Annotated in this window: 35 protein-coding genes; 29 read left to right on the top strand and 6 right to left on the bottom strand. The window is 72.2% G+C overall.

Going from position 1 to position 43,250, the window contains the following annotated elements:
* On the bottom strand, positions 1–558 hold a 558-nt coding region (locus FGF04_RS02235), incomplete at its 3' end, for a TetR family transcriptional regulator (RefSeq protein ID WP_149509522.1).
* Positions 559–673: 115 nt separating this feature from the next.
* On the opposite strand from FGF04_RS02235, the gene FGF04_RS02230 reads away from it, so the two are divergent.
* The 4 genes from FGF04_RS02230 to FGF04_RS02215 all read left to right on the top strand — a co-directional run bounded on the left by FGF04_RS02230 (position 674) and on the right by FGF04_RS02215 (position 4,005).
* Positions 674–841 carry a hypothetical protein gene (locus tag FGF04_RS02230; RefSeq protein WP_149509481.1) on the top strand — a complete coding sequence of 56 codons (168 nt, stop codon included), beginning with the start codon at positions 674–676 and terminating at the stop codon, positions 839–841.
* A 72-nt stretch (positions 842–913) separates the two neighbouring features.
* A complete protein-coding gene (locus tag FGF04_RS02225) occupies positions 914–1,213 on the top strand; it encodes a DUF4190 domain-containing protein (protein WP_408055580.1) in 300 nt (99 codons plus the stop codon).
* 83 nt (positions 1,214–1,296) lie between these two features.
* Positions 1,297–2,466, top strand: coding sequence for a cysteine desulfurase family protein (locus FGF04_RS02220; RefSeq protein ID WP_149509480.1), 1,170 nt, complete (start codon positions 1,297–1,299; stop codon positions 2,464–2,466).
* 240 nt (positions 2,467–2,706) lie between these two features.
* On the top strand, positions 2,707–4,005 hold the full coding sequence (locus FGF04_RS02215; protein WP_188113926.1) for a DUF6777 domain-containing protein: 1,299 nt from the start codon (positions 2,707–2,709) through the stop codon (positions 4,003–4,005).
* Between the two features lie 26 nt (positions 4,006–4,031).
* On the opposite strand, the gene FGF04_RS02210 is transcribed toward FGF04_RS02215, so the two are convergent.
* Positions 4,032–4,754 carry an N-acetylmuramoyl-L-alanine amidase gene (locus tag FGF04_RS02210; protein ID WP_149509478.1) on the bottom strand — a complete coding sequence of 241 codons (723 nt, stop codon included), beginning with the start codon at positions 4,752–4,754 and terminating at the stop codon, positions 4,032–4,034.
* 60 nt (positions 4,755–4,814) lie between these two features.
* Here FGF04_RS02210 and mnmA point away from each other — a divergent pair, with 60 nt between their 5' ends.
* Positions 4,815–5,942, top strand: a complete 1,128-nt coding sequence (mnmA, locus tag FGF04_RS02205; protein WP_149509477.1) for a tRNA 2-thiouridine(34) synthase MnmA — start codon at positions 4,815–4,817, stop codon at positions 5,940–5,942.
* A gap of 107 nt (positions 5,943–6,049) precedes the next feature.
* Here mnmA and FGF04_RS02200 read toward each other — a convergent pair whose 3' ends face one another.
* The gene (locus tag FGF04_RS02200; RefSeq protein ID WP_235882138.1) at positions 6,050–6,382 is read right to left on the bottom strand and encodes a DUF427 domain-containing protein; all 333 of its coding nucleotides are present in this window, start codon (positions 6,380–6,382) and stop codon (positions 6,050–6,052) included.
* Positions 6,383–6,512: 130 nt separating this feature from the next.
* On the opposite strand from FGF04_RS02200, the gene FGF04_RS02195 reads away from it, so the two are divergent.
* From FGF04_RS02195 to FGF04_RS02120, 16 genes are all read left to right on the top strand, one after another.
* A complete protein-coding gene (locus FGF04_RS02195) occupies positions 6,513–7,052 on the top strand; it encodes an LOG family protein (protein WP_149509475.1) in 540 nt (179 codons plus the stop codon).
* Positions 7,053–7,200: 148 nt separating this feature from the next.
* The gene (locus tag FGF04_RS02190) at positions 7,201–7,653 is read left to right on the top strand and encodes a DUF5707 domain-containing protein (RefSeq protein WP_149509474.1); all 453 of its coding nucleotides are present in this window, start codon (positions 7,201–7,203) and stop codon (positions 7,651–7,653) included.
* Between the two features lie 106 nt (positions 7,654–7,759).
* A complete protein-coding gene (locus FGF04_RS02185; RefSeq protein ID WP_149509473.1) occupies positions 7,760–8,449 on the top strand; it encodes an SDR family oxidoreductase in 690 nt (229 codons plus the stop codon).
* 74 nt (positions 8,450–8,523) lie between these two features.
* Positions 8,524–9,543, top strand: a complete 1,020-nt coding sequence (locus FGF04_RS02180) for a methionine synthase (protein WP_149509472.1) — start codon at positions 8,524–8,526, stop codon at positions 9,541–9,543.
* Between the two features lie 24 nt (positions 9,544–9,567).
* On the top strand, positions 9,568–11,802 hold the full coding sequence (ligA, locus tag FGF04_RS02175) for an NAD-dependent DNA ligase LigA (RefSeq protein WP_149509471.1): 2,235 nt from the start codon (positions 9,568–9,570) through the stop codon (positions 11,800–11,802).
* 280 nt (positions 11,803–12,082) lie between these two features.
* Positions 12,083–14,404, top strand: a complete 2,322-nt coding sequence (locus tag FGF04_RS02170) for a putative bifunctional diguanylate cyclase/phosphodiesterase (RefSeq protein ID WP_149509470.1) — start codon at positions 12,083–12,085, stop codon at positions 14,402–14,404.
* Positions 14,405–14,615: 211 nt separating this feature from the next.
* Positions 14,616–14,912, top strand: a complete 297-nt coding sequence (gatC, locus tag FGF04_RS02165) for an Asp-tRNA(Asn)/Glu-tRNA(Gln) amidotransferase subunit GatC (protein ID WP_149509469.1) — start codon at positions 14,616–14,618, stop codon at positions 14,910–14,912.
* Between the two features lie 5 nt (positions 14,913–14,917).
* Positions 14,918–16,441: an Asp-tRNA(Asn)/Glu-tRNA(Gln) amidotransferase subunit GatA gene (gatA, locus tag FGF04_RS02160; RefSeq protein WP_149509468.1), complete on the top strand. Its 1,524-nt coding sequence runs from the start codon at positions 14,918–14,920 to the stop codon at positions 16,439–16,441.
* A 5-nt stretch (positions 16,442–16,446) separates the two neighbouring features.
* Positions 16,447–16,680, top strand: coding sequence for a hypothetical protein (locus FGF04_RS02155; protein WP_188113925.1), 234 nt, complete (start codon positions 16,447–16,449; stop codon positions 16,678–16,680).
* Positions 16,681–16,696: 16 nt separating this feature from the next.
* Positions 16,697–18,208, top strand: coding sequence for an Asp-tRNA(Asn)/Glu-tRNA(Gln) amidotransferase subunit GatB (gene gatB, locus FGF04_RS02150; RefSeq protein WP_149509466.1), 1,512 nt, complete (start codon positions 16,697–16,699; stop codon positions 18,206–18,208).
* Positions 18,209–18,606: 398 nt separating this feature from the next.
* On the top strand, positions 18,607–20,868 hold the full coding sequence (locus FGF04_RS02145) for an MMPL family transporter (protein WP_149509465.1): 2,262 nt from the start codon (positions 18,607–18,609) through the stop codon (positions 20,866–20,868).
* Complete coding sequence (locus tag FGF04_RS02140) at positions 20,846–21,403, top strand: GNAT family N-acetyltransferase (RefSeq protein WP_149509464.1); 558 nt, start codon at positions 20,846–20,848, stop codon at positions 21,401–21,403. Before FGF04_RS02145 ends, FGF04_RS02140 begins: the two co-directional genes overlap by 23 nt.
* Positions 21,404–21,455: 52 nt before the next feature.
* A complete protein-coding gene (locus tag FGF04_RS02135; RefSeq protein ID WP_149509463.1) occupies positions 21,456–22,064 on the top strand; it encodes a hypothetical protein in 609 nt (202 codons plus the stop codon).
* Between the two features lie 176 nt (positions 22,065–22,240).
* The gene (locus tag FGF04_RS02130) at positions 22,241–22,435 is read left to right on the top strand and encodes a hypothetical protein (protein ID WP_149509520.1); all 195 of its coding nucleotides are present in this window, start codon (positions 22,241–22,243) and stop codon (positions 22,433–22,435) included.
* Between the two features lie 272 nt (positions 22,436–22,707).
* Positions 22,708–25,770 (top strand): helix-turn-helix transcriptional regulator, encoded by a 3,063-nt coding sequence (locus FGF04_RS02125; RefSeq protein ID WP_149509462.1) that lies wholly within the window; start codon positions 22,708–22,710, stop codon positions 25,768–25,770.
* A gap of 62 nt (positions 25,771–25,832) precedes the next feature.
* Positions 25,833–26,075 (top strand): DUF6191 domain-containing protein, encoded by a 243-nt coding sequence (locus FGF04_RS02120; RefSeq protein ID WP_149509461.1) that lies wholly within the window; start codon positions 25,833–25,835, stop codon positions 26,073–26,075.
* A 16-nt stretch (positions 26,076–26,091) separates the two neighbouring features.
* Here FGF04_RS02120 and FGF04_RS02115 read toward each other — a convergent pair whose 3' ends face one another.
* On the bottom strand, positions 26,092–27,264 hold the full coding sequence (locus FGF04_RS02115) for a PQQ-dependent sugar dehydrogenase (RefSeq protein ID WP_408055579.1): 1,173 nt from the start codon (positions 27,262–27,264) through the stop codon (positions 26,092–26,094).
* 136 nt (positions 27,265–27,400) lie between these two features.
* On the bottom strand, positions 27,401–28,414 hold the full coding sequence (locus FGF04_RS02110) for an aldo/keto reductase (RefSeq protein ID WP_149509459.1): 1,014 nt from the start codon (positions 28,412–28,414) through the stop codon (positions 27,401–27,403).
* A 74-nt stretch (positions 28,415–28,488) separates the two neighbouring features.
* On the opposite strand from FGF04_RS02110, the gene FGF04_RS02105 reads away from it, so the two are divergent.
* The 6 genes from FGF04_RS02105 to serA all read left to right on the top strand — a co-directional run bounded on the left by FGF04_RS02105 (position 28,489) and on the right by serA (position 38,665).
* The gene (locus FGF04_RS02105; RefSeq protein ID WP_149509458.1) at positions 28,489–29,430 is read left to right on the top strand and encodes a 2-hydroxyacid dehydrogenase; all 942 of its coding nucleotides are present in this window, start codon (positions 28,489–28,491) and stop codon (positions 29,428–29,430) included.
* A gap of 424 nt (positions 29,431–29,854) precedes the next feature.
* A complete protein-coding gene (locus FGF04_RS02100; protein ID WP_188113932.1) occupies positions 29,855–32,842 on the top strand; it encodes a putative bifunctional diguanylate cyclase/phosphodiesterase in 2,988 nt (995 codons plus the stop codon).
* A gap of 239 nt (positions 32,843–33,081) precedes the next feature.
* Entirely contained in the window at positions 33,082–34,938 is a 1,857-nt protein-coding gene (locus tag FGF04_RS02095; protein ID WP_149509456.1) for an acetolactate synthase large subunit, read from the top strand.
* A 25-nt stretch (positions 34,939–34,963) separates the two neighbouring features.
* On the top strand, positions 34,964–35,491 hold the full coding sequence (gene ilvN / locus FGF04_RS02090) for an acetolactate synthase small subunit (RefSeq protein WP_149509455.1): 528 nt from the start codon (positions 34,964–34,966) through the stop codon (positions 35,489–35,491).
* 141 nt (positions 35,492–35,632) lie between these two features.
* On the top strand, positions 35,633–36,631 hold the full coding sequence (gene ilvC / locus FGF04_RS02085; protein WP_149509454.1) for a ketol-acid reductoisomerase: 999 nt from the start codon (positions 35,633–35,635) through the stop codon (positions 36,629–36,631).
* Positions 36,632–37,075: 444 nt separating this feature from the next.
* Entirely contained in the window at positions 37,076–38,665 is a 1,590-nt protein-coding gene (gene serA / locus FGF04_RS02080; protein WP_149509453.1) for a phosphoglycerate dehydrogenase, read from the top strand.
* A 131-nt stretch (positions 38,666–38,796) separates the two neighbouring features.
* Here the strand turns inward: serA and FGF04_RS02075 are convergent, their stop codons facing one another.
* Positions 38,797–39,987, bottom strand: a complete 1,191-nt coding sequence (locus tag FGF04_RS02075; protein ID WP_149509452.1) for a helix-turn-helix domain-containing protein — start codon at positions 39,985–39,987, stop codon at positions 38,797–38,799.
* Between the two features lie 143 nt (positions 39,988–40,130).
* Between FGF04_RS02075 and FGF04_RS02070 the strand changes: the two genes are divergently transcribed.
* Together FGF04_RS02070 and pruA are read left to right on the top strand one after the other, a co-directional pair.
* Positions 40,131–41,057, top strand: coding sequence for a proline dehydrogenase family protein (locus tag FGF04_RS02070; RefSeq protein WP_149509451.1), 927 nt, complete (start codon positions 40,131–40,133; stop codon positions 41,055–41,057).
* Between the two features lie 197 nt (positions 41,058–41,254).
* Complete coding sequence (gene pruA, locus FGF04_RS02065) at positions 41,255–42,886, top strand: L-glutamate gamma-semialdehyde dehydrogenase (RefSeq protein WP_149509450.1); 1,632 nt, start codon at positions 41,255–41,257, stop codon at positions 42,884–42,886.
* The last annotated feature ends 364 nt before the right edge of the window (positions 42,887–43,250 follow it).

The raw sequence follows: 43,250 nt of genomic DNA, 5'->3' as shown, positions 1-43,250 counted from the left end.
CCCCACTCCCTCCCACTCCTCCGGCCGCGCCTCAAGAAACGTGCTGGCCGTCATCAGCATCTGGTCGACGTACAGCCCGGCGAGCATCAGCAGGTCGTCGTCACTCCAGCCCGCCGACTCCGGCTGCCGCGCCAGCTCGGCCCGCACCTCTTCGGTGAACCGGTCCATCTGCTCCGCGATGGCGGCCCGTACCGCCTGCACGCCGCCGTTGCGCTCACGGGCGACGAACCGGACGTGCGCCGGATACGCGCGCACATGACGGGCGATCAGCGCGACCGCACGCTCCACGCGTTCCCCGCTGTCGCCCGCCTCGGACACCGTGCCGGAGATCATCGGGTGCAGACCTCCCAGCGCCTCCTCCACCAGCGCGACACCGAGGTCCGCGATCGAGGGGAAGTGCCGGTAGAAGGCGGTCGGGGCGACACCGACGGCCCGGGTGACCTCGCGCAGACCCAGACTGCTGAGGCTCTGCTCCTCCAGCAGCTCCAGCGCGGCGTCCAGGAAGGCCTGCCGGGTCCGCTGCTTCTGCGCCTGCCGGACGCCGGAACTGTGACTCATGCCATGCAGTCAACAACTGTTCTCCGGAATGAGAAAGTCGTCGATCACGTTAGACTGGGTAGTCAGTGAACAACTGTTACGACAAGCGTTCACCGAATCCCACGAGAGGCATCCCATGCTCTTCCTCGTCGCAGCGCTCCTGCTGCTGGGCGTCGTGCTGGGCACCGTGGCCCACGCACCGCTCTCCTTCACCGTCATCGCCGCCGTGGTCATCGGCGTCTGGCTGACCGTGTTCGCGATCCGCGAGCGCCACGGCCGCCGCCGCGGGCCCGCCACCGACTAGGCGTCACCTACTGCGGCCCGCCCGGATCCGCCCCGACCCGTCCGCGTACGACTGCCCGATGGGAGCAGACACATGGAACTCACCACCAGCACCAGCACCAGTGCCAATACCACCCCTGCCGCGGCGCGGCGCCGGAACGCCGCCCGTGACGCCGACGGCATGGCCGTCGCGTCGTTCGTCCTGGGCCTCGTCGGCCTGCTCGCCCTGAACGTCGTCCTCGGCCCCCTCTCCGTCGTCCTGGCCTCGGCAGCCCTCCTGCGGGGCACCACCCGCCGCGGACGCGCCTTCCTGGGCCTCGGCCTGGGCGTCGCCGACCTGCTGGTCCTGCTCGCCTTCATGTCCGCGGACAACACCCTGTCCTGGAGCTTCTGAGCCCGGCGCCGGCTCCGGAGCGCACCCGTACGGCCCCCGCCCGATCGGGCCACCCGGGGGCGGGCCCTAGAATCGGGCACACCATGGCATACCTCGACCACGCCGCGACCACGCCCATGCTTCCGGAGGCGGTCGAGGCGATGACCGCCCAGTTCGCCGTCACCGGCAACGCCTCCTCCCTGCACGCCGCCGGCCGCCGCGCCCGCCGGACGGTCGAGGAGTCCCGGGAGACCCTGGCGGACGCCCTCGGGGCCCGTCCCAGCGAGGTGGTCTTCACCTCCGGCGGCACCGAGGCCGACAACCTCGCGGTGAAGGGCCTGTACTGGTCCCGCCGTGACGCGGGCCCCGACCGCACCCGGATCCTGGCCAGCCCCGTCGAGCACCACGCCGTCCTCGACGCCGTCGACTGGCTCGGCGAGCACGAGGGCGCCACGGTCGAGTACCTCCCGGTCGACCGCTACGGCCGCGTCCGTCCCGAGGCCCTGCGCGAGGCCATCGAGCGCAACCCCCACGACGTCGCCCTCGTGACCGTCATGTGGGCGAACAACGAGATCGGCACGATCATGCCGATCCGCGAACTCGCGAACGTGACGGCGGAGTTCGGCATCCCGCTGCACGCCGACGCCGTCCAGGCCTTCGGGCAGGTCCCCGTCGACTTCGGCGCCTCGGGACTGGCCGCGATGACCGTCTCGGGCCACAAGATCGGCGGCCCGTACGGCATCGGCGCACTGCTGCTCGGGCGTGCGTACAGCCCGGTGCCCGTCCTGCACGGCGGGGGACAGGAGCGGCACGTGCGCTCCGGCACGCTGGACGTGCCCGCCGTCGCCGCGTTCGCCGCGGCCGGGCGCATCGCGGCCGAGCGGCGGGAGTGGTTCGCCCGCGAGATCGGCGGGCTGCGCGACGACCTGGTCGACGCGGTGCGCACGGCGGTGCCCGACGTGATCCTGGGCGGCGACCCGGCGCGGGGGGGCCGCCTCCCCGCGAACGCCCACTTCACGTTCCCGGGCTGCGAGGGCGACTCGCTGCTCCTGCTGCTCGACGCGCAGGGCATCGAGTGCTCCACGGGCTCCGCGTGCACGGCCGGCGTGGCCCAGCCCAGCCACGTCCTGCTGGCCACCGGCACCGACCCGGACCTGGCCCGCGGCACCCTGCGCTTCTCCCTCGGCCACACCTCGACACAGGCGGACGTGGTGGCGGTCGCCAAGGCGATCGGCCCGGCGGTGGAACGGGCCCGGACGGCCGGACTCACCTAGGGACGGGTTCTCCCGGTTGCGCCGTGGTGGCGCGCGGTGGCGAACGCGCGCCGTGGTGAAGGGGATCGGCGCGGTGACGGAGCGCGGTCGCGCCGCCGGGGCGAGCCGAAATACGCTCCCCGGTCCGGGTGACGAGGAGGGCTGAAAACCCTTGCTACTGCGACCGTTGGCGTCGGCGGACCGGWCCGGTCCGGGCGCGAACGGGGGAGCGGCATGGCGCGCGCCGACAGGCGGTTCCGTATGGTCACCCACAGGTCCGCGGGGGCGTTCATAGCCTTCGCCCTGGTCCTCGGCTGCATGTCGGGTCTCGCGTGCGCGGCGCGCGCGGTGGCCGGTGAGGCGGCCGGGTACGTGGCCGAGAACGCCTTCTTCACCGGCGGTCTCGGGGACGACGCCGAGCTGAGGAAGGGCCGTACGGAGAAGGGCGGGTCGCGCAAGGGCGACGAACCGGGCCTGTACGGGGGCAGCCGGGACCTGGACGTCTGCGACACGCAGCTGCTGCTGGAGTTCCTGCTGAACGCGGCCAACGTCAGGAAGAAGACGGCCTGGGCCAAGGCCCTCGGCATCAGCGCCCGGAACAAGAAGGTGCGGCAGTTCGTCGGCTCCCTCACCGAGGTGCTCCTCGCCGGTGACACCCTCGTGGCCAACCACGGTTACCGCAAGGGCAGGGCGAACCGCTACGACGCCGTCCTGGAGGCGGGCACCGCCGTCCTCGTCGACCTCTTCGGCGTGCCGCGGGTGAAGTGCAACTGCGGCAACCCGCTGGCCGTCAGCGGCCAGGATCCCGGCGACGTGGACGTCGAGTTCAAGAACCGGGACAAGGGCAACAGGAAGTGGCACGTCCGCAAGGACCGCGTCGTACGGGTCGAGAAGGCCGACGAGAAGCAGAAGAGCCTGGTCGTGGTGGACGTGGACGACCCCGACCAGCAGATCCCGCTCCCGTTGCCCACGGACCCGGACACGAAGGGTCCGGACAAGAAGTCGGTCACGGTACCGGCGGTCAGGGGCATGACCGAGAGCGAGGCGACGGAGGCGCTGACCGGTCTGGGCCTCACCGTGGAGACCGAGCGCGTCGATGTCCCCGAGGTGGGGACCGGACTGGCCACCGGCACCGATCCGGCGGACGGCACGACGGTGCCCGCCGGTTCCACGGTGACCCTGATGGTCTCCGGCACGGCGACGGAGGGCCTGGTGGACGTGCCCTCCGTGATCGGCATGCCCCAGGAGGAGGCGGAACAGCTGATCTACGAAGCCGGTCTGCAACCCGCCGTGGCCCTCCAGGGCGCCTCCGCCGACCAGGTGGGCCTCGTCATCGACCAGGACCCGGAGGGCGGCCAGGTGGAGCCCGGCAGCACGGTGAGCCTGACGGTGGGCGAGGAGACCACCACCACGACGGACGGGGGCGTCGACGGGGGAACGGACGAAGGGGCGGACGGCGGCACGGACGCCGGTGCGGACGGAGGCGCGGATGCCGGTACAGATGCCGGTACGGATGCCGGAGCCGACGCCGGTACGGACACAGGGGCGGCCGTTCCGTGAGCCGGCTGTTCCGCGAGCCGGCCGGCCTACGCGCCGGCCGTGCGGGTGGGCCCGGCGGTCGGCGTCGGGGAGGCCGCCCGCTCCGCGGCCTCGCGGACCAGCGGTATGTACCGCTTCCAGTCCCAGTGCGGACCCGGGTCGGTGTGGTCGGTCCCCGGCACCTCGACGTGGCCGATGATGTGCTCCCGGTCGACGGGGATGTCGTACCGGGCGCAGATCCGGGCCGTCAGACGGGCCGACGCCTCGTACATCGCGTCCGTGAAGTCCTCGGGCCGGTCGACGAACCCCTCGTGCTCGATGCCGACGCTGCGTTCGTTGAAGTCGCGGTTGCCCGCGTGGAAGGCCACGTCCAGCTCGCGGATCATCTGCGTGATGCGGCCGTCCTGACCCACGATGTAGTGCGCGGCGGCGCCGTGGCCCGGATCCTGGAAGACCTTCACCGCGCTCCTGAAGCTGCCCTGCGTGACATGGATGATCACGCGGTCTATGCCGAAGTCGTCCGGCCGGTCCGCCCGCCGCCAGTTCGCCGAGGACGCCGCCACCCAGTCCGCGCCGCGGAAGTCGACCTCGCCCTCCTTGCGCGGCTTCTCCACACCCGGTGTGCGCCACCACAGCCGGCCCAGCTCGTCCCGGGCCAGCACGGCGGTGCCCACGGCGGCCGCGGCCCCGCCGATGAGCAGCGCACGGCGCCCGATGCGCCGGTCGGAGTCGCCGCCGGGCCCGCCGGAGTCGTTCGTCGTCTCCCCCATGTGATCGTCAACGGATACTCGCGGGCTGCGGTTCCCGGCGACCCGTACCCTTGAGGAGTTATGACTGAGACCTCGCAGCGCCCCCGCCCCCTCCGCGTCCTGGCCGCCATGTCCGGCGGCGTGGACTCCGCCGTCGCCGCCGCCCGTGCCGCGGAAGCCGGGCACGACGTGACCGGTGTGCACCTCGCCCTCTCGGCGAACCCGCAGTCGTTCCGTACGGGCGCGCGGGGCTGTTGCACCATCGAGGACTCGCGCGACGCCCGCCGGGCCGCGGACGTCATCGGCATCCCGTTCTACGTGTGGGACCTCGCCGAGCGCTTCCGCGAGGACGTGGTGGACGACTTCGTGGCCGAGTACGAGGCGGGCCGCACCCCGAACCCGTGCCTGCGCTGCAACGAGAAGATCAAGTTCGCGGCCCTGCTGGACAAGGCCCTCGCCCTCGGCTTCGACGCGGTCTGCACGGGCCACTACGCGAAGGTCCTGGTGAACGAGGACGGCACGCGCGAGCTGCACCGCGCCTCCGACATGGCGAAGGACCAGTCGTACGTCCTGGGGGTCCTGGACGACCGCCAGCTGGCCCACGCCCTCTTCCCCCTCGGCGACACGCTCACCACCAAGGACGAGATCCGGGCGGAGGCCGAGCGCCGGGGCCTGGCCGTGGCCAAGAAGCCGGACTCGCACGACATCTGCTTCATCGCCGACGGCGACACGCAGGGCTTCCTGGCGAAGCGTCTCGGCAAGGCGGAGGGCGACATCGTCGACGAGTCCGGCGCGGTCGTCGGCAGCCACGAGGGGGCGTACGGCTTCACGATCGGCCAGCGCAAGGGCCTGCGCATCGGCACCCCGGCGCCCGACGGCAAGCCGCGCTACGTCCTGGACATCTCGCCGGTGAACAACACGGTGACGGTGGGCCCGGTGGCCGCGCTGGACGTCTCGGCCCTCACGGCCGTCAAGCCCCGCTGGTGCGGCACGGCCCCGACGGGCCCCGGCACGTACACGGCCCAGCTGCGCGCCCACGGCGGCGAGACGGAGGTCCGCGCCGAACTGCTGGACGGCACCCTGGAGGTCACGTTCACCGAGCCGGTGCGCGGAGTGGCCCCCGGCCAGGCGATCGTCCTCTACGACGGCACCCGCGTGGTCGGCTCGGCGACGATCGCGACGACGCAGCGGGTCACGGCGCCGGCCTGAGACTCCGCAGACTCTGCACGAGCGCGCGCAACGCGGCCCGGTCGACCATGACCACGTCGACCGGGCGGTCGCTCTCGCGGAGGACCACGGCGCAGGGACCGGTGGTGTCACTCCGCGGTGACGGTCTCCACCTCGTAGAAGCAGAAGTGGTCCTTGATCTCGGCCACCTCCGGCTTCGGGTCCGGGTACGCCCAGACCAGGTCCGAGGCGTCCGGGAGCGACCAGTAGGACGCGTCGCCCTTGAACGGGCAGTGGGTGGAGGTGTCCGACGGGGTCAGCAGGTCCACGTGGACGTCCTCCGGCGGGAGGTAGTAGCGCGGCGGGAGACCCGTCTCGCGCAGCACCAGCGGACGCGTGCTGTCCGCGAGCACCTGGCCGTTGTGCACCGCCCTGACGTGCTCGGTGCCCTGCTCGACGGTGATGCGATGGCCCTTGGTCACAGTCCCACTCCTCGGTGGCGGTCGTGCGGCGGTCGCGGGGATGCGGCCGCGTCCTGGACAGGTACAGCGTCCGGTGGCGTCGTGTTCTTCCCTCTGCCGGCATGCGGAGGAAGACCCGTAAATTGAGCCCATGAACATCTGCGTCTTCCTCTCCGCCGCCGAACTCGACGAGCGCTACACCCGGCCCGCCCGCGAGTTCGCCGAACTGCTCGGCAAGGGCGGGCACACGCTCGTGTGGGGCGGCTCCGACGTCGGGCTCATGAAGGTCGTCGCCGACGGCGTGCGGGAGGCGGGCGGACGGCTGGTGGGCGTCTCCGTGGAGTTCCTCGGCGCCAGGGCGCGCAAGGACGCGGACGAGATGGTCGTCGCGCGGGACCTCGCGGAGCGCAAGGCGCTGCTCCTGCAGAAGGCCGACGCCGTCGTCATCATGGTCGGCGGCACCGGCACCCTCGACGAGGCCACCGAGATCCTGGAGCTGAAGAAGCACGGGCACACCCAGAAGCCCGTCGTCCTGCTCAACACCGCCGGCTTCTACGACGGCCTCAAGGAGCAGTTCCTGCGCATGGAGGCCGAGGGATTCCTGCCCGTGCCCCTCACCGACCTGGTGTTCTTCGCCGAGGAGGCCGTGGGGGCGCTCGCCTACCTGGAGGAGAGCCGCGGCACGCAGTGAGCGGGGGAGCGGCAGCGCGGGCGGGCGTACCCAGGTCCGGCTGAGTACATGCGCTCATGACCGGGCGGGTGGCGCGCGGCGAGTATCGGTGCAGCGGCGCACACGAGGGGCGCCGGCCGTCCCAGCCGAGTCAGTTGTGGAGAACCCCATGTCCCGTCGTATCGCCCTGTCCGTCGCCGCCGGTGTCGTCCTGCTCGGCGGGGCCGGTGCGTTCGCCCTCGCCCACGCCGGGGAGCAGCCCCCGGCGCTGGCGGACGGCGCCGCCCGCTACACCGCTCCCGACGGCGGCCGCGACGGCTCGCTGACGTTCGCCACCGACGTCACGGCGTCCTCCGGGGTGAAGAGCGTGAAGGTCCTCGCGTGGCCGCAGGACTCCTCCTTCGCCGAGAAGGGGCTGACGGAGAAGGACATGGTCGCGGCGGAGTCCGCCGTCTGCAAGCCGTCGGGTGAGGACACCGCGCGCTGCACCTACACCGTCGCGGTCACCGGCGACGACGCCGCATCGTCCCCGCGCGGCGCCTGGCACGTCGCCGTCCTGGCCACCGACGGGAACGGCGCCACGACCCTGGACACCGAGGCGGCCGGCTTCACCGTCCGCTGACCCGCCCGGCAGGCACGGGAGGCGCGGCAGGAGTGAGCCCCGCCTCCTGCGCCCCGCCCCGCCCTGCCGTCGGGGCGCACGCGCCGATGCTGCGAGCATGGTCCGCATGGCTACTCATGTGATCACCGGAGCCGGCTCCGGCATCGGCGCGGCCGTCGCCCGCCGCCTCCACGCGCGCGGGGACGACCTCGTGCTGCACGCGCGCGACGCGGGCCGCGCGAAGGAACTGGCCGCCGAGTTCCCCGGCGCCCGGACCCTCGTCGGCGACCTCGCCGAACCGGACCGGCTGTCCTGGGCGTTCTCCCACCAGACGCTGCCCGACCGCGTCGACTCGCTGCTGCACGTCGCCGGGGTCATCGACCTAGGGCGGGTCGGCGACCTGACCCCCAAGACGTGGCGCCACCAGCTCGACGTGAACCTCATCTCGCCCGCCGAGCTGACCCGCCACTTCCTGCCCCAACTGCGGCTCGCGCAGGGGCACGTGGTCTTCGTCAACTCCGGTTCCGGGCTCAGGGCCGGCCACGAGTGGTCCGCGTACGCGGCCTCCAAGCACGGGCTGAAGGCGCTCGCCGACGCCCTGCGCCACGAGGAGCACGAGAACGGCGTCCGCGTCACCTCCGTCTACCCCGGCCGCACCGCGAGCCCCATGCAGGTCAAGGTGCACCAGCAGGAGGGCAAGGAGTACGACCCGGCGCAGTGGATCGACCCCGAGTCCGTCGCGACGACCATCCTCATGGCGCTGGACCTGCCCAGGGACGCCGAGGTCAACGACCTGACGGTCCGTCCGGGACGCTGACCGGCCGCCGCGCGGCGGGGCCCCTCCCGCGGGGCCCGGCGAGAGGAGCCCCCCGGGTTCCGTAGGCTTCCCGGGTGAGCGAAAACAGCGAGTTCAGGCCCGGCCCCGCCACCGGTGTCGGATCGATGCCGGGCGGGGACGCCCGGGAGGCCGCCAAGTCCGTGACCGGGACCTTCGAGGGCCCGGAGACGGGCATGCCGTACCTGGCGGAACTGCCCGCCCGCGGCCCCGGCGCGGACATGATCGGCCGCACCGCCGGGATGCTCGTCGAGCTCTACGCGCGCGTGGAGCCCAGCGGCTGGCGGCTGGGGGACCGGCCGGGCCGCGACACCAAGCGGGCCAGGTCCTGGCTCGGCGAGGACCTGGACGCCCTGGAGGAGTTCACCCAGGGGTACGAAGGGCCGCTGAAGGTGCAGGCGGTGGGGCCCTGGACGCTCGCGGCCGCCCTGGAGCTGCGCAACGGCGAGGTGGCGCTCTCCGACGCCGGAGCCTGCCGCGACCTCACCGGCTCGCTCGCCGAGGGCCTGCGCGCGCACCTCGCCGAGGTACGCCGCCGGGTCCCCGGCGCCGAGGTCGTGCTGCAGCTCGACGAACCCTCCCTCACCGCCGTCCTGCGCGGTCAGGTGCGCTCCGCCAGCGGCTACCGCACCCACCGGGCCGTGGACCGCCAGGTCGTCGAGGCCGGCCTGCGGGACGTCCTCGGCGTGCAGGAGGGCGGCCCGTCCGTCGTGCACTCGTGCGCCCCCGACGTGCCGTTCGCGCTGCTGCGCAGGGCCGGGGCGGCCGCCGTCTCCTTCGACTTCGCGCTCCTCACGGAACGTGACGACGACACGATCGGGGAAGCGGTCGAAGGCGGAACGAAGCTCTTCGCGGGTGTCGTGCCGGGGACGGACGGCCCGTTGTCGGACCCTGCCGGTAGCGTCATGGGTGTCAGGACGCTGTGGCGCAGGCTGGGGCTGAGTCCGGGGCTTCTCGCGGACGCGGTCACGCTCACCCCGTCGTGCGGGCTCGCGGGCGCCTCCCCCGAGTACGCGCGCAGGGCGCTCGCCCACTGCGTCCGGGCGGCAAGATCACTCGCGGACAACCCAGAGTAGTCACAGTAACGGGAGGACGACACGGTGGCCGGCGACAAGGACGCACAGACCCCTTCGGCTGCGGACGCGGAAGCCACTGCGGCCGCGGCCGCGGGGCCCGCGCCCAGCGAGGCACGGGAGAAGCACGCGCAGCTCGCTGAGCAGATCGAGGAGCACCGCTTCCGGTACTACGTGAAGGACGCGCCGGTCGTCAGCGACGCGGAGTTCGACAAACTCCTGCGGGCCCTGGAGGCCCTGGAGCAGGAGTACCCCGAGCTGCGCACCCCGGACTCGCCGACCCAGAAGGTGGCGGGGGCGTACGCGACGGAATTCACGGCCGTCCAGCACCGGGAGCGCATGCTCTCCCTGGACAACGCCTTCGACGACGAGGAATTGAGCGCCTGGGCCGACCGCCTCGCCAAGGAGGTCGGCACGTCGGCGTACCACTTCCTGTGCGAGCTGAAGGTCGACGGGCTCGCGGTCAACCTCACGTACGAGCACGGGCGGCTCACGCGCGCGGCGACCCGCGGCGACGGCCGCACGGGAGAGGACATCACCCCCAACGTCCGTACGATCGCGGAGATCCCGGACCGGCTGCGCGGCGAGCGCGTCCCCGACCTCGTGGAGATCCGCGGCGAGGTCTACTTCCCGATGAGCAAGTTCGAGGAGCTCAACGCCCGCCTGGTGGAGGCCGGCGACAAGCCCTTCGCCAACCCCCGCAACGCGGCCGCGGGTTCACTGCGCCAGAAGGACCCCCGCGTCACGGCGACCCGCCCGCTGCACATGGTGGTGCACGGCATCGGCGCGCGCGAGGGCTTCGACATCGACTGCCTCTCGCACGCCTACGAGCTGCTGCGCGAGTGGGGCCTGCCGACGACCCCCTACGGCAAGGTCGTCGACGACATGGACGGCGTCCGGGAGTACATCGCGTACTACGGCGAGCACCGCCACTCCGTGGAACATGAGATCGACGGCGTCGTCGTCAAGCTCGACGAGATCCCCCTCCAGGGCCGCCTCGGCTCGACCTCCCGCGCCCCCCGCTGGGCGATCGCGTGGAAGTACGCGCCCGAGGAGGTCAACACCAAGCTCGTCGACATCACGGTGAACGTGGGGCGCACCGGCCGCGTCACCCCGTTCGCCCAGGTGGAGCCGGTCACGGTGGCGGGCTCCGAGGTCGAGTTCGCGACGCTGCACAACCAGGACGTGGTCAAGGCCAAGGGCGTCCTCATCGGCGACACCGTGGTGCTGCGCAAGGCCGGGGACGTCATCCCGGAGATCCTCGGGCCGGTCGCCGACCTGCGGGACGGCAGCGAGCGGGAGTTCGTGATGCCCGGCGAGTGCCCCGAGTGCGGCACACCGCTGGCGCCCGCCAAGGAGGGCGACATCGACCTGCGCTGCCCGAACAGCGCCACCTGCCCGGCCCAGTTGCGCGAGCGCCTCTTCTACCTCGCAGGCCGCAAGTGCCTGGACATCGAGAACTTCGGCTACGTGGCCGCCGCGGCGCTCACCAAACCGCTGGAGCCGGCGGAGCCGCCCCTGCGCAACGAGGGCGACCTCTTCGACCTCACCATCGAGCAGTTGCTGCCCATCCGGGCGTACGTCCTGGACCAGGACAGCGGGTTGCCCAAGCGGGACCCGGAGACCGGCGAGGAGAAGGTCGCGACCGTCTTCGCCAACCAGGAGGGCGCGCCCAGGAAGAACGCCCTCGCGATGCTGGAGAACATCGCGGCGGCCAAGGAGCGTCCGCTGGCGCGCATCCTGACCGGTCTGTCCATCCGGCATGTCGGTCCGGTCGCCGCCGAGGCGCTCGCGCGCGAGTTCCGGTCCATCGACCGCATCCAGGAGGCCACCGAGGAGGAGCTGCAGGCGGTCGACGGCGTCGGCGGCACCGTCGCGACCTCCCTCAAGGAGTGGTTCGCGGTGGAGTGGCACCAGGAGATCCTGCGCAAGTGGAAGGCCGCCGGCGTCCGCATGGAGGACGAGGGCTCCGGCGAGGACGAGGGACCCCGCCCGCTCGCGGGCCTGACCGTCGTGGTCACCGGCACGCTGGAACGTCACACCCGCGACGGAGCGAAAGAGGCACTCCAGAGCCGGGGTGCGAAAGTGGCCGGTTCCGTCTCGAAGAAGACGTCTTTCGTGGTCGTGGGTGACAACCCCGGATCGAAGTACGACAAGGCGATGCAACTCAAAGTGCCGGTTCTGAACGAGGACGGTTTCGCCGTTCTGCTCGAACAGGGACCGGAAGCGGCGGCCGAGGCGGCACTTCCGGTCGAGGAGTAGCGGTTGAAGACCACCCGTTCGGCGCATACCAGATGCATACGGGTGCCCGGGTCGCATTCGGGCAACCGCGGACGACGGCTGCCCGTAGAGGCCTTCTGCGGCCTACTGTTGAGATGTGCGCCTGCCGTGCCCAGCTGCGGCCGGGGCATCCCCCTGCTCTTCGAGAGCCGGGGGAAGGGTCTTAGGACGCGGTGCCGGTGACGGAGCAGGGCTTTCCTGCGCCTGCGGCCGGGCATCGGGCCGCGTGGCGTGGGCACCGCCGGCTGTGAGAGGGACGGGAATGGAACCGACCGAGAGCGCCGCCCCGGACTCACGGCTGCGCCCGCGCTGGATGACCGGTGTACGGCGGTGGGGGCACCCCTTGCTGGAGCGAAGCCGGCAGGTCGGGGCGAACCTCGGCATCACCGGGTCGGCGCGGCGGCCGGACGGCCCCGGACGGACGCCCGGACAGGCGGCGGAACGGACGGCAGGGCAGTCGGCGGGACGAACGGCGGGACAGCGTGTCGCGGTGGACGGGCGCGGTCCCGGCCCCTCCTCCGCCGTCGCCGCCGCCCACCCGCACCACGCCTCCCAGACGGCGGGCCAGGAGCCCGACCACCGGCCGTCGTGGCCCACGCTGCCCGCGGCGGTCGTCACGGCCGCCGCCCTCGTGCTGGGCGCCGGGTTCTACCGCGCCTTCACCGGCCACCACGCGCTCTTCCCGTCCGGTTCCGCGGGCTGGGCGCTGGCCGTCCTGGTCGGCGTCATCGTCGGCCACCTCGTCGCCCTCGGCCGCTCCCGCTGGTGGGGCGGCACGGGCTCCGGCGCGGCCCTCACCCTCGCCGTCCTGCTGCTGTACGGATGGGTGCCGGCCGGGATGGTCAGCCTCACCGTCGTCGTGCTGGTCGGCATAGCCAGGCGCCACCGCTGGCGGCAGGGCATCCTGCACGGCGCGGTGGACATCCTCGGCATCGGCGCCGGTGCCCTGGTGCTGGCCGTGTTCGGCCGGGCGCCCTCCGTGGAGACGCCCTGGAAGCCGGAGACCTGGACCGTCTACGCCGTACCGCAGGTGGTGTTGGTGGCCGGGGCGTATCTCGCCGTGAGCCGCGCGCTCCTCTGGTACCTCCACGCGCCCCGCAGGGGCGGACTGCCGACCGTGGCCAGGACGGCCCTGGTCAGACACGGTCTGGTCGCCGTGGCACTGCTCGGCATCGCCCCCCTGGTGTGCGTCGTCGCGATCGCCCTGCCCGCGCTCCTGCCGCTCTTCGCCGTCCCGCTCATCGCGCTCGACTCCACGCTCTGGATAGCGCGCGCCCGGGCCGAGGAGCAACTGCGGGACCCCCTCACCGGACTGCCCAACCGCCAGTGGCTCCTCGAACGGACCTGGCGGGCGCTGGACGACGCCGAGCGGATCGGTGCGCGTTCGGCTCTGATGCTGATCGACCTGGACCGTTTCCGGTCGGTGAACGACACCCTCGGACACCTCGCGGGGGACCGGCTGCTGCTGCAGATAGCGGACCGGCTGCGGGTCGCCCTGCCCCGCGGCGCGGAGGCCGCGCGGCTCGGCGGGGACGAGTTCGCCGTCCTGCTGCCCGTCGTCGACTCGACCACCTCCGCGACACGGGTGGCCCGCAACCTCGTGACCGCGCTCGGGTCCCCGCTCGACCTCGACGGACTGACGCTCGTGCTGGAGGCCAGCGCCGGGCTCGCCGTCTTCCCCGACCACGCGCTGGACGCGGAGGGGCTGCTGCGGCGGGCCGACGTCGCGATGTACCAGGCGAAGCGGGACCGCACGGGCGTCGAGGTCTACGAGTCCAAGCGGGACTCCAACACCCCCGACCGGCTCGGACTGCTCGGGGACCTGCGGCGGGCGCTGGACGCGGGGGACGTCGAGCTGCACTACCAGCCGAAGGTGCGCTTCGACGGGCAGGTCGCCGGTCTGGAGGCGCTCGTGCGGTGGGTGCACCCCGAGCGCGGCAAGGTGCCGCCGGACGAGTTCATAGCCATCGCCGAGTCCTCCGGCCTCATGCCCCACCTCACCGAGTACGTGCTGGAGACGGCACTCGCCCAGGTCGCCCGCTGGCGGGCCCAGGGACTGCGCGTACCGGTCGCCGTCAACGTCTCGCCCCGGGACGTGCACACCCCCGGGTTCGCGGGCTCGGTGGCCGCGCGGCTCGCCCGGCACGGGGTGCCCGCCGGATCGCTCCAGCTGGAGATCACGGAGCACGTGCTCCTGGAGGACCCGCAGCGGGCCGCGGACACCCTGGAGGGGCTGACCGGGCACGGCGTGAAGATGTCCCTCGACGACTTCGGGACCGGGTACTCCTCGCTGGTGCACCTGCGGCGGCTGCCGGTCAGCGAGCTGAAGATCGACCGGTCGTTCGTGGCGCGGCTGGTCGTGGACACCGAGGACGCGGAGATCGTGCGGTGCACAGTCGACCTCGCCCACTCGCTGGGGCTGCTGGTCGTGGCCGAGGGCGTCGAGGACGACGAGACGTGGGAGCGGTTGCGCGACCTCGGGTGCGACGCGGTGCAGGGGTGGCTGGTGGCCGCCGCGATGCCTCCGGAGGAGGCCACGGCGTGGTTGCTGGCGCGGGGGCCTGCGGCGGCTGGGGAGGAGTAAAGATTTTTTCCCGCCCGCACCGCCCGTGACGGGTACCTCGGCGGGKGGGCGTTTCCCGTGGGGGCGGACCGCCGTCGGCGCCCGTCCGGCCGTCGTGCGGCCGGACATCCGCCGCCCCTCCCGCGGGTACCGGGAAACCGATGCACGGGGAAGTTCGTGTGCCCCATAGGATTGGGGCACACCACACGCACTCACCCCTGAGGATCGCTGCATGGCTGGCATCACGCGCGAGGAGGTCGCCCACCTCGCCCGACTGGCGCGTCTGGAGCTGAAAAGCGAAGAGCTCGACCACTTCGCCGGGCAGCTCGACGACATCATCGGCGCGGTCGCCCGCGTCAGCGAGGTCGCCGACCAAGACGTACCGCCGACCTCCCACCCGCTGCCGCTGACGAACGTCATGCGCGCGGACGAGGTCCGTCCGTCGCTCACCCCCGAGCAGGCGCTCTCCGGCGCCCCGGCCCAGGAGCAGCAGCGTTTCAAGGTGCCGCAGATCCTGGGGGAGGACTAATCACCATGACGGACAGCACGATCGACCACGTGAAGAACGCCGACATCATCAAGCTCACCGCCGCCGAGATCGCCGCCGCGATCGCCGCCGGCGAGCTCACCGCCGTCGAGGTCACCGAGGCCCACCTCGCGCGCATCGGCGCCGTCGACGAGAAGGTGCACGCCTTCCTGCACGTCGACCGCGAAGGGGCGCTCGCCCAGGCCCGCGCCGTCGACGAGAAGCGGGAGCGGGGCGAGAAGCTCGGCCCGCTGGCCGGCGTACCGCTCGCGCTCAAGGACATCTTCACCACCGAGGGCATCCCGACCACGGTCGGCTCCAAGATGCTCGAAGGCTGGATCCCGCCCTACGACGCCACGGTCACCAAGCGCCTGAAGGACGCCGACGTCGTCATCCTCGGCAAGACCAACATGGACGAGTTCGCCATGGGGTCCAGCACCGAGAACAGCGCGTACGGGGTCACCGGCAACCCCTGGGACCTGACGCGCATCCCCGGCGGCTCCGGCGGCGGCTCGTCCGCGGCCATCGCCTCCTACCAGGCGCCCCTCGCCATCGGCACGGACACCGGCGGCTCCATCCGCCAGCCCGCCGCCGTCACCGGCACGGTCGGCGTCAAGCCCACCTACGGCGCGGTGTCGCGCTACGGCATGGTGGCCTTCTCGTCCTCCCTCGACCAGGGCGGCCCCTGCGCCCGCACGGTCCTGGACGCGGCCCTGCTGCACGAGGTCATCGCCGGCCACGACCCGCTGGACTCGACCTCCGTCGACGAGCCGGTCCCGGCCGTCGTCGAGGCCGCCCGCAACGGCAGCGTGCAGGGCATGCGCGTCGGTGTCGTCAAGCAGTTCCGCGGCGAGGGCTACCAGGCCGGCGTCGTGCAGCGCTTCGACGAGTCGGTCGAGCTGCTCAAGGAGCTGGGCGCCGAGATCGTCGAGCTGGACTGCCCGTCCTTCGACCTCGCCCTGTCGGCGTACTACCTGATCGCCCCGTCCGAGTGTTCGAGCAACCTCGCCCGCTTCGACGGCCTGCGCTACGGCCTGCGCGTCGGCGACGACGGCACGCACTCCGCCGAGGAGGTCACCGCCCTCACCCGTGAGGCGGGCTTCGGCGACGAGGTCAAGCGCCGCATCATGCTCGGCACGTACGCCCTCAGCTCCGGCTACTACGACGCGTACTACGGCAGCGCCCAGAAGGTCCGCACGCTCATCACGCGGGACTTCGAGAAGGCGTTCGAGCAGGTCGACGTGATCGTCTCCCCGACGACCCCGACCACCGCCTTCCCGATCGGCGAGCGCGCCGACGACCCGATGGCGATGTACCTCGCGGACCTGTGCACCATCCCGACCAACCTCGCGGGCAACGCCGCGATGTCGCTGCCCTGCGGCCTCGCCCCCGAGGACAACCTGCCCGTCGGCCTGCAGATCATCGCGCCGGCCCTCAAGGACGACCGCCTGTACAAGGTGGGAGCCGCCGTCGAGGCCGCGTTCGTGGAACGCTGGGGTCACCCGCTGATCGAGGAGGCTCCGTCGCTGTGAGTGCCATGGCCAAGAAGGCAAGCAACTTCAAGAAGTCGAAGACCGGGCTGTACGTGTCGCTCGGCAGTACCGCGTTCGGCATGATCAGCGTCGCCAAGCAGGCCAAGCTGGCCCGCAGCGACGGCGACACGCTGAGGCTCGTCGACGCCGCCGTATCCGCCGCCGCCATCGTCACCGGCCTCGCCATCCTCTACCGGGAGCTCAAGCGCCTGGGCGACGAAGACGTCCTGCTGGGCTGAGAGGGAAAGTTTCACCGTGACTGCCACGACTGACCTGGTGTCGTACGAGGACGCGCTGGCGTCGTACGACCCCGTCATGGGCCTTGAGGTCCATGTCGAACTCGGTACCAGGACCAAGATGTTCTGCGGGTGCTCCACCGCACTGGGCGCCGAGCCCAACTCGCAGACCTGCCCGACCTGTCTGGGCATGCCGGGCGCCCTGCCGGTCGTCAACGCGATCGGCGTCGAGTCCGCCGTCAAGATCGGCCTCGCGCTGCACTGCGAGATCGCCGAATGGTGCCGCTTCGCCCGGAAGAACTACTTCTACCCGGACATGCCGAAGAACTTCCAGACCTCCCAGTACGACGAGCCGATCGCCTTCGACGGCTACCTCGACGTGCAGCTGGAGGACGGCGAGGTCTTCCGCGTGGAGATCGAGCGCGCCCACATGGAGGAGGACACCGGCAAGTCGCTGCACGTCGGTGGCGCGACGGGCCGCATCCACGGCGCCTCGCACTCCCTGCTGGACTACAACCGCGCCGGCATCCCGCTCATCGAGATCGTCACCAAGCCGATCGAGGGCGCCGGCGAGCGCGCCCCCGAGGTCGCCCGGGCGTACGTCGCCGAGCTGCGCGAGCTCATCAGGGCGCTCGGTGTCTCCGAGGCCCGGATGGAGCAGGGCCAGATGCGCTGCGACGTGAACCTGTCGCTGCGCCCGCACGGCCGGGAGAAGTTCGGCACGCGCAGCGAGACGAAGAACGTCAACTCGCTGCGCTCCGTCGAGCGCGCCGCCCGCTTCGAGATCCAGCGGCACGCCGCCGTGCTGAACGAGGGCGGCACGATCATCCAGGAGACCCGCCACTTCCACGAGGACACGGGCTCCACGACCTCGGGCCGCGTGAAGGAGGAGGCCGAGGACTACCGGTACTTCCCGGAGCCCGACCTGGTGCCGGTCGCCCCGCCCCGCGCCTGGGTCGAGGAGCTGCGCGCGGAGCTGCCCGAGCTGCCGCTCTCCCGCCGCAACCGGCTGCGCGAGGAGTGGGGCGTGAGCGCCCACGACATGCAGTCGATGCTCAACGCCGGGGCCATCGACCTCATCGTCGCCACGATCGCGGCGGGCGCCGACGCGACGTCCGCCCGCAAGTGGTGGATGGGCGAGCTGGCGCGCACGGCCAACGAGACGGGGACGTCCCTGGACGCCCTGCCCATCACGCCCGAGCAGGTCGCCCGGGTGACCGCCCTGGTCGCCGAGGGCTCCCTCAACGACAAGCTGGCCCGTCAGGTCATCGAGGGCGTCGTCAAGGGCGAGGGCACGCCGGACGAGGTCGTGGAGAAGCGCGGCCTGAAGGTCGTCTCGGACGAGGGCGCGCTGACGGCCGCCGTCGACGAGGCCATCGCCGGGAACCCGGGCGTCGCGGACAAGATCCGCGGCGGCAAGGTGGCGGCGGTCGGTGCGCTGGTGGGCGCCGTCATGAAGGCCACGCGGGGGCAGGCGGATGCGGCGCGGGTCAAGGAGCTGATCCTGGAGAAGCTCGGCGTCGAGGGCTAGCCCTCGGTCTTTTCTGCCCCGAGGGGGCGGTCACCTGTTGTCAGGTGGCCGCCCCCTCGGTGTTGCGTGGGCCGCCCCGGTCGTGTGTCGGGTGCGGGCCGGTGGGGGCTGGTCGCGCAGTTCCCCGCGCCCCTTAAAAACGAAAAGACTGCGCCGTTCCCCGCGCCCCTAAAGGGGCGCGCCCCCTAAAGAACCCTTCCGGCTCGGCGCGTCTGCGGGGTGGGGGCGGGGCGACAGAGTTCATTGGATTGTCGTGTGAACAAACTCGCACTTGTGTGAGTAAGCCCACGAATGAGGCCGACGATCACTTTCCACTGGAAGAGTGACAACAGATCGGTCATGCGTTCTTTGCGGGCAGTTCCCGATAAAGATCCACAAAACATCCAGGGAGCTCGTCCGTGGCAGCTCTAGCACGGTGGTGCGTCCGGCACCGCCTCGTGGTCCTCCTGCTCTGGCTCCTCGCCCTCGGCGGGACCGCCGCCGCAGCCTCCGTCGCCGGGTCGGCGTACTCGAACGACTACCAGGTGCCGGGCACCGAGTCGGGCCGGGCCGCCGAGCTCCTCCAGGACAACTTCCCCGGCCTCGGCGGGGACAGCGACACCGTCGTCTGGCACTCCGCCGTCGACCCGGTCCGCGCCGCCGACATCGAGCAGACCATGACCCGGGCCCTCGACACGATCGCCGACCTGCCCGGGGTCGCCTCGGTCGTCAGCCCCTACGAGGGCCACGCCGCGGGCCGGATCAGCGAGGACGGGCGTACCGCCTACGCCACCGTCACCTTCGACGAACCCGTGGAGCGCATCGACCGGGACGAGGCCGCGGCGGTCGTCTCCGCGGCGAAGGCCGCCGAGGCCGACGGGCTCCGGGTCGAGCTGGGCGGACAGGCCGTCGCCCTCACCGAGTCCTCCGGCGGGCACCTCGCGGAGGTCGTCGGCGTGGCCGTCGCCGCGGTCGTCCTCTTCCTCGCCTTCGGCTCCCTCGCCGCCTCCCTGCTGCCCATCGCCACGGCCCTGGTGAGCGTCGGCACCGCGTACGCCGGCATCGTGCTCCTCGGGCACCTGATGACCGTCGCCGACTTCGCGCCCATGCTCGGCATGCTGATCGGGCTCGGTGTCGGCATCGACTACGCGCTGTTCATAGTGACCAGGCACCGCCGCGGCCTGAAACGGGGCCTGACGGTCGAGGAGGCCGCGCGGAACGCGGTCGCCACCACCGGGCGCGCGGTCGTCTTCGCGGGCGCCACCGTCTGCATCGCGCTGCTCGGCATGCTCATCCTGCGGCTCGGCTTCCTCAACGGCGTCGCCATCGCCGCCTCGCTGACCGTGGTCCTGACGGTCGCGGCCTCCGTGACCCTGCTGCCCGCCCTGCTCTCCTTCATCGGCACGCGCGCGCTCAGCCGCCGCGAACGCCGCCGGCTGGCCGAACACGGCCCCCAGCCGGAGGTGCCCACCGGGTTCGCCGCCCGCTGGTCCGCGTTCGTCGAACGCCGGCCCAAGCTCCTCGGCGCCGCCGCCCTCGCCGTCATGGCGCTGCTCGCGGTGCCCATGTTCTCGCTGCACCTGGGCACCTCCGACCAGGGCAACAACCCGGAATCGGCCACGACCCGGCAGGCGTACGACCTGCTCGCGGACGGGTTCGGACCCGGTCTGAACGGGCCGCTGACCCTCGTCACCCCCGTCACCGGCGCCCAGGACCGGCTCGCCCTGGACAACCTCGACGCCACGCTCCGGGCGACCGAGGGCGTGCGGGCCGCGACCCCGGTGACGTACGACAGCGACGGGGACACCGCCCACCTCACCGTCGTACCGGATTCCTCGCCGCAGTCCCAGCGGACCAGCGAACTCGTCGACCGGCTGCGCGAGGAGGTGCTGCCGCGGGCCGGGAACGGCACCGCGCTCGACCTGAAGGTCGGCGGGATCACGGCCGGGTACGACGACTTCGCCGACGTCATCGTCGGCAAGCTGCCCCTCTTCGTGGGCGTGGTGATCGGCCTCGGCTGCGTCCTGCTGCTGCTCGCCTTCCGGTCCGTCGGCATCCCGCTGAAGGCCGCCGCGATGAACGTCGCGGCCGTCGCCGCCGCCTTCGGGGTCGTCGTCGCGATCTTCCAGTGGGGCTGGGGCGGCGAACTGCTGGGCCTGGGCCGGGCCGGCCCGATCGAGCCCTTCCTCCCCGTGATCATGGTCTCCGTGCTCTTCGGGCTCTCCATGGACTACCAGGTGTTCCTGGTCAGCCGCATGTACGAGGAGTGGCTGGAGACCGGCGACAACCGCCGGGCGGTGCGCGTGGGCCTCGCCGAGACCAGCCGCGTGATCAACTCTGCCGCCGTGATCATGATCGCGGTCTTCCTGGCCTTCGTGCTCAGCGGCGACCGCGTCATCGCGATGTTCGGCGTGGCCCTGGCCGCCGCCGTGGCGCTCGACGCGTTCGTGCTGCGCACGCTCCTGGTGCCCGCCCTCATGCACCTGCTGGGCGGCGCCAACTGGTGGCTGCCGGGCTGGCTCGACCGGCGCCTGCCGCGCCTGAGCATCGAGCCGCCGGAAATCCGTACCACCGGCGCCGACGGGCGTGCGAGGATCCCCGGAGCGCGGGAGGACGCGCTCCCGGACGGGACGGTGACGGTGAAGGAGCGGCGGCCGGATGTACGCGACACCCCTGGGTGACGACGGCGCGGAACTGCGGCCCCTGGAGCCGTGGCACGCGGAGGAGTTCCTCGCCCACCTCGACCGCGGACGCGACTTCGTCCAGCGGTACATCCCCTTCGGGTCGCGGGCCACGGACACCGCCTCCGCACGCGAACTGCTCCAGTCGTACGCCGACAAGAAGGCCGCCGACGCGGGCAGCCTGCACGGGGTGTGGCTGGAGGGCCGGCTCGTCGGCGGCGTGCTCTTCCGGACCTTCGACGCCGAGCACGGCACCTGCGAGGTCGGCTGCTGGCTGGAGCCCGCGGCGACGGGCCGCGGGCTGATCACGCGCGCCGTCCGCGTCCTCGTCGACTGGGCGGTCGACGAGCGCGGCATCCAGCGCGTCGAATGGCGCGCGGCCACCGCCAACGAGCCCAGCCTGAACGTGGCGCGGCGGCTCGGCATGAGCCGCGAGGGCGTCCTGCGGGAGAACTGGCCCCACCGGGGCGTACGGCAGGACACGGAGGTCTGGTCGGTGCTCGCGCGGGAGTGGCGTGCCCTGCGCCACACGTAGGGATCCCGGTTTCTTCAAGAAATTCTCAGACAGCGTCCGTACGGTGCGGAGCATGGGAACCAAGGCAGAGAACGAAGCCGGGATCGAGACCGGCACCGGGGCACGGCGCGACGACGAGGCCGTGGACCTGGTCAAGGACGACCGGACGTCCGCGATCGGCGAGGTCGAGGAGGCCGGGACGGGCGAGGCGGACGAGGAGGTCCGGGGCGACACCGGGGAAGACGCGGATGCCGAGGCGGGCGAGCCGGCCACGGCCGCGGCCGGCACCGGTGTCGGTCTCGGCGCGGCCGCCGTGGTGTCCGCCGCACTGGGCGTCGTCTCGCTGACGGGCAGCTGGATCGGCACGGTCGCCCAGGCCCGCGACTCGCTGTACGGCCAGCTGGAGACCGTGCAGGGCGCGCCCGTGGCCACCCAGGTCAAGCAGGTGTACGCCGACTCCTGGAACGCCAACGCACTGGTCGCGGGCGTGTTCGCGCTCGTCGCGCTGATCGTCGGCGTCGTGGTGCTGGTGCGGCCCGCGTTCGGCGACCCGGACCGCCTCCCCGCCCAGTCCCCGTGGGTCAAGTCCGTCGCCTGGGCGGGCGTCGCGCTCGGCGTCGTCGGCCTGCTGCTGGCCGTCCTGAAGTACACCGACGTCCTGCTCGGCATGCCCAGCACCTGAGCATCTCCGGGAGGAGACCGCACGTCCTGAGGGGCCTTAGTCCCGCCGTGAGTCACCCGCGGCGGGACTAAGGCCCCTCACGCGTCCAAGATGCGGAACTCTCCCGATGTGGCGTGCCCCCCTCAAGGACCAAGGTGGAGACATCGCAGAGGAGCCGAACCGACGAGGGGCACGAGATGTTCGAGTACGAGATCCAGCAGATCCGGTCCGCGGAGATGATCCGGGACGCCGACCACTTCCGCATGGCCCGCGAGGCCGTCCGCAGCCGCCGGGCCGCCCGGCGCGAGGCCGCGCGGTCCAGGCGCGACGACACCGAGGGGCAGGTGAACGGCCACCGGCACCGCAGGCCCCGGTTCGCACGCGTCGCATGAGCGCCGGGGCACGGCGGGGCGGCCGCACGGGGGTCGGCCGTCCCGATCACGGTCCCGGCCGCGGCGGGGACGCGGTGACCGCTCTCCCGGTCCCGCACCCGTCGCCGGCGGTCCCGGTCCCGCACTCGTCCCCGGCGGTTCCGGGCACGCACCCGGGATCGCCGGGGACGGGCGCGTCCGCCCTGGTCACGGACGCGTCCGCCGTCGCGGGCGGACCCGGGACCGCCGCCGGGCGCCGGATAACCAGTGCCGCGGTGTCGGACCGCTGTGCGATGCTCGGCGCTGTGGAGACCAGGTCCGTGAGTCCGGTCTTCGTCGGCCGGGCCGACGAACTGGGCACGCTGAACGACGCGCTCGCCCGCGCCGCCGCGGGCGAGCCGCAGGCGTTGCTGCTCGGCGGCGAGGCAGGCGTCGGGAAGACCAGGCTCATCGAGGAGTTCGCGACGGGCGCCTGCCGCGAGGGCGCCGTCGTGGCGGTCGGCGGCTGCGTCGAGATCGGCGCCGACGGACTGCCCTTCGCGCCCTTCTCCAGCGCCCTGCGGGCCCTGCGCCGCCACCTGCCCGGCGAACTGGCCGAGGCCGCCGCGGGCCAGGAGGAGGAGCTGGCCCGGCTGCTGCCCGAGCTGGGGGAGAGCCCCCGCGGACGGCACGACGAGGACGGCACCGCCCGCCTCTTCGAGCTGACCGTCCGCCTGCTGGAGCGCGTCGCCGCCGACCGCCCGGTCGTCGTCCTCCTGGAGGACCTGCACTGGGCGGACGCCTCGACCCGCCACCTGCTCGCCTACCTCTTCCGGACCCTGCGCAGCGGCCGCCTGCTCGTCGTCGCCACCTACCGCGCCGACGACATCCACCGCCGCCACCCGCTGCGGCCCCTGCTCGCCGAGCTGGACCGGCTGCGCACCGTGCGGCGGATCGAGCTGAACCGCTTCAGCCGCTCCGAGGTCGCCCGCCAGATCGCCGGGATCCTCGCCGCCGAGCCCGATCCGGCGCAGGTCGACGACATCTTCGCCCGCTCCGACGGGAACGCGTTCTTCGTCGAGGAGCTGGCCGTGGCCGCCCGCGACGGCGGCTGCGCCGGCCTCACCGACTCCCTGCGCGACCTGCTCCTCGTCCGGGTCGAGAGCCTGCCCGAGAGCTCCCAGCGGGTCGTCAGGATCGTCGCCGAGGGCGGCTCCACCGTGGAGTACCGGCTGCTCGCCGCCGTGGCCCGGCTCTGCGAGGACGACCTCATCGAGGCGCTGCGGGCCGCCGTCGGCGCCAACATCCTGCTCGCGACGCCCGACGGCGACGGCTACCGCTTCCGCCACTCCCTGGTGCGCGAGGCGGTCGGCGACGACCTGCTGCCCGGCGAGCGCTCCCGCCTCAACCGCCGGTACGCGGAAGCCCTGGAGGCGGACCCCACGCTGGTCCCGGCCGACGAGCGCGCCGCCCGCCTGGCCAGCCACTGGTACCACGCGCACGACGCCGCCAAGGCCCTGCCCGCCGTCCTGGACGCCTCCGTGGCGGCCCGCCGCCGGCATGCCTACTCGGAGCAACTGCGGCTCCTGGAGCGGGCGATGGAGCTCTGGGACACCGCCCCCGAGGCCGTACGCGCCGACCTGCGGCCCGTCGACTGCACCGAGGTCTATCCTCCTCCGCAGTCCGGGGAGTGCGCGGGGACCCCGTTGCGCTACCTCGACCTGATGGCCGAGGCCGCCGTGGCGGGCCGCTTCTCCGGGGAGCGCAAACGCGCACTGAAGATCACCAAGCGGGCCCTGCACCTCCTGGAAGACGACGGGGACCCCCTGCGCGCCGCCTGGTTCTGGCTCCAGCGCTCCCGCCTCGTCGAGTCGCAGGGCCTGGGCGACGGCTGGCAGGAGCTCGCCACCGCCCAGGACCTGGTCCGGGGGCTGCCGCCGTCCGAGGTGCACGCCGACGTCCTCGCCAACGTGGCCAACTGGCTGATGGTGCACCGGCCGGGACCGGACGCCCTGCAGGCCGCCGAGCGCGCCGTGCAGTACGCACGCATGGTCGGCGCCCGCGACATCGAGCTGAACGCCCGGCTCACCCTCGGCGGGCTCTTCGTCGAATCGGGCGACATCGACGTCGGCCTCGCCGAGGTCCACGAGGTCCTGCGGCGCGCCACGCAAGCGGGCGTCGCCTACGTGATGGGCCGCGCCCATGTGAACCTGCCGTCCAACCTGGAAGGCGTCGGCCGCTCCCTGGAGGCCGTCCGCATGCTCCACCAGGGCCTCGAACTCACCCGCTCACTGGGCCTGCTGGACACCGAGGCCTGGATCTGGGGCAACCTCGCCGACTCCCTCTTCTCCCTGGGCCGCTGGGACGAGGCCGCCGAGGCGGGGGACCACTCCGAGCGGGTCGGCCAGAGCGCCAAGCCCCGCGGCTTCCGCGCCACGATCCACGCCCGGCTCGCCCTCGCCCGGGGCGACCTCGCCACCGCGGGCGAACAACTGGCGCGGGCGCGCGCCCACTTCGGCACCCACGACAGCGTGCCCCAGCACGCCCTGCCCCTGGCCACCGTCGCGGTCGGCACCGCCGCCGGACAGGGCCGCCTCCAGGACGCCCGGGCCGAGCTGGCGCAGGCGCTGCGGATCGGCTTCCCGCCGGGCACCCACCGCTACGGCTGGCCGCTGCTGCTCGCCGCCGCGACCGCCGAGGCCGACGCCCGAGGCCTGCCCGCCGCCGAACCGGACCGCGCCGAGTCCGTCGGGCGCCTGCGGGAGACCGCCAGGTCCCTCGTCACGAATGTGCCCGTCTGGCAGGCGCACGAGCGCTGGGTACGGGCCGAGCTGCTGCGCGCGGAGGGCCGAGACACCCCGGACGACTGGTCCGAGGCGCTCGCCGCCTTCGAGCCGCTGGAACGCCCGTACGACCTGGCCCGCGTCCGGTACCGGCTCGCCGGGTCCCTGCTGGCCCGCGGCGGTACGGAGGAGGAGCGGGGCCGCGCCACGGAGCTGCTGCGGCTGTCCCGGGCCACCGCCGACCACCTCGGCGCGCGCCCGCTCGCCGACGCGGCCTCCGCGCTCGCGCAGCGCGCCCGCCTCACCCTCGCCCGGGCGGCCGGGCCGGCCCCCCTCGCGCCCGCCGACCCGGCCGAGGCGCTCGGGCTCACCAGCCGCGAGCGCGACGTCCTGCGGCTGGTGGCCGCGGGCCGCAGCAACCGGCAGATCGCCGAGGAGCTCTTCATCTCGCCGAAGACGGCCAGCGTCCACGTCTCGAACATCCTCGCCAAGCTCGGCGTCGCGGGCCGGGGCGAGGCGGCGGCCGTGGCCCACCGGATGCGCCTCTTCCCGCCGGAGACGGCCGCCGCGGGCCCGGCCGGCCGGGCCGGCTGAGTTCCTGGCGCCGAGGTCTACGCTGGAAGCGATGCCGGGCCCAGGGAGGCACCGTGTTCAACATGATCGAGAATCTCTTCGCACCCGGCCGCAAGCACACCGACGAGGAGCGCAAGCGGCTGGAGCTGACCCGCGTGGACCTGAACGACGGCGATCCCGGGCGGGGCCCGATAGACCTCGCGTCGGGCAAGGTGACGGTCCGCGCACCGGCGCGGCCCGCGCGGGAGCGGGACGACCGGGGCGGCCGGCCCGCCCCGGACGGCCCCGAGCCTTCCGGACAGGACGGTCCGGAGGGTCCCGTCTAGGTGCCGTGCGGGTCCCTCACGTCACCCGCAGTTCCAGGATCTTGTCGTCGCCCTTGCCCGGGGTGCCGCGCCCGTCCGTCTCGCTCGTGACCAGCCAGAGCTTGCCGCCGCCCGCCGAGACCACCGTGCGCAGCCGGCCGTGGTCGCCTTCCAGGAAGGCCTGCGGCCGCGCCGACTCCTTCGTGCCGTCGAGCGGGATGCGCCACAGCCGCTTGCCGCGCAGCCCCGCCATCCAGACGGAGCCCTGCGCGTAGGCGATGCCGCTGGGGGAGGCCTCGTCGGTGCTCCACTGGTCGACCGGGTTCCGGTACTTCGAGTCGTCCGACCTGCCCTCCACGTCCGGCCAGCCGTAGTTGCCGCCCGGCACGATGTGGTTCAGCTCGTCCCAGGTGTCCTGGCCGAACTCCGACGCGAACAGGCGCTGCTTGCTGTCCCAGGCCAGCCCCTGCACGTTGCGGTGGCCGTAGGAGTAGACCGGCGAGCCGAAGGGGTTGCCCGGCGCCGGCTCGCCCTCCGGGGTCAGGCGCAGGACCTTGCCGCCCGTCGACTTCTTGTCCTGGGCCAGCTCGGTCACATAGGTCTCGCCCGTACCCACGTACAGCATCTTGTCGGGGCCGAAGGCGATCCGGCCGCCGTTGTGGTTCGTGCCCTTCGGGATGCCCCGGAACACGGTGTCGGGCGCGCCCAGCTGCTCACCGGCCGGCTTGTCGGCGTCGTAGAGCATGCGCACGATGCGGTTGTCGGAGTCCGAGGTGAAGTACGCGTAGACCATGTGGTCCGAGGCGTACGACGGCGACAGGGCCAGGCCCATCAGGCCGCCCTCGCCGCCGGGGGCGACGCCGGGCACCGCGCCCAGCTCGGTCTTCTTCCCGGTCTTCTCGTCGACGCGGGTGATCGTCCCCTCGTCCCGCGAGGAGACCAGCAGCCCGCCCTCGGGCAGCGGCGCCAGCCCCCAGGGCGTCTTCAGTCCTTCGGTGACGGTCCGTACGACCTTCACCGACCCCTTGGCCGGCGGGGTCTCCTCGGCCGCCTGCGCGGAGGCCGGGGCCGAGGAGGAGGCGGCCGGCCCGGAGCGGTCCGCCGACGCGCTCCCGCCGCCCTCCGGCTCCCAGTCGTCCCCCGAGGAGCACCCGGCCGTCACCAGGAGCGCGGCTGCGGCCAACACGGCCGTCACAGCTCGTCGTTGCACGATCAGGATCCCTTCGACGCGGCAGGCTCTCCTTGTCATACACCGCCCGCGCCCCACGAGTTCCCGATCACGGACATCGAATCGCCGGAACACGCCCCTGCCGGGCGCTCCCGTCCCGGACGGCGGCCCCGGAGCCTCAGTCCCAGGAGCCCAGCGCCGCGGGCAGCGCCGCCACCTCGGCCAGATCCTGCGCCGTCAGCCGCAGCCCGGCCGCCGCCGCGTTCTCCCGGACCCAGCACTCCCGCTTGGCCCCGGGCACCGGGACGACGTGCCGTCCGCGCGACAGCACCCAGGCGAGCGCCACCTGCGCGGGGGTGACCTCCGTCCCCGGCGCCGCGGCCGAGTGGCGGGCCGCTATACGGCGCAGCCCGACGACGATCGGCTGGTTGGCGGCCATCATCTCGGCGGTGAAGCGCGGATGCCGGGCCCGCAGGTCGTCGCGCTCGAACCCCTCGCCCGGGGTGAGCGTCCCGGTCAGGAAGCCGCTGCCCAGCGGCATCGCCGCGAGGAAGCCGACGCCGCGCGCCTCGCACCACGGCAGCAGGGACTCCAGCGCCTCCGGCGACCACACCGACAGCTCCGCCTGCACGGCGCTCACCGGGAAGACCTGCTGCACCCGCTCAAGCTTCCGGATCGTCCCGTCGTGCAGCCGCGCCCCCGGCCCGCGGCCGGAGCGCGCGCCCACCGCGCACAGCCCCAGGGCTCGCACCTTGCCCGCGGAGACGAGCTCCGCCATCGCGCCCCACGTCTCCTCGACGGGCACCTCGGGGTCCTCGCGGTGCAGCTGGTAGAGGTCTATGACGTCCGTCTGCAGCCGCCGCAGGGAGGCGTCGCAGGCCCGTCTCACGTAGCCGGGGCGGCCGTTGGCCACCAGGTGCTGCTCGCCCACCAGCAGGCCGACCTTGGTCGACACGAAGGCCTGGGCGCGCCGGCCCTTCAACGCGCGCCCCACCAGCAGCTCGTTGGTGAACGGCCCGTACATGTCGGCGGTGTCCAGGAGCGTCACGCCCCGGTCGAGGGCGGCGTGCACGGTCCGCAGCGACGCGGCACCCCGCTGCCGCGAACCCGAGTACGCCCAGCTCATCGGCATGCACCCGAGGCCGACGGCCCCCACCTCAAGCGCCGCCGCCCCGATCGTCCTGCGCTCCACCTGGCCGTGCCCTCCCTCTGCCGGCCCCCAAACTAACCTCTGCGTCCACAAGGACTTCGCATAGCCTCCTGCTCATGACGTACGAAGTGTGGCTCCCCTTCCGCGCGGACGAGATCGACGGGCTCCCCGAAGGGCCCGACTACCGTTACTGGAACGGCGAGGACGACTTCCCCGCCGACCCGGCCGACTGCGCCTTCTACGTCGTGCCCTACATGAAGGGCGGCGACGTCCCGGTCCGTCCCCTGGCCGGCATGACCTCCCTGAAGGTCCTGCAGACCCTGTCGGCCGGCATCGACCACGTGCAGCCCGGCCTGCGACTCCTGCCCGACGGCGTGCAGTTGTGCAACGCCCGCGGGGTCCACGACGCCAGCACCGCCGAACTCGCCCTCACACTGATCCTCGCCTCGCTCCGCGGCATCCCGGACTTCGTCCGCGGCCAGGACCGCGAGGAGTGGAGGTCCGGCTTCCGCCCCGCGCTCGCCGACCGGAGCGTCCTGATCGTCGGCTACGGAGCGGTGGGCTCCGCCATCGAGGACCGGCTCGCACCGTTCGAGCTCGCGCGGGTGGCGCGCGTCGCGCGCTCCGCACGTGAGACGGCGCGCGGCCCCGTGCACCCGATCACCTCTTTGCCTCAACTTCTCCCGGACGCCGACGTGGTGGTGCTCGTGACACCCCTCACCGAGGAGACGAAGGGCCTGGTCGACGCCGGTTTCCTGGCCCGGATGAAGGACGGGGCGCTCCTGGTGAACGTGGCCCGCGGCGGCGTCGTCGACACCGGCGCGCTGCTCGCCGAGCTGGAGAGCGGCCGCCTGCGGGCCGCGCTGGACGTCACCGACCCCGAACCGCTGCCCGCCGGTCACCCTCTGTGGCACGCGCCGGGGGTGCTGATCAGCCCGCACGTGGGCGGTCCGACCTCCGCGTTCCTCCCACGCGCGCACCGGCTCCTCGTGGACCAGTTGAACCGGTTCGTGAACCGGGAGCCACTGCGGAACGTGCTCCTTACGACGGGCTCGTAGACCTCCCCACTCCCGGCCGCACGCATACGAAGGGCGCTCATGGGTACCCTCCGCAGTCCCTCGGACGCGCGCCGTGGCCGCATCCCCGCTGGTCGTCACAGAGCGTAGAGGAACTATGTCCCTGAGTGACGAGACTGGTGTATCGTCCCGACAGGGGATGCGCCGCGCACCGTTCGGCGCCGGGGACTGAGAGACAGCAGGAGCGAGGGGGGCGACGGGCGATGCATGGCCTATGGACCAACGATCCGACGCGGCGGGGCCGTCGACGGCGACCCTGGTGTCCGCCCACGCGCAGGAGCGGCCACGGCGGCCGGCACCACCGCCGGCCGGGCGGCCGCAAGCGGCACGCCCAGCCGGCCCACCGGGACCAGAGGGACTCGGGGGCGGCCCGGACCGGGGAAGCACAGTGAGCTCCCCGGGAGCGATGCTGTCCCGCGGGCGGACCTCCGCGGGTGGTGCGGACGGCAAGGGCACCGCGGGCGTGGTCCCGCAGCTCGTGCTCGTCCTGATGTGCGCGGGCTACGCCGTCGGCTCCGCGCTCGGCTGGGGGTCGCACGAAGTGGCCCTGTTCATGGGCGACTTCGGGCTGGCCGCGGCGGCCGCGACCGCCGCCGTCTCCTGCTTCCTGTGCGCCCGTACCCGGCGCAGCCGCTTTCGACCGGCCTGGCTCCTCTTCTCGCTCTCCTCCGCGATGGCCGCCGCGGGCAACATCGTCTGGGGCTGGTACGAGGTCGTCCTGGACCGCCCGGTGCCCAGCCCGAGCTACGCCGACCTGTTCTTCCTGTGCTTCGCGCCGCCGGCCATCGTGGGACTGCTCGTCCTCGCCAAGCGGCCGGTGCGCAGGGCCGGCTGGGTGTGCCTGGGCCTGGACGCCTGGCTGATCGGCGGCTCCCTGCTCACGCTGTCCTGGAGCCTCGCGCTGGCCCAGGCGGCCAAGGCGGACGGACCGGGCGTGCCCCACACGGCGCTCTCGCTCGCGTACCCACTGCTGGACATCGCCCTGGTGAGCATGGTGCTGGCCCTGCACTTCAGGCGCTCGGCCGTGAACCGCTCCGCGGTGAACACCGCGATCGGGGCGCTGGCCCTGACGGTGATGTGCGACGCCCTGTTCACCTCGCCGCTGCTGCACAACGACTACCGCTCCGGACAGTTGCTCGACGCCGGCTGGTTCGCCGGCTCCCTGCTCCTGGCCTACGCCCCCTGGGTCGGCCAGTGGCACGGGCACGGCGGGGACCAGGGGCACACCCGCGTGGTGCACAGCCACGTGCCCGGGTTCCGGCAGGAGCAGCAGGTGCGCGCCCCCGCCCAGGAGGGCGGCCACAGCCGGTACCAGGCGGGCCGGCCCATCACCAGCTCGCTGGCGGCCCTCACCCCCTACCTGGCCGCCGCCGTCTGCACGCTGGGAATCCTCTACAACGTGCTCAGCGGCCGCAGCGTCGACCGCGTGGTGCTCGTCACCGGGGGCACGGTCGTGCTCGCCCTCGTGGTGCGCCAGGGCATCATGCTCATGGACAACATCACCCTCACCCAGGAGCTGGCCCAGAAGGAGAACCACTTCCGTTCCCTGGTGCAGGGCTCCAGCGACGTCATCATGATCGCCGCCCCGAACGGCATCCTCCGGTACGTCAGCCCGGCCGCGGCCGGGGTCTACGGACGCCCCGCGGAGGAGCTGGTCGGCTCCGAACTGGCCTCGCTCATCCACCCGGAGGACCTGGGCTGCGTGGTGCACGAGGTGCGCCGTTTCCTCGCCGCCGACCCCGTCGAGGAACCCACCACCCGCATCGAGTGCCGCTTCCGGTCCGGCGGCGGGGCCGCCTCCCGCCAGGGCGAGGCCGAGGACGGCTGGCTGAACGTGGAGTCGACCGTCAAGCGCCACCACGGCGGCCTCATCTTCAACAGCCGGGACGTCACCGAACGCGTCCGGCTGCAGGCGCAGTTACAGCACAACGCCGAACACGACCCGCTCACCGACCTGCCCAACCGCGCCCTGTTCACCAAGCGCGTCGGGCAGGCGCTCTCCGGGCGCCGCTCCTCCGACCACGGCACCGCCGTGCTCTTCATCGACCTCGACGGCTTCAAGGCGGTGAACGACACCATCGGCCACCAGGCCGGCGACGAGCTGCTCGTGCAGGCCGCCCGCAGACTCCAGGACGCCGTCCGCAAGGGGGACACCGCCTCCCGGCTCGGCGGCGACGAGTTCGCGGCGCTGATCGTCGGCGACGGCTCCCGTGACCGCGCCGCACGCGAGCGCCACATCTTCGAGCTCGCCGACCGCCTCAGGACGACCCTGTCCCAGCCGTACTTCATCGACGGCAACGATGTCCGGGTCGCCGCCTCCATCGGGGTGTCCTTCTCCGAGCCGGGCCTCGGCGCGGGGGAGCTGCTGCGCAACGCCGACCTGGCGATGTACCGCGCGAAGGCGGCGGGCAAGGGCCGCGTCGAGCTGTACGCGCCCCAGATGCAGCAGGACGTCGTCCGCCGGGCGGAGCTGGCCTCCCGGCTGCGCGCCGCCCTGCACGACGGCGAGTTCGCGCTGCTGCACCAGCCCGTGGTCTCCCTGGACACCGGCCGGATCACGGCGGTGGCCGCGCAGGCCCGCTGGCGCTCGGCCCAGGGGGTGCTCTTCACCCCCGCCGAGTTCCTGCGCGTGGCCGAGGACGGCGACCGCACCGCCGAGCTGGGCCGCTGGATGCTGGAGGAGGCCGTCGAACAGGCCGCCGAGCGCGCCGCCACCGGGCTCGCCGTGCCCGTGGCCGTCCGGATGACCGCCCGCAGGCTCCTCGACCGCTCCATGCCGCTCAGCTCCGTGGAGGCCCTGCTGACCCGGTACGGACTGCCCTCCGGCGGCCTGGTCGTCGAGCTGGCCGAAACGGACCCCGACGTCTGCCAGGACGAGCTGGAGCGCCGCCTGAAGGCGCTCAGGCGCCTCGGCGTGCGCATCGCCCTGGAGGGCTTCGGCAGCGGCTACGGCACGATCACCGCACTGCGCCGGCTGCCCGTCGACATATTGAAGCTGGACCGCACCCTGGTCGAGGGCATCGTCGAGTCCGCCCGCCTGAACAAGATCACCAGCGGGCTGCTGCGCATCGCGGGCGATCTGGGCCTGCAGTCCGTGGCCGACGGGGTGGACCTGCCCGAACAGGTCGTCGCCCTGCGCTCGATGGGCTGCACCCATGGACAGGGGGCCGCCTTCTCCGGGCCGCTGGACGAGTACAGATTGCGCCGCGCCCTCGCGGTGAGCGTCTACCCCATGCCGCACGGCCCCGTCGAACCCGTCTTCCTGGGAGGTGGCGCGAGCAGCGTCTACGCAGGTGGGGGCACAAGTGCGTACGCGGCGGGGGCGGCTTCGGGAGGGTACGGGACCGGGACCGCCCTGCGCTCACATAATGAGACCCCCGTCCCACCCGCTTGACACGCACTGTGTGCCGGGGAGAGGGTCTGTGCCATGCGCACCCGAATTCTCGTACTTGGAAAGCGCGTCGGCTGAGCTGGGAAGCACCGGATCGATGAACCGGAACGACCAGCGACCGCACCCGACGCGCTCCCCTCGCCTGCCTCACGGCACGAGGGGTTTTTTGTTGCACGAGTGACTGTCGACCAGTAATCGCACACCGCACAAAACTCGCGAAAACCCTCAGCATCGAGAAGAGAATGCCGATGACCGAGCAGGCCACCGGGGCCCACCACCCGCAGCCGCGGCCCCGTTCCGGAGGACAGCCGTCCGCCCCTGAGCAGGTGACGGGAGCGCAGTCCCTCGTCCGCTCTCTTGAGGAGGTCGGGGCCGAGACGGTATTCGGCATTCCCGGCGGCACCATTCTTCCGGCGTACGACCCGCTGATGGACTCCAAGCGGGTGCGGCACGTGCTGGTCCGCCACGAGCAGGGCGCGGGTCACGCGGCCACCGGGTACGCGCAGGCCACCGGCAAGGTCGGCGTCTGCATGGCGACCAGCGGTCCCGGCGCCACCAACCTGGTCACGCCGATCGCCGACGCGCACATGGACTCCGTGCCGCTGGTCGCGATCACCGGGCAGGTCGTGTCCAAGGCGATCGGCACGGACGCCTTCCAGGAGGCGGACATCGTCGGCATCACCATGCCGATCACCAAGCACAGCTTCCTGGTCACCAGGGCGGAGGACATCCCGCAGGCGATCGCGCAGGCGTTCCACATCGCCTCCAGCGGCCGCCCGGGACCGGTCCTGGTCGACATCCCCAAGGACATCCTCCAGGCCAGGACCACCTTCTCCTGGCCGCCGGTCATGGACCTGCCCGGCTACCGCCCGGTCACCAAGCCGCACGCCAAGCAGATCCGCGAGGCCGCCCGGCTGATCACCCAGGCCAAGCGGCCCGTCCTGTACGTCGGCGGCGGCGTCATCAAGGCCGGCGCGACCGCCGAGCTCAAGGTCCTCGCAGAACTCACCGGAGCGCCCGTCACCACCACCCTGATGGCGCTCGGCGCGTTCCCCGACAGCCACCCGCTGCACGTGGGAATGCCGGGCATGCACGGTTCGGTCACCGCCGTCACCGCGCTGCAGAAGGCCGACCTGATCGTCGCCCTCGGAGCCCGCTTCGACGACCGCGTCACCGGCAAGCTGGACAGCTTCGCCCCGTACGCGAAGATCGTCCACGCCGACATCGACCCGGCCGAGATCGGCAAGAACCGCGCCGCCGACGTGCCGATCGTCGGGGACGCCCGCGAGGTCGTCGCCGACCTGATCCAGGCCGTGCAGAAGGAGCACAGCGAGGGCCACACCGGCGACTACACCGCCTGGTGGAAGGACCTCGACCGCTGGCGGGAGACGTACCCGCTCGGCTACGAGCAGCCGTCGAACGGCTCGCTCTCCCCGCAGCAGGTCATCGAGCGCATCGGGCAGCTCGCGCCCGAGGGCACGATCTTCGCCGCGGGCGTCGGCCAGCACCAGATGTGGTCCGCGCACTACATCCAGTACGAGCAGCCCTCGACCTGGCTGAACTCCGGCGGCGCCGGGACGATGGGCTACGCGGTGCCCGCCGCGATGGGCGCCAAGGCCGGGGCGCCGGACCGCACGGTCTGGGCCATCGACGGCGACGGCTGCTTCCAGATGACCAACCAGGAACTGACCACCTGCGCCCTGAACAACATCCCGATCAAGGTCGCCATCATCAACAACGGCGCCCTCGGGATGGTCCGCCAGTGGCAGACCCTCTTCTACAACCAGCGCTACTCCAACACCGTGCTGCACTCCGGTCCCGGGGCGGACGGCAAGCAGCCGAGCGCCGGCACCCGCGTCCCCGACTTCGTCAAGCTGTCGGAGGCCATGGGCTGCTACGCCATCCGGTGCGAGTCGCCCGACGACCTCGACAAGGTCATCGAGGAGGCGAACTCGGTCAACGACCGCCCCGTCGTGATCGACTTCATCGTCCACGAGGACGCCATGGTGTGGCCGATGGTCGCCGCCGGCACCTCGAACGACGAGATCATGGCCGCCCGTGACGTCCGCCCCGACTTCGGCGACAACGAAGACGACTGAGAGCCGTAGGTAAAGGAAGCAGCCCATGTCCAAGCACACGCTCTCCGTCCTGGTGGAGAACAAGCCCGGTGTCCTCGCCCGGATCACCGCCCTGTTCTCCCGCCGCGGCTTCAACATCGACTCGCTCGCGGTGGGCGTCACCGAGCACCCCGACATCTCCCGCATCACCATCGTGGTGAACGTGATCGAGGAACTCCCGCTCGAACAGGTCACCAAGCAGCTCAACAAGCTCGTCAACGTCCTGAAGATCGTCGAACTGGAGCCGGGCGCGGCCGTCCAGCGCGAACTCGTCCTGGTGAAGGTGCGCGCCGACAACGAGACGCGCTCCCAGATCGTCGAGATCGTCCAGCTCTTCCGCGCCAAGACCGTCGACGTCTCCCCGGAGGCCGTCACCGTCGAGGCCACCGGCGGCGCCGACAAGCTGGAGGCCATGCTCAAGATGCTGGAGCCGTTCGGCATCAAGGAGCTCGTCCAGTCCGGCACGATCGCCATCGGCCGCGGCTCGCGCTCCATCACCGACCGTTCGCTGCGCGCGCTGGACCGGTCCGCGTAGACCCCGCGAGCGATTCGCGTACGGCCGGAAACGGGCGGGCGGCCGCCGTCGGCCGCCCGCATTCCGAGACCCCGGAACCTCCCCCCACCCCACCGGCATACGGTGGGGAGCAACACCTGCACACCAAGGAGAGAACCCAAAGTGGCCGAGCTGTTCTACGACGCTGACGCCGACCTGTCCATCATCCAGGGCCGCAAGGTCGCGGTCATCGGTTACGGCAGCCAGGGCCACGCCCACGCGCTGTCGCTCCGTGACTCGGGTGTCGACGTCCGGGTCGGTCTGCACGAGGGCTCCAAGTCCAAGGCCAAGGCCGAGGAGCAGGGCCTGCGCGTGGTGACCCCCTCGGAGGCCGCCGCCGAGGCCGACGTCATCATGATCCTCGTCCCGGACCCGATCCAGGCCCAGGTCTACGAGGAGCACATCAAGGACAACCTGAAGGACGGCGACGCGCTGTTCTTCGGCCACGGCCTGAACATCCGCTTCGGCTTCATCAAGCCCCCGGCCGGCGTCGACGTCTGCATGGTCGCCCCCAAGGGCCCGGGCCACCTGGTGCGCCGCCAGTACGAGGAGGGCCGCGGCGTCCCGTGCATCGCGGCCGTCGAGCAGGACGCGACCGGCAAGGGCTTCGAGCTCGCCCTCTCGTACGCCAAGGGCATCGGCGGCACCCGCGCCGGCGTCATCAAGACGACCTTCACCGAGGAGACCGAGACCGACCTGTTCGGTGAGCAGGCCGTCCTCTGCGGCGGTACGGCCGCGCTGGTCAAGGCGGGCTTCGAGACGCTGACCGAGGCCGGCTACCAGCCGGAGATCGCCTACTTCGAGTGCCTGCACGAGCTGAAGCTCATCGTCGACCTCATGTACGAGGGCGGCCTGGAGAAGATGCGCTGGTCGATCTCCGAGACCGCCGAGTGGGGCGACTACGTCACCGGCCCGCGGATCATCACGGACGCCACCAAGGCCGAGATGAAGAAGGTCCTCGCCGAGATCCAGGACGGCACCTTCGCGCAGGCCTGGATGGACGAGTACCACGGCGGTCTGAAGAAGTACAACGAGTACAAGACCCAGGACGAGAACCACCTCCTGGAGACCACGGGCAAGGAGCTGCGCAAGCTCATGTCCTGGGTCAACGACGACGAGTGAGACCGTCGGCCGGGTCGTGGCACCGGGACGTCCCGGTGCCACGGCCCGACCGGTCCGTGCACCGATCAGCCGGAGTGGCTGACCACGCGTACCCGATCGTGCGCGCTGCCTCGCACGTGCGGGTGATCCTTCTGCGGAGGCGCGTGAACACGGCGCGCGACCACTAGACTGCTCAACCAATACGCGTCGGGCCCACAGCGTCGTGCGTCTAACACGCGGCAACCGCGACACCGAGGGGTTTCAGGCACGTTCCCACGCCGCCCGGCACGCACTCCCGCTGCACCGTCCGAAAGCCCGAGTAGCTCCGCTACGAGGACCTCCGTCCGGCACACCGAGAGCACGCACCGAACGACGCAGGAACGCACCCGCAACCCCACGGCGCCGCTCCCTCCACCGCCTGCGGCCGTCGGGACGGCCGTCCGCAATGGACTTGTGAGGACTCACGTGAGCTCGAAACCTGTCGTACTCATCGCTGAAGAACTGTCGCCCGCCACCGTCGACGCCCTGGGCCCGGACTTCGAGATCCGGCACTGCAACGGCGCGGACCGCGCCGAACTGCTGCCCGCGATCGCCGAGGTCGACGCGATCCTGATCCGTTCCGCGACGAAGGTCGACGCCGAGGCCGTCGCCGCCGCGAAGAAGCTGAAGGTCGTCGCACGAGCCGGCGTCGGCCTGGACAACGTCGACGTCTCCGCCGCCACCAAGGCCGGCGTGATGGTCGTCAACGCCCCCACCTCGAACATCGTGACCGCCGCCGAGCTGGCCTGCGGCCTGCTGCTCGCCACCGCGCGCCACATCCCGCAGGCCAACACCGCCCTGAAGAACGGCGAGTGGAAGCGCAGCAAGTACACCGGCGTGGAGCTGGCGGAGAAGACCCTGGGCGTCGTGGGCCTGGGCCGCATCGGTGCGCTGGTGGCCCAGCGTATGTCCGCCTTCGGCATGAAGGTCGTGGCCTACGACCCCTACGTGCAGCCCGCGCGCGCCGCGCAGATGGGCGTGAAGGTCCTCTCGCTGGACGAGCTGCTGGAAGTCTCCGACTTCATCACCGTGCACCTGCCCAAGACGCCCGAGACCCTGGGTCTGATCGGCGACGAGGCGCTGCACAAGGTCAAGCCCTCGGTGCGCATCGTCAACGCCGCGCGCGGCGGGATCGTCGACGAGGCCGCGCTGTACTCCGCGCTCAAGGAGGGCCGCGTGGCCGGCGCGGGCCTGGACGTGTACGCCAAGGAGCCCTGCACCGACTCCCCGCTCTTCGAGCTCGACCAGGTCGTGTGCACCCCGCACCTGGGCGCCTCCACCGACGAGGCCCAGGAGAAGGCCGGCATCGCCGTGGCCCGCTCCGTACGCCTGGCGCTCGCCGGCGAGCTGGTGCCGGACGCCGTCAACGTCCAGGGCGGCGTCATCGCCGAGGACGTCAAGCCCGGCCTGCCGCTGGCCGAGAAGCTCGGCCGCATCTTCACCGCCCTCGCGGGCGAGGTCGCGGTACGCCTGGACGTCGAGGTCTACGGCGAGATCACCCAGCACGACGTCAAGGTCCTCGAACTCTCCGCCCTCAAGGGCGTCTTCGAGGACGTGGTCGACGAGACCGTGTCGTACGTGAACGCTCCGCTGTTCGCGCAGGAGCGCGGCGTCGAGGTCCGGCTGACCACGAGCTCGGAGTCCTCGGACCACCGGAACGTGGTGACCGTGCGCGGCACCCTCGGCGACGGCCAGGAGGTCTCGGTCTCCGGCACGCTCGCCGGTCCCAAGCACCACCAGAAGATCGTGGCCGTCGGCGAGTACGACGTGGACCTGGCGCTCGCCGACCACATGGTCGTCCTCAACTACACCGACCGTCCCGGCGTCGTCGGCGCCCTCGGCCGGATCCTCGGCGAGGCCGGCATCAACATCGCCGGCATGCAGGTCGCCCGTGCCGACGTCGGTGGGGAGGCGCTGGCCGTGCTGACCGTGGACGACACGGTTCCGCAGCCGGTTCTGACGGAGTTGGCGGAGGAGATCGGAGCGGTGCAGGCTCGTTCGGTCAACCTCGTCTGAGGTTGCCCGAACCTGCGGGGGCTGCGCCCCCGGCCCCCGGTCCGCGTTCGTTTTCTTCTGCGGCTTCGGTGGGGGCTGGTCGCGCAGTTCCCCGCGCCCCTTAAGGGGCGCGATTGTGAGGCCCGGCGTACTTAGATGCGCTGGGCCTTCAGGGTCATGTGGAGGAGTAGGCGGGATTCTCCGTCTGCCAGGTCCAGGCCTGTGAGTTGTTCCACCCGGGACAGGCGGTAGTACAGGGTCTGGCGGTGGATGCCCAGTGCGGCGGCGGTGCGGCCGGCCTGGCCCGCGCAGTCCAGGAACACCTCCGCGGTGTGGGCGAGTTCGCGGTGGGCGGCGGCGAGGAGCGGGCGTACCGCCGGGTCGTCGGACGCGGTCGGCGGCATCGTCGTCAGCAGGCGGTACGGGCCGATCGACGACCAGTGCGCCACCGGGCCCAGCCGGGGCTCGGCCACCGCCGCGCGGGCGGCGGCCGACGCCTCCTGCCAGGCGGCTCCCAGGTCGGTCAGCCCGGAGCGGGGCGTGGCGATGCCCGCCGCCGTGCCCGCCGCCTCCGCCCGCTCCAGCAGCCGTGCGGACGCCGTCGTCGCCGGGGTGAGGGACTGCGCGGAGCGCAGGCGCACCAGCAGCGCCAGGCTCTGGGCCGCGTCGGGCCAGGGCAGGGTGCACAGCGCCGTGGTGCCCGGGACGGTGCGCACGGAAGGCGCCTCGTCGGGGTCGGACGAGGGCCAGGGCGCCACGCAGACCAGCGCGTGCAGGCTGTCGCCGCGGGGACCGAGGGCCGTACGCAGTTCCGTCACCGCGAGCTCGCGCTGCCAGCCGCTCCCGGCGGTGAGGACCGCGCGCAGCTCACGGCTCAGGTCCGCCCCCGCCCGGGCCTCGTCCGCGAGCAGGGCGCCGATGCGCGGGGTCACCTCCATGGCCGCCGCGAGCTGCCGCTCACCGGGGCCCGGGTCGTCGGCCAGCAGCCACACGTAGCCGAGCGCTACCCCCCGATGGCGTACCGGGAGGCAGATGCGGCCCCGGTGGACGCCCGCCTCCGGGGTCGGCGGGATACGGACCGGGCCGGTCGCCCGGGCGATGCCGAAACTCTCGAACCAGGTGCGGACCGCCGCCGTGGAGCGGCGGGTGAGGATCGAGCGGGTGCGCACCGGGTCCAGCGCGGAGGCGTCCAGCTCGCCCTCGCTGTCGTACGCGGCGAAGGCGATCAGTTCGAAGTCGCGGTTCTCCAGCGTCGCGGGGGCGCCCAGGAGTTCCGAGATCTCGTCGACCAGCTCCTGGTAGTCACCCTCGTGTTCCGACGTCACCTGGGCATTCTCCCCCATTCCCGTCCCGCCGCCGGGCGTCTTCGTACATCTGTCTGAAGTCCGGGGCACGGATGCGTGACAGCTGTCGATGGCCCAGGATCGGGGTGGTCCCTAGGTTTCACGGTGGTTCTTCGTTTACCGGCTTCCTGTGGAGGTGCCCCGTGCTGGGTCCCGTGATTCTCGCCGCCTCGCGCAGCGACCGGATGCGCCGTCTCGTCTCGGCCGCCCCGGTGACCAAGCCGGTCGTCGACCGCTTCATCCCGGGGGAGAGCGTCGACCAGATCGTGCCGATCATCCAGGACCTCACCGACAAGGGCCTGGAGCTGACCATGGACGTGGTCGGCGAGGACATCACCACCCCCGAGCAGGCCGCCGCCGCCCGTGACGCCTACCTGGAGCTGATCGCCCGCCTGGCCGAGCTGGACCTCGGGACGCGCGCCGAGATGTCGGTGAAGCTGTCCATGTTCGGGCAGGCGCTGGAGGGCGGCCACGAGCTGGCGCTCGCCAACGTCCGGCCCGTCGTCGAGGCCGCCGCCGCCATCGGCACGACGGTCACGCTCGACGCCGAGGACCACACCACCCTCGACTCGATGTTCGCCATCCACGACGAGCTCCGCAAGGACTTCCCGGAGACCGGCTGCGTCATCCAGGCCTACCTCTTCCGCACCGAGGCCGACGCCCGCCGCCTCGCCGCGAACGGCAGCCGCGTACGGCTCGTGAAGGGCGCCTACAAGGAGCCCGCCGAGGTCGCGTACCAGCAGAAGCCGGAGATCGACAAGGCGTACGTCCGTGTCCTGCGCACCCTGATGGAGGGCGACGGGTACCCGATGATCGGGTCGCACGACCCGCGGCTGATCTCCATCGCGCAGGAGCTCGCCCGGCGCGCCGGGCGCAAGCCGGACGAGTACGAGTTCCAGATGCTGTACGGCATCCGCGGCGACGAGCACCTGCGGCTCGCCGCCGAGGGCCACCGCATGAGGGTCTACACGGCCTACGGCACCGACTGGTACGGCTACTTCATGCGCCGCCTGGCGGAGAAGCCGGCCAACCTGCGCTTCTTCGCCCGCAGCATGATGACCCGGGGCTGACGCATGACCGTGACGCAGGCTTCCGGCCGGGGGTCCGGGGGTTGTCCCCCGGGAAGGCACAGTATGCGCCGCTTGGTCGAGAAGCCCGCCAACCTCCGCTTCTTCGCCCGCTCTGTTCTCACCAAGGGCTGAGCCCTCACCCGTCGGCACCGGGCGCGAGCCCCGACACACCCGCTCACTAAGGAGTTACGGAACTCATGGACGCTGTGACCCAGGTCCCCACCCCCGTCAACGAGCCGGTGCACGGCTATGCCCCCGGCTCGGCCGAGCGCGCCCGTCTCGAGGCCAAGCTCAAGGAGCTGGCCGAGAACCCGATCGACCTGCCGATGACCATCGGCGGCGAGAAGCGCATGGGCGGCGGCGAGCCGTTCCAGGTGGTGCAGCCGCACAACCACAAGGCCGTCATCGGCMCCCTGCGCAACGCCACCCGCCAGGACGCCCAGGACGCGATCGACGCCGCCCTCGCCGCCGCCCCGGCCTGGCGCGCGATGTCCTTCGACGACCGCGCCGCGATCATCCTGCGCGCCGCCGAGCTGCTGTCGGGCCCGTGGCGCGAGACCCTCGCCGCCTCCACGATGCTCGGCCAGTCCAAGACCGCCCAGCAGGCCGAGATCGACTGTCCCTGCGAGCTCGTCGATTTCTGGCGCTTCAACGTGAAGTACGCCCGCGACCTGCTCGCCGAGCAGCCGCCGGCGAACTCGCCCGGCGTCTGGAACCGCCTCGACCACCGCCCGCTCGAAGGCTTCGTCTACGCGATCACGCCCTTCAACTTCACGGCCATCGCGGGCAACCTGCCCACCGCCCCGGCGCTCATGGGCAACGTCGTCGTCTGGAAGCCGTCCCCGACGCAGACCCACGCCGCCGTGCTGCTCATGCAGCTCCTGGAGGAGGCGGGCCTGCCCAAGGGCGTCATCAACCTCGTCACCGGCGACGGCATCGAGGTCTCCGGGGTCGCCCTGGAGCACCGCGACCTGGCCGGCGTCCACTTCACCGGCTCGACCAAGACCTTCCAGTACCTGTGGAAGACGGTCGGCAACAACATCGAGAAGTACCGCACCTACCCGCGCATGGTCGGCGAGACCGGCGGCAAGGACTTCGTCGTCGCGCACCCCAGCGCCGACCGCGCCGTCCTGAAGACGGCCCTGACCCGTGGCTCCTTCGAGTACCAGGGCCAGAAGTGCAGCGCCTCCTCGCGCGCCTACGTCCCGGCCTCCATCTGGAACTCCGGTTTCAAGGAGGAGTTCGCGGCCGAGGTCGACGGCATCACCATGGGCGACGTCACCGACCTGTCGAACTTCATCGGCGCCGTCATCGACGAGCGGTCCTTCGCCAAGAACAAGGCCGCGATCGACCGCGCCGCCGCGGACCCGAGCTGCACGATCGTCGCGGGCGGCACCTACGACGACTCGGTCGGCTACTTCGTGCGCCCGACCGTCATCGAGTGCACCGACCCGGAGAACGAGGTCTTCACGACCGAGTACTTCGGCCCGATCCTCGCCGTGCACGTCTACGAGGACGAGAAGTACGACGAGATGCTGACCCAGATGGAGTCGGTGTCCGACTACGCGCTCACCGGCTCGGTCATCTCCGGCGACCGCGCCGCCGCCGCGTACACGATGGAGAAGCTGCGCTACGCCGCGGGCAACTTCTACATCAACGACAAGTCGACCGGTGCCGTGGTCGGGCAGCAGCCCTTCGGCGGCGGCCGCGCCTCGGGCACCAACGACAAGGCGGGCGCCCCGCAGAACCTGATGCGCTGGACGCTGACCCGCGCCATCAAGGAGACGCTGGTCCCGCCGACCGACTACCCGTACCCGCACATGGGCTGAGCACCGCCCGTACGGACCGGGGCGCCCCCGTACACGGGCCGGCGTCCCCCAGAACCGCCCCCGCACCGGAAGCATCCCCTCCGGGCGGGGGCGGTGTGCGTTTGCTTCCGGCGGGCTGCCTGGGTTTTGTCTGCGGGTCGGCTGTGGCTGGGCGCGCAGTTCCCCGCGCCCCTTACGGGGCGCGGTTCCTCGCGCTCCTGACGGGGCGCAGGTCAGAGCGGTGTGAGTGATCGGTCGTCTCAGATAGTAGGAAGTCCGACTAACTATGGAGACAGATGGGCTCTCCTCGCCTAGCTTGGAAGGAGCCGAACGTCTCGCTCGACCCAGCGAATGGCGGTCGTGAGCCGGAGCCCCTGGCAGGCAA

Origin of the sequence: Streptomyces apricus (assembly GCF_008369065.1) — a bacterium.
GTDB classification, from domain to species: domain Bacteria; phylum Actinomycetota; class Actinomycetes; order Streptomycetales; family Streptomycetaceae; genus Streptomyces; species Streptomyces apricus.
This window is presented reverse-complemented; position numbering and strand designations above follow the sequence as displayed.

Bases quoted from the DNA above. Each gene is read 5' to 3' on its own strand.
- FGF04_RS02125 (WP_149509462.1), top strand. From the start codon at position 22,708: ATGCTCGGCGCTGTGGAGACCAGGTCCGTGAGTCCGGTCTTCGTCGGC.
- gatA (WP_149509468.1), top strand. From the start codon at position 14,918: ATGACGGACAGCACGATCGACCACGTGAAGAACGCCGACATCATCAAG.
- FGF04_RS02155 (WP_188113925.1), top strand. From the start codon at position 16,447: ATGGCCAAGAAGGCAAGCAACTTCAAGAAGTCGAAGACCGGGCTGTAC.
- gatC (WP_149509469.1), top strand. From the start codon at position 14,616: ATGGCTGGCATCACGCGCGAGGAGGTCGCCCACCTCGCCCGACTGGCG.
- FGF04_RS02225 (WP_408055580.1), top strand. From the start codon at position 914: ATGGAACTCACCACCAGCACCAGCACCAGTGCCAATACCACCCCTGCC.
- FGF04_RS02130 (WP_149509520.1), top strand. From the start codon at position 22,241: ATGTTCGAGTACGAGATCCAGCAGATCCGGTCCGCGGAGATGATCCGG.
- FGF04_RS02185 (WP_149509473.1), top strand. From the start codon at position 7,760: ATGGCTACTCATGTGATCACCGGAGCCGGCTCCGGCATCGGCGCGGCC.
- FGF04_RS02135 (WP_149509463.1), top strand. From the start codon at position 21,456: ATGGGAACCAAGGCAGAGAACGAAGCCGGGATCGAGACCGGCACCGGG.
- FGF04_RS02230 (WP_149509481.1), top strand. From the start codon at position 674: ATGCTCTTCCTCGTCGCAGCGCTCCTGCTGCTGGGCGTCGTGCTGGGC.
- ilvN (WP_149509455.1), top strand. From the start codon at position 34,964: ATGTCCAAGCACACGCTCTCCGTCCTGGTGGAGAACAAGCCCGGTGTC.
- mnmA (WP_149509477.1), top strand. From the start codon at position 4,815: ATGACTGAGACCTCGCAGCGCCCCCGCCCCCTCCGCGTCCTGGCCGCC.
- FGF04_RS02210 (WP_149509478.1), bottom strand. From the start codon at position 4,754: ATGGGGGAGACGACGAACGACTCCGGCGGGCCCGGCGGCGACTCCGAC.
- FGF04_RS02215 (WP_188113926.1), top strand. From the start codon at position 2,707: ATGGTCACCCACAGGTCCGCGGGGGCGTTCATAGCCTTCGCCCTGGTC.
- FGF04_RS02120 (WP_149509461.1), top strand. From the start codon at position 25,833: ATGATCGAGAATCTCTTCGCACCCGGCCGCAAGCACACCGACGAGGAG.
- FGF04_RS02095 (WP_149509456.1), top strand. From the start codon at position 33,082: ATGCCGATGACCGAGCAGGCCACCGGGGCCCACCACCCGCAGCCGCGG.
- FGF04_RS02140 (WP_149509464.1), top strand. From the start codon at position 20,846: ATGTACGCGACACCCCTGGGTGACGACGGCGCGGAACTGCGGCCCCTG.
- FGF04_RS02190 (WP_149509474.1), top strand. From the start codon at position 7,201: ATGTCCCGTCGTATCGCCCTGTCCGTCGCCGCCGGTGTCGTCCTGCTC.
- FGF04_RS02220 (WP_149509480.1), top strand. From the start codon at position 1,297: ATGGCATACCTCGACCACGCCGCGACCACGCCCATGCTTCCGGAGGCG.
- FGF04_RS02170 (WP_149509470.1), top strand. From the start codon at position 12,083: ATGGAACCGACCGAGAGCGCCGCCCCGGACTCACGGCTGCGCCCGCGC.
- FGF04_RS02195 (WP_149509475.1), top strand. From the start codon at position 6,513: ATGAACATCTGCGTCTTCCTCTCCGCCGCCGAACTCGACGAGCGCTAC.
- FGF04_RS02105 (WP_149509458.1), top strand. From the start codon at position 28,489: ATGACGTACGAAGTGTGGCTCCCCTTCCGCGCGGACGAGATCGACGGG.
- FGF04_RS02075 (WP_149509452.1), bottom strand. From the start codon at position 39,987: ATGGGGGAGAATGCCCAGGTGACGTCGGAACACGAGGGTGACTACCAG.
- FGF04_RS02100 (WP_188113932.1), top strand. From the start codon at position 29,855: ATGCTGTCCCGCGGGCGGACCTCCGCGGGTGGTGCGGACGGCAAGGGC.